Below are 57,671 nucleotides of genomic sequence, written 5' to 3'. Positions count from 1 at the left end.
TCCTGTCGTCAGGGTGGTTTCGGCTGTGTCGGCCAATTTATCAAGCCGCGTTGTAAAGTTGCCCAGTTGCTTGGCTGCGCCGCCGAGGTCGGTGGACAAGCTTTCGAAATCTGTCAGCGTTTTGTCCAGTCTACCGGATGCAGAAGCCAGATTGTCCAAAATTTCGCTGACGGATTGGCGGTTCTTGTCGTCAACGACCGAGTTCAAGCTTTCAAGCAGAGTAACCGCCTCATCCAGAACTTTCGGGGCGCCTTCGAACAAGGATTGAATTGCGCTGCGTTTGCTTTTGATAACGCCGTTTTCGGGTAAGGGTTTGTCACCGCTCTTGCCACCCGTCAGCTCAACATAACTTACGCCTGTGACACCCAGAGATTGTAGCTGCGCGATTGTATCTTCGGTGACGGGTATGTCGGCATCTACTTCAAGCTTCACACGCACCTTTGACGGATCGTCCTCATCCAGGTTCAACGAGATCACCTGACCAACGGGCAAGCCATTGAAACTTACGCCACCTGCGGAGGAGAGGCCCGATACGTTTTCGAACAATACGTCGTAATATGCGTATTGGCGCGACACCTCGAATTTCGCGAGCCATAGGAAAAACCCGAAGGCACCAAGGATGCCCGCGATTGTGAACGCGCCGATCAGGATATAGTTTGCCCGGGTTTCCATAGCCTTTACCTGTCCTGCCCCTTCTCTTGCGCCGCGCGGGCCCGGGGGCCGGTGAAATACTCTTGAACCCAAGGATGGTCGACTTTGGTCATTTCTTCAATCGGACCTTCAACCAGGACCCGTTTTTCTGCGAGCACTGCGACCCTATCGCAAATGGCATAAAGACTATCGAGGTCATGTGTGACCATAAAGACGGTCAAGCCTAAAGCATGCTGCAATTCACCGATCAACTCGTCATATGCAGCCGCGCCGATTGGGTCGAGGCCGGCGGTTGGCTCGTCCAGAAACACAATCTCGGGGTCCAACGCCAGGGCGCGGGCAAGGGCGGCGCGTTTACGCATCCCACCGGACAATTCAGAGGGTAACTTGCCGCAACTGAGCTGTGGCAATCCGACAAGGCTGATCTTCAGGTTACCAAGCGCGCACATCAAACTTTCGCTCAGCCCTGTATGTTCGCGCAGTGGCGCCATCACGTTCTGCAAAACCGTCAGCGAGGAAAACAATGCCCCATCCTGAAAGGCAACGCCCCAGCGGCGCTCAATCCGGCGGCGTTCCTGTTCTGGGCCATTCAATACGTCGACACCCAGCACCTCAATGCTGCCCGCCGCGGGTCTGTTCAGGCCCACAATCGTGCGCAGCAGAACCGATTTGCCAGTTCCCGATCCGCCGACTATGCCCAGAACTTCACCACGCCACACATCCAGATTTAGGTTCTGATGTACAACTTGCGGACCGAACTGGTTTGTAAGATTGCGAACGCGGATCACAGCCTCGCGCTGAGCGTCGGATTTAGATGTCTGTTCCAGCGTGGTGCCGTCCATCTCAGACCTCCATCACCGAAAAGAAGATCGAGAACAAGGCATCCAGAGCGATCACAAGGAAAATGGATTGCACGACCGAAGCCGTGGTTCGTTGGCCAACGGATTGGGCAGACCCCTTGACTTGCATGGCCTGCCAACAAGCAATAACGCCGATGACCAAAGCAAAGAAGGGGGCCTTGATCATGCCAATGGCGAATTGCCAAATACCTGTGTTTTCCTTCAGGCGCGTGACGAACATGCCGGGGCTGACGCCCAGGTCAATCCAACTCATCAATCCGCCGCCGATCAGGGCGGCAAGGTCGGCGATGAAGCCAAGGATCGGCAGCATGATCAACAGGGCAACAACACGCGGGATCACCAACACCTCGATTGGGTCCAAACCCAACGTGCGCATGGCGTCGATCTCTTCCTGCACCTTCATCGAACCGATTGAGGCGGTAAATGCCGAGCCCGAACGCCCCGCAACGATGATCGCGGTCAGCAAAATGCCGAGCTCACGCAGGACGGAAATCGAGATCAGCTCGACCACGAAAATTTCGGCTCCGAACTGCTTTAGCTGGGTCGCGCCCTGAAACGCCAGTACGACGCCGATCAGGAACCCCATAAGGGCAACGATCGGGATGGCCTTGAGTCCGGTCTCTTCCATTTGCGAGACCAAGGCCGCTTTGCGCAGACGGCGCGGCATCAGAATTGTACGAGCGAGGCGATGCAGCGTCAGACCCAAGAATCCCAAAAGGGAAAGCATGTCTTTTCCAGCTTGCGCTGTGCGTTCCCCGACGCTTGCGACCCAATCAGTGAAGCTGCGGCGTTCTGCCGCCACGCCGGGGTCATCCGGTATGTTTTCCGCCACGGTTTCCAAAAGCGCGGAATGGGCGGGCTTTAACCCTTCATAATGTACGGTCGCGCCACTTGCCTTTGCGCGCCGTGCAACATCGGCAATCAGCCATGCGCCACCGGTATCCAGTGCTCCGACCTTCGAAAGATCGACAGTTAGTTCGTTACTGTCAGCGCGAAACCCTTCAAACGCCTTTTCGATCGTGTCCAGGGATTGAGTCACCAGATTACCCGAAACCCGAAGGTAAACGCCATTGGCGTCACGGTCCGACTGTATCACTGGCTGCGTCATGAGCGTATGTGATGGCAAAGGACATTGACCTGCAACGGGTTTTTGCGAACTGCCTTGTATTTCTTGCCATTCAATTGCGTCGAGGTGACATTGGCAGGCACTAAAACAGCAGTTGTCTGGGGGTTGGCTCTCAACTGGACCTGCTGCGGAAAAGACGTTTCAATTTATTCTTTTGTTTCCAGTGGTAGGGCGTGCAGAGGGAAAGTCCGAAGGCTCGTGACTCAGGTGTTGCCGGGCTCTGCGAACCACGGCAGAGTTCGCTCTGGCGCCACTGACGTGGAATCAGGGAGAGCGAAATGCGGCACGCTAAGAATGTTTTGTTCATTATCATAGATCAGTTGCGCGCCGACTGTCTGAACGGCGCTTTAGCGGCCCATGTCGATCTGCCAAACCTGCGTGCATTCATGGACGAGGCGGTGACGCTTGATCGGCATTTTTCGGTGACCAACCCCTGTGGTCCATCGCGTGTGTCAATCCTGACCGGGCAATATGCGATGAACCACCGGTCCGTTCGCAATGGAACCCCGTTGCGGCATGACACCCCGAACATTGCGACCGAAATGCGCAAGGCCGGCTATCTGCCCATGCTGTTTGGATACACGGATACATCCGCCGACCCTAGGGTTCATGACCACAACGATCCGATCCTCAAATCCTATGAACACCCGATGGCTGGGTTTCATGAGGTCCTCGAAATGCGGTTGGAGGAATCCTATCCTTGGCGCGCACATCTCATGCAAAAGGGTTATGCGTTCGAAGACTACTGGGACGTTCACAAGCCGGTCGCGCCGGATGGGGGTGATCCCCGGTTGAATGACCCGGCGATGTACCGGGCTGAAGACAGTGATACAGCCTTTTTGACGGATGTGTTTCTGAACAGCATGGCGCCTTATGTTGGCAAAAACTGGTTTGCCCATCTGACCTATATTCGACCTCATCCGCCTTTGGTCGCCCCGGCACCCTACAACGATATGTATGACCCAGCGACCTTGCCCCGACCCGAAGGGTTCTCTGATCCGATGGATGAACGGGCGATGCACCCGTTTATTGGCCCGACAATTGACAATACGTCCGCCGGTGACTTTGTTCTGGGCTTTGACGGGGTTGAGCCGACGCTTGAAAACATCCAAGCGCTGCGCGCCGTTTATCTGGGCCTTGCAACCGAGGTTGACCATCACATCGGGCGTGTCGTCCAGTTCCTGAAGGATAGTGGCCAATACGACAACACGATGGTTGTCATCACTGCGGACCACGGAGAGATGTTGGGCGACCGACACAGCTGGGGCAAGATGGCGGTCTTTGACGCCGCCTATAAAACGCCATTGATGATCAGGGTGCCGGACAATCAACCGCAAGCCGGATCGGTGATCTCGGTACCGACGGAATCCATCGACATAACGCCGACGATTTTGGATTGGGTCGGCCAGCCGATCCCGAATTCCATGGACGGCCGGTCGTTGCTGCCGCTGTTGCAAGGGCATAGCACCGACGATTGGCGCACATATTCCTTCAGCGAATTGGATTTTGCCGAACCCGAGCAGCCAACAATCTGGCAGCAGGTTTTGGGGACGGGTAACAGCGACTCGTGCCTTGGCATCCTGAGGGATGAGCGTTTCACGCTGGTCGAGTTCGCCGCAGACCTTCCGCCCATGCTGTTTGATCAGCAGGATGGTGGAGAATTGCGGAACAAAGCAAATGACCCCGAATATATACCGGTCTTGATGCGTCTATCCCGGCAAATGTTGCGCCATCGCATGCAAAATATGGATCATACACTGTCCCTGGATTCCATTACGGCGGATGGTCCCAAGACCAAATCCAGGTATTGAACGCAAAATATGTGCGACCAGTTTTTCCAACTTGTCGCGCTGTTGCCCTCTACACCTGTATCAGTTCCGGTGTTACGCATGTGTCGCGGGGAGGATGGGTTTGGAAATATCCGAGCAACAGATAAAATCTATGACGACAGCTGGTCTGAACCTGATCGGCCAGGCCCTGTCGATCTATGACAGTCAGCTTCGGCTGGTGGTCAGCAATCGCCCGTTTCAGACGATGTTCGATTTGCCGGACCATCTTGTCCAGCCCGGCGCGTTGTTCAGTGACACAATCCGACACCTCGCATCCAGTGGCGAATACGGCGATGTCGATGATGTCGAAGCGTCTGTCGATCTGCGTGTCAATCAAGCTCTGACCTTCGAATCTCACTATATCGAACGTGTTCGGGCCAATGGCCAGGTCATATCGGTCGAAGGGGCCCCCCTGCCCAAAGGCGGATGGGTGGCGGTCTACACAGACATAACCAATACCAAACAGGCTGAGGCGCTGTTGCGCGCCCGTTCCGAGGAGCTGTCTGGTCAATTGCTTGACCGGGCAGAGGAGCTGTCAGCAGCGAACAGAAAATTGGCGGCCACAAACTCGGCTTTAGAGGAAGCCAAACGCCAATTGACCGAGATCGAAGCGCGCACCCGCATGACGACCGAGATGATGCCGGCCCATATTGCACATCTGGATGCCGAAGGCCGTTACGATTACTCCAACCGGCGGCTAAACTCGGTCATGCCAGGTCGCCCGTCCGAGATTTTGGGTATGCATATTTCTCAGGCGTTGGGATCTGCCGCTTTTACACGCGTCCAGACGCATCTGAAAAAGGCCTATGCCGGGGAAACCTCTGTTTTTGAATTTACCGAAGATCAGGATTCCAGGCGCATTCGCGTATCCTTCACACCTGATGGCGAAGGTGGTGTTTACATCATGTCCGTCGACATCACTGAGGAAACGCAGGCGCGCGTCGCGCTGCAACAAACCCGTCGCCGCGCGATGGCCGCACAGATGACAAGTGGGTTGGCACATGATTTCTCGAATTTGTTGACCATTATCTTGGGCATGCAGTCTCGGCTGGAAAAGATGGATTTGCCGGAAGACGCCCGTGAGCTGATCGACGCGACCAAGCAGACAGCGCGCAGAGGCGGACAATTGCTGAACCGGATCGCCGACATGACGGGCAACAGGACACCTCAACCCAAAGCGACGGACATGCGCGGGTTGCTCGAGGATTTGCGCATTCTGGCTTCTCCTTCCTTGCCGCGCGGAGTTGGCCTGTCGGTGGTCAATACGTTGCCGGACAAAGCCCTTATGCTGGATCCCGGGATGGTTCAGGACGCCTTGCTGAACCTGGTTTTAAATGCGCGCGATGCTTGTGGTGAAACTGGTCAGATTACAATCAGCGCCCACACAATCGGTGAGATATGGACGGAAATCGCAGTGTCAGACACGGGCCCCGGGTTTTCGAAAGATGCGTTGGAAAAGGCGTTGAACCCCTTCTTCACAACCAAAGGCGACAAAGGGTCGGGTCTTGGTCTGCCGATGGTCTACGACACGGTCAAGCTGGCCGGCGGAGACCTGAGTTTGCGCAATACTCCGTCAGGTGCATCGGTCATTTTGCGCCTGCCGTATCGAACAGCCCCGCCAGTACAGGAAGGGTTGGTCCTGTTGGTCGAAGACAGCGACGATCTGCGCAGTCAATTCCGCGATATGTTGGTCGACATCGGGTTTGCAGTGATTGAGGCGACGTCTTGTGACGAGGCCATCGCCCTGACAAAAGATGTCAAAGACATTGCTTTGGTGCTGTCTGATATTCGCCTTGAAGGGCAGGAGACGGGTTTGGATCTTTTGGCAAAACTGGAGCCCACCTTGCCCCGTATCCTGATGACATCCTTGCCTTATGCCGATCCGTTGCATCGCGAGGCGCTGAAACGTGCGCCGGTGCTGCGGAAACCCTTCACCCGGGCGCAACTGTCCGCCCTGATCCGTGACGAGGCTGCCTGATGCCCCAACCGCTGGTGACCATTGTCGATGATGAGCCCGAGATACGGCGCATTCTGACCGACGCGCTTGAAGAAGCAGGCTTTCGCACCCAGAGCTTTGCGCGCGCGCGGGAATTCGAAGCGTCGCTCAAACGGGTCACGCCGGACGTATGTCTGGTTGATTTGTCACTGCCGGATACGGACGGGTTGGCACTGGTCCATCGGCTGGCGCTGGAGCAGGGGGCTTCGGTCATCATCATATCCGGTCGTGCTCAGGTTCAGGATCGTGTCACCGGTTTGGAACTGGGGGCGGATGACTATATTACCAAACCGTTCGACCCGGCCGAAGTTGTGGCGCGTATTCGGGCACGGTTGCGGTCCCCCAAGGCGCAGACCACACAGTCTGACGTGGCACGTTTCAACGGTTGGACGGCCTACTTTGATCGCTACATCCTAGAAGACGGATCCGGCGCCGAGACCCCGTTCAGCCATGCAGAGGGAGAAGTTTTAAGGCTGTTTCTGGAAAGTCCCAAACGATTGATCAGCCGCACTCAGATGCAAGATGCCCTGGGTGGTGCTGCCGGCGACAGTTTCGATCGTGCGATGGATGTCAGAATTTCCAGGTTGCGGACCAAACTGGGCGAAGACCCCAAAAACCCTCGCCTGATCAAAACAATTTATGGTGCCGGATATATATTTTTGGGCGATGTTGAATGGTAAGCACGGGTCAAAACGACGCCCTGCCGCGTTAATACTTGAGGCACCAGTCTGTCGTTTGACGCTGCGCTTTATTATTCGCGCAGAGCGCGATCCTTGATCTTGATCACGGGTTGCAAAAGGTAGTCCATAACCGTTTTCTTGCCTGATAAGATATCCACTTCGGCAATCATCCCCGGGATGATCTCAACGGCTACGCCGCTTGCGTCTAGAATAGCGTGACGTGTCTGGATTTCGATGACGAATACCTCTTCATCATTACGTTCCGGCCTTGTCACCGTGTTCGCGCCTATGCGGGTGATTTCACCATCCAGCGCGCCGTAACGTGCAAAGTCATAGGCCGTAATTTTCACCTTAACGGGCTGGCCTGCGTGCAAAAACGCGATATTTTCTGGGCGAACATAGGCCTCGACCAGAAGCCTGTCGTCTAGTGGAACAATCTCGATCAGCTCTTCGCCGCTGCGCGCCAAACCGCCAATTGTTGTCCGGTGAACGCGATTTACGATTCCCCGCACCGGTGATCTGATCTGTGCGCGATCTGCGCGGTCTTGCAAGGCCGGCAAGGACGGCCGAAGTGCTGCGAGTTCGGCTGTCGAGACCGCAAGGTCGGTTAGCGCTGCGCTCCGGAACCTGCTGTGTGCGGCTTGAATACGATCATCGATTTCTTCCAGTCCGGTTTTCAACCTGTTGGTCACTGCAACTGCACGAACCTTGCGACCCTCCCATTCAGCGGAACTGCGGCGCAGCGACAAAAGCGTTGTCGCAGGCTCCATCCGTTTTTCTACCAAGGGGGTCATGATGGCGCGTTCTTCGGCCAGAATCCCAAGCGTCTCTTCGGCTGTTACCTGGTCTACCAGTCTTTCCTCATACTCGCGATGTCGCTGCTCACGCTGCCGCTCCAGAATGGCGATTTCAGCGGCCAGTTCCGCCTGACGGCCCTGATACAAAGCAGTTTCCGAACTTACGACTTCTGGCGCACCTTCAATAAGCTTTTCTGAGAAGGTAAGTTGGGTGCCGTCAATTTCTGCCTGCAATCTTTGGGCACGAGCCATCAATCCAAATGCACGCTGTTGTTCCTGGCTCAACTGGCTGTCTATCTGAGTTGTGTCGAACTCCATCAACAGTGTTCCCTTGTCGACAACCAGCCCTTCCGCAACGTGCAAGGATTGCAATACTCCGGGTTCTGTTGCCTCGATTAGTTGAACGTCTGCCGACGGCACAATCCGTCCGTCCACGCGGGTCACGTCGTCCAGTTCCGTCATATAGGCCCAAAGCCCGGCGGAGACGAGACAGGCAAGGATAACAAGCAACAGGAGAGACCCCCCTAACGGAGATTTCCCCTGCATTTCTCTTGCCAACAAGGCAAGGTCAGGATGCCGCGACATTCAGATGCCTCCCTGTTGCGCGCGCGCGCTGGGTCAGCATGCTTTTTGGACCGTCTGCGCCGACCCGGCCGCGTTCGACCACAATGACCCTGTCGACCAGATCAAGCAGGCTGGTCCGATGTGTGACGATAACCATTGTGGCGTCATTGGTTTCTTGCTTCAGACGCTTGATAACTTCGGCTTCGGTCTTCACGTCCATTGCACTGGTCGGTTCATCCAACAGCAACACTGGTGGGCGTCCAATCAACGCGCGGGCAAGCGCGATGGCTTGACGCTGGCCGCCCGATATTCCTTCGCCTCGTTCTGCCAGTTGTTGGTCATAGCCGTTGGGGCAATGCGCGATAAAATCTCCAACCCCGGCCACCTGGCCCGCTCTGATCAAATCTTGATCCCTTGGCCGGATCGCGCCGCTGGCAATGTTTTCGCGAATTGAGCCGGAAAAAAGCCAAACGTCCTGCAAAACTGAACCGACATTGCGACGTAGGTCGCCAGGGTCAATCTGACGGATATCGACCCCATCCAGCATTACCGAACCGGTCCTCGGCTCGAATAAACCGAGCATCAAACGCGCGATGGTGCTTTTCCCAGATCCGATCGCGCCCAGAATGGCAACTTTTTCACCCGGGTTTATGTCGAAAGAGACACCTGAAAGGGCATCATCGGCTTGTTCGGGATAGGCAAAATGCACATCTTTGAATGAAATGCGGCCTCTAACATGCGGTCGACTGATCCAGTTGCGCCCTTCGGGCCGCTCATTTTCTGCCTGCATTAATGCGTTCAGATTTCGATACGCGCTGCGCGCCTGGTTCACACGTGTGAGAGTCTGGGCAAGCTGCCCCAGTGGCGCCAGCGCGCGTCCAGTCAGCATTACGGACGCGATTAGCGCACCCATACTTGCCTGCCCTTCGGTGATCAGGAATACGCCGAAGAAAACAATCAGGACTTGCGCCGCCTGTTGCGTGAAGCCCGTCAGATTCAATGCGAATTGGGTAACTGTCCGGCTGCGGATTCCGTGCGAGGATTGGCGCTCGATTGCATCTTCCCAGCGCGCCCGCATTTGTCTGCCTGCTGCGGTTGTTTTGATGGTTTCAAGACCGGAAACCGTCTCGACCAGAACGGATTGTTTTGACTGGCCGTCCGCAAAACTTTTTTCGGCCAAACGCGATAACATTGGTTGCACTGCCAGGCCCGCAATCAAAACAATCGGAACGGCGAGGGCAGGTATCAGCGCCAGGGGTCCACCAACGAGGTGAATGACCAAAATAAAAAGGGCAATGAAGGGCAGGTCCACGAGGGCGACCAGAGTTGCCGACGTAAAAAACTCGCGCAGAGTTTCAAATTCGCGGATCGTGCTGGCCATAGCACCGATCGATCCGGTCCGCGATTTCATTTTGATGTTCAAAACCTGTTCAAAAACTCGGCGCCCCATAAACATGTCGGCCTTTTGCCCGGCCCGATCAATAAAGCCGGCGCGCAAGAGTTTGAGGGCGAAATCGAAAGCAAGGGCAAGACCAACCCCTGCGGTTAGTGCGATAAGGGATTCCATCGCCTCATTCGGAAGAACCCTGTCATAGACGACCATGATGAAAACGGATGTGGAAAGGCCCAGAAAATTTGCTACCGCCGCGGCAAGCACCACTTGCGCATAGGACCAGCGGTTTGCCAACATTGCCGACCAAAACCAATGCCCGGATGCGGACTTGTTTCGACCCTGCGTTTCCTCATTGTGGCTGCGCCGAAACAAAAGTGCGTAGCCGGTGTAGCTTTCCCCTAATACTGATTCTTCAACCTCTCCGATGCCTTCACCCATCTCAGGGTCGAAAATCAGAAGAAGACCGCTCTTGGCACGCCCGTGAAACACAACTGCTTTGTCGTCCTCCAACAGAAAAATTGCTGGGACCAGTGTGTCATCGAAATCCGCAAGTTTTCGCGACCCAAATCCCGCCTGCAACCCGGCATGGCGGGCCACTTCAATTGCATCGCGCTGGGTCAAATGGCCTGTTGTGCCGGATTGCGCAGCATGAAATGCCCCGACCGTGAGTGAGCGATCAAGATGCGCGGCGACGTGCAGCAGGCAGGTTTCCAACGGAGAAAGCTCTTGCTTAGGTGTCAGAGGTTTCAACGCGGCCATGAATCGTCACCTGTGTTTGCAATTGAAATACCGAGATAATCCAGGATGTCCCCGGTCAAACTGAGGGCGGCGTAGTTTGTGAGGAAGAAGCTTTGTTCCGCCAAAATCAACCTTTGCTGCGCGTTCACATAATCTCGCTGGGCATCCAGTATCTCGACCAGGCTGCGTCGACCGATGGTGAATTGGGCCCGTGCAGCTTCCACGCTTTCGGCGTTGGCCTGGGCAGCCAAACGGGCAGCTTGCAGGCGAACCGCACCTGCGTCCTGATCTGATCGGATGAACTCTAACTCGCGGCGGATTTCTCGAATTAACGTCTCGCGGGCGAATTCGGCCTCTTTTACCTGAGCTTGGGCAGCAGCTATAGCGGCTTTACGTTGACCGGTGCTGTCCAGTTCATAGTTAACGGACAGGTCGACACCGAAATTGGCGTCATTGCTGTCATCGCGGTCTGCAAAAGCCGCGATCTCTACACCTGGCTGCCGTCGCGCAATGGCTGCGGTTTGCTCGGCCTTTGCGACGACCAAGGCGGCATTCGCGCGTCGTACTTGTGGGCTGTCCAAAACGATTTCCGAATCCGTTCTGGTCAGCTTGGGCGCCGCGATCGGAGCCGTAAGTGCCCCTGGAAGTCGCCCGAATACTTCCTGGTACTGTGCCTCTGCCCTGTCTGTCCGAGCTTCTGCATCGGCAAGCTGCGTACGCGCGTCTGCCATACGCGAGCGCGCAGTCAAAACGTCGGCACTTGACCCCACGCCCTGCGCGCTGCGTTCAGTGATCTGGCGCACGATCTCGGCGTGCACCTCAACGTTCTGGGCCGAGATTTCCAGGATTTTGCGCCGATCAAGGACCACAACATACGCTTCGATCGCGGCAAGGGCCAGCGCCGCTGCGGTTTGCAACTGACCGCCCCGGCTTTCGAGGACGCGAGCCTGAGCCGCAGCCAGTTCGCCCGACGCAGCACCTCCGTCATAGACGAGTTGCGAAACGCGCAGATACGGGGTGAAGTCTGCAATATCCGAATTCACACGCTGTGATCGCGCATTGATGCCCATTGATACGCGAGGAAGGAAAGCACCCTTGGCCGCATTTTCGTTAGCGTCTGCGATTTCCAGTCGTGTCGCGCTTTGCGCGAGGTTTGGGTTGGTTTCGACAGCCGCCCGCACCCGTTGACCAAATTCGCTTTGCGTCAGGCGTGGAATGGGGGGCTGCGCGCCAGTTCCAACAGAACCTACTGACAGTGAAACCTCTACGCCCGTAAGGTCGGGCGGGGGTGCGCAGGCCGCCATTAAAGGAATACACAGGTAGACAAGATACTTTAAGCCAGAGTTGCAGCAGATCAGAGGCATATTCACACCTCACCAGTCACTAAAAGTTCGTCATTATGCGCGTGTGCCATGGCGGTAAGGAAACGCGAAATGTCTGAATTTTCGGTATATTGCTTTTGAAGTTTTGGCTTCGCCAGCTGCTCCTGTGCCTGCGACAGCCAATAAATGTGTGAAAGTGATACTTGGTGGGCGTGTAGCAACTGAATTGCGCCGACATCGAACAATGCAAGCTTTTCTGTCTGCGAAAGAGCCTTAAGGCGTCGGACATCCAGGGCCAGATACCCTGCCGGCAGCGCGACGTTATCGTAGCTTACCGTTTGTTCGAAAAGACCCATCCCTTGAATGACGTTACACACGGACCGAATGTCCTTGGCCGAGCTCTCTCGTGCTTGGATAAATCTGAGGACGTTTGAAAGTTCAGCGGTCAACTCACCAGCGTCGGTAAAGAACGGTTCGTCCTCCGGAGTATCGGTGACCAGACCGGAAGATTCATCGACCAGAAGTTGCGGATCACAACCCGTTTTACTCGGCAAACCCGCTTGAAATGGCGGACACCGCAATGCGGACGGAATGTAGGTGGCCAACCATCGGCCTTCGTCGGACACAAAAGGGGTTGGCGCGTCCGGGTTCAATGACATTAGCGCTACAAGTTCAATTTCCCCCCCGGTTTCGCGAAACATTACCGGGTACGTGGCCGCGACGAGCAGAATTTCTTTCTCGACAATCGGGCAAGTCTGCTGGGTTTCCGCAAAGTGGTAAGATGAAAAACGCTTCCAGTATTTGTCACCGTGCCGCTCATATGTGACTGGAAACAGGCCGTTCTCTGCCATGTTTGATCCTTTGGTGTATGGAGTGGCTGCCAGTTGAAAAGCCGGCAGTCCGTGTTTTGATCAAGCCGTTGCTCCGGTAGGGTCGGCGATCAGGATGTTGTCCGCGTTCAATCCGCTAAGGTCGTCCAACCCCGAAAAATGCGCCATGGTTCCAACGGTGGCTGCAGTCGGGGATGAATAGTCTACCCGGACCAGAACGCTGTCGTCTCCATCTGTCGCGAGTACGTAGATCTCGTCCCCGGCTTGAAGTCCCGTCAAACTTTCGACGGCAGTTTCAATTGTATTGGTCGACAGGTCGGCCAGAACTGTGGTCAAGCCGATGACGCCCGTGTTTGCACCAACCGCGCTGCCTACATTTAATGTCTCAACGTCCGTGCCATCGCCGCGCAAGGTAGAGTGATCGAGGCCACTGAACATCAACGCATCTGCCACATCCGCTGCCGCGCCGAGTGAGAAGCCGGTGATCGTGTCCACACCGTTGGCCTCTGGGGCGGCTTCGAACACAACTACGTCTCGACCCGCGTCCGAGACATTGATGGCGTCGTCGCCGTCCTGACCACGAACAAAGCTGTCCACATCGCTGGCAACCAGAGTGTCATTTCCATCAGTGCCAATTATGACGGTCGTCGGACCCCCATCCGGGGTGGTAAGCGAAAATTCAACCTGTTTGCTGGGGTCCTGAACGGTCATGGTGAATGTCACCAGAGGTTGGTTCAGATCCGTAAAGCTGGTCGCGACACCCGCAAAGTTGACCACAGAGCCCCCAACTGGGTTGGACAGATACAGACCGAAAGCCCCATTCCCAACATCGGATCCTGCGTCGAATGTCACAACTGACGGATCAAATCCCAACTCAATCGTCATCGCTAGCCCGCTGGAAACGTCGCGGTCAGCGTCTGCGAAGATTTGGTACGTGACCGTCGAACCGCTCCGACCCGCTTCTGCAATGACATATGCGCCAGGTACATGCGCCGTTGCCTCACCAGTTGCCGGTAACGGATCAGGACCGCCTGAAACCGTGGCCTGAGCCTGAAAGTTCAGATCATCACCTGCTGAAATCCCTGTAAAATCCGACGCTGGAACCGTAAGCGACCAGGTGCCATCGGCTGCGACAGTGGCGGTGCCGACCGAGTTACTGTTGAGTGTTACGTTCACCGCTTGGCCAGCGGTGAGGCCAACGGATGTTCCAGACACAACAACACCGGAATTCTGCGCGTCGCCGAGTGAAACTGAGCTGTTCGTCCCTACAGAATTCAGATCTAACAGCGGTCGGAAATCCGTAGCGAGCGTTGTGGTCGCCGGGCTGGCGCTGTTGCCGGCCTGGTCACTGACCGTTGCCGAAACGGGGAAATTTGTACTGTCCGCCAACCCGGAAAGATCCGCTGCAGGTACAGTGACCGACCAAGTGCCACCAGTGGCGACACCGGTATATGGTTGACCATCCAGCATGACGGTGACTATTTGCCCTTCTTCCGCCGATGTCGCCCCGGAAATGGACAGATCGCTACCCCTTTCGGAGACGTCCAGAACCGATCCGACAGCCAGAGGGTTGATCGTCACGGTTGGTGCTGTGAAGTCTGTTCTAAATCCATCACTCGCGCTCGCGTTGTTACCAGCCGTGTCTGAAACCGTCGCATTCACACTGTAAATTTCGTCGTCTTGCAGGGCATTTAAGCCGGCCGCCGGCGAAACCAACGTCCAGGTGCCGCCACTGACCGTAGTGGTATTGCTCAGGTCTACAGTGCCATCTGCCCTGACGATTTCTACGGTGATGGTGGTGCCGTCCGGGGCATCCGATGTGCCTGAGACCGTCAGATCCGTGCCGCGTTCCGCCAAGTTCATGACCGGGCCGTCGGACAAATTGGTGATGGTGATGGCATGAGGTGAGAAGTCAGTGTCAAAGCTGCCGGTTGCCTGCAGTGCCGGGTTTCCGGCTGCATCTATCACGTCTGCAGTTACCGGGATTGTTGCGCCATCGGACAGTGCCGCCAAATCTGCTGCGGGCACAGTCGCGCTCCAGACTCCGCCAGAGACGGTGCCCGTATAGTCCTGACTGTTTAACGATACGGTTACGGTCTGCCCGTCCTCTGCATTAGTTGACCCGGTGATTGTCAGGTCCGTATCACGCTCAGCGGCATTCAGGACGGCACCATCAGAGAATCCGTCGATGGTCAGGGTCGGGGCAGTGACGTCCTTGGATACGGGTGCACTCGCCTGACTGGCTGTGAAGCCGTCCGCATTGGATACATCTGCGGTGATGGTGAACGCGCCCCCATCTGCCAATGCTCCTAGATCGGCCGCTGGGATAGTCACTGACCAGCTGTTGCCGGATACTGCGCCGGTGTAACTCTGGCCGTCCAGCATGACTGTTACTTGCTGCCCGTCTTCCACGTTCCCGGCAATTCCCGAAACCATCAAATCCGAACCGACATCTGCCGCGTTCACAGCGGACCCAACCGATAGCGGCGATATGGAAATTGCGGGGCCAGTCAGATCCACCGGAACCGAGGCTGTTGCCGGAACCGAAGTGTTTCCTGCTTCATCGCTGACAACGACCGTTACCGACACCGGAGTACCTGAGGGCAGATTTGCAAGATCAGCGGATGGAACAGTGACGCTCCAACTACCGTCGGAGACGGTTGTCAAATAGGTCTGCCCGCCGAATTCGACCATAACTGTCCGGCCATCAGCTGCGGTTGTCGATCCGCTCAGCGCCATATCGTTCTGAACGTCAACCAATTCGATTTTGTCGACGGGGAGAGGATCCAAGGTAACAGTCGGCGCCGTAAAGTCTGTCTCAATGCTGTCACTGATCTGTGCTGCCGGGTTCCCCGCCATATCTGAAACATCTGCGTTCAACACGATGGTTTCGCCATCCGGCAACGCGGCAAGATCGCTGGCAGGAACAGTGACGGCCCATTGACCGTCGGTCACAGTACTAGAGTATGTTCCGCCGTTCAGAGTAACCGTCACGGTCTGACCGTTTTCCGCGTTTGTCGTCCCGGAGATGGTCAGATCCGTTGCACTCTCTGCCGCATTTATGACCGCACCGTCCGACAAACCGGAAATTGTCAAAGTAGGGGGGATTGTGTCGATGTTGTAGGATATGGTTTCGGCCGAAAGTTCTTGCCCGCCGCTGCCCAGGTGGCGAACCGTGACGTTCTGAACACCTTGTGGCAGACTGGCCGCTTCGACGGCTGTCAGTGAAATGCTCCAACTTCCATCGGGATTGAGTGGCACGGACTTGACCAAAGACCCGATCGTAAGTTCCACCGTTTCGGTTCCATCCGGGACCTTGATATTGGCCTCTGTGCTGCTGAGCGCAGTGGATTGCGCTTGCGCGAGGTTCAAAACCTGAGGCGGTGCAGGCGGCGCGGGTTGAAAGTCACCATCGTCTCCACCGCCGCCGCCGGCCCCCGCCGCGGCGGCGCCAGCCAGGCCCAATCCGCCCAATGCAGCCCCGACGCCACTAATGCCACCGCCCGCCGCAGCGGCACCACCTGCTTCGGCAGCCAGACTGAATTGCGCAATTTCACTCACGGCATTTTCGGCGATCATGATTGCGCCACTGTCCAGAACCTGAACGTTCTCAGCGGCGACAATCATCGAACTGCCATCAATCATCTTCAGCAGAACATCCCCGTTTTTCAGCAGCTTCACTGACTGAACGCCGGGAATCGTTTCTGCAAACTGATAGGCGTAAAGCTCTTCTATCGTTGCCTGCGCCAAGGCGGGTAGCGCCATGAGCGTCGAACCAAGCCCCCCGGCAATACCGCGCCCAACCCAGCGTCGCATTTTGCCATCAATCCACCGGCGAATGTGGTCCTTGCGACCATTGTCTGATCCGGGGTCTGCAGTTTTGGCTTTGGGATCATGTTCTTTGGTCATCTTACCCTCACATGTGATGTCTGTGTCCGCCTGGGTGGGCCAGGATTTGTTCATCAGTCTTTCGCGTTTGTGACTCATGCGGTCGGACCAGGAAAAATTGTGTTAAACTGAAACCGAACTCCTCGTTTTCACCACAATTCCGCTTTGGTATCGGGCTGGGCATCGGATCATCCTGCAGTCATTGCCAAGTTTGGCGTGGGGTGATTTGGTATGATGCTTCAGTTCGAAAGCGTGGTTGCAACAGGGAGCGCAGCGCTCGATTCAGGTATCCGTGATACGGCTTTAAAAACGCTTAACGGGGCCACGTATCTATACAGTTTGACCGGCCCCGGCGGCGGTGTTGCGGTTTGGAATCTTGTTGATGGCGCTGTGCCGCAACTGGTTGATACCGAATATTTCAGTGGTTCGATCACCTTTCAGGTGGGTCGAACCGGAACACCAATTTCGTTTGGTGGGGGTGATCAGCTCGTTTTGGATATCGACACCGCAAATGGGCTGGTGGGGTATGATTTGAACCCGGATGGGACCGTTGGATCCTTGCGGGAAACCGGGATATTGACAGGCGGCGGTGACATTTCAGCCTTGGTGAAACTATCGACCGGGTCCGGCGATCTGCTGATGATGGCGCATGAAGATACCGGGCGGATTGTCACCTATACTGTGAACGGGGACGGCACTTTGACGTCCTCGGGCGTGATCGTGGCACGATCTGATTCGATGCAGGCGTTGAGCATCGGCGCAGACAACTTTGTTATTGCGGCCGACGGGGCCAGCAACACTGTCTCGACCTATCAGGTTGATGGGGGAACCGGAGCCATAACAGGGGTAGATAACAGCGAGGCCCTGACGACTTTGGGAATCGCGACGCCTACGGCGGTCGAAGTGATACAGGCATATGGCAAGTCCTGGGTGGTGGTCGCGGGGGCTGAAAGCAACTCTCTCAGCGTGATGGAACTGGCTGCCGATGGCCGTCTGATCCCAACCGATCACGTTCTGGATTCGCTGCACACACGGTTCGAGTCGGTTCAGGACCTTTCGGTGGTCGAGGTCAACGGGCACGTGTTCGTTGTCGCGGGCGGTGGCGATGATGGAATAACCTTGTTCGCCATGACGCCCGGTGGGCAATTGGTGCATTTGGACAGTTTTGCCGATACGCTCCAAAGCGGTTTGCAGAATGTGGAGTCGTTCAGCGTCGCGCAGGTCGGTGATGAGCTGCAGATTCTGGTCGCGTCGCAACAGGATGCGGGGCTGACCCAACTTACGGTGGATGTTGCGGATCTGGGTGTCGTGCGCAGTGGCTTGGGAACAGTTAGCGGCACCGCCAGTAACGATATGCTCAGCGGCAATATTCTTCCGACGACCCTTATTGGTGGGGCCGGGGATGACATATTGATTGCGGGTTCGGCCGCGACCACAATGACGGGCGGGTCCGGTGCCGACATCTTTGTCATGCAATACGGAGCGGAAACCACCACGATCACGGACTTTCAGGCTGGTATCGACAGGTTGGACATGTTCGACTATCCGCTTCTCAGAACGCCCGGACAGTTGACCTTTACCGTGACGGCGCAGGGTGCCCGGATTGAATACCTCAATGAGACGATAAACGTGAATTCCGCCTCTGGTGGCCCGCTGACCAGTGCTCAGGTATTTGGCGCGGGTTTTGGCGGCCCCGATCACATTCCTGTCGATTTCGGCGATTTCGGGGGGCTTGAGCCGGGCAGTTCCGACGGGGTTTTGGGGGATGTCTCAATCAGTTCAGAGACCGCCAACCCCAGCCTCAGTGACGCTGAAATCAGCTTCACCCCAAATGGCGGAGCCACAATCAGTGCTCGTGCAGACAGCAATGGGCGGTTCGATTTGAATTTACCGTCTGGCACTTTTGAAGGCGAGTTCGACGTCATCAAGACCTATTCTACCGCGAGCAAGGACATCAACGCATTGGACGCGCTGCAGGTTTTGCGAATTTCGGTCGGACTGGACCCGACATGGGGGCCAGCCTCGCCTGAGAATTTGATCGCAGCAGATTTCAACCGGGATGGTTCGGTGAATGCGCTGGATGCTTTGTCGCTTCTGCAAGTGGCGGTCGGACAGCCGACTGCGGTTCCCCCGGAATGGGTTTTCATCGACAGTGACGCGGACCTTTCAGGGATCACGCGCGCCAACGTTTCTTATGATACCGGGGCCAATGTAGTGGCTGTGGATGGCGTGATTGCCACCGACATGACCTCGATCCTGCTGGGCAACCTCGAAGCGCCTTAGTGCGCCCGGGCGGTCACTCTCGGAACGCCCGGTTGAAGTAATCTGCCAGTGGTTTGACCAAATAAGACATTGGCGTACGTTCGTCCGTCTTGATCAACGTTTCCACTGGCATACCGGGCAGCAGTTCCTGCCCTTTCAGACGATCAACTTGCCCGTCTTGTGGAACGACTTCGGCGCGATAGAACGTCTGGCCGGTGTTTTCGTCGGTAAACGTATCAGCCGAGACATTCATAACCTGTCCGTCAATTTCAGGCGTTTCACGCTGATTGAATGCGGGAAACCGCAACAAAACGGGCTGGCCAACATGCAATTGGTCCACGTGAATTGCATCGACGCGCGCGGCGACGACCAAGGGCGTATCCTGCGGTACCAGATACATCATAGGTTCCGCGGGTTGGATCACGGACTGCAGGGCAAAGACCTGACTGCCGTAAACCGTTCCCGAAACTGGGGCGCGGATATCCAGTCGCGAAAGGCGGGTGTCCAGCGACAGACGGCGCTCGGCCAATTCGGCAATCTGGGACTGAATATCACGCAGGGTCGTGATGGCTTCTTCTCGCCGTGTTGCTTCAAGCTCAAGGATCGAGATTTCGGTCGCTGATATCTGGCCTCCTAGGCGCGCGGCGGCAGCCTCCAACCGACCGATATCCCCTGTGAGGCTGGCCTCTTCACGCTGTAGGGCCGAAACACGGCTGGCCTGGGTAAGGCCGCGCTGAAGCAAGCTTTGCTGATCGTCCAGTTCGGTTTGGATCAATTCGACCTGACGCCGCAGCGAGACAAGCTGCGCTTCGGTACCGTCGATTTCACTTTCGATTTGAACGGTCTGTTTGCCCAGTTGCTCAGTTTGCTGGTCCAATGTATTCAATCGCGCCTCAAACAGGCGTTGCTGACCGGCGATCAGATCAGGTTCGATGTTTTCATGTTGCTGAATCTCAGCCAACCGGGTGGCCAGAGCTTCGGCATTTGTGCCATCGCGCTCAACTTCCAAACGGGCCCTGCGCGCCAGCAGCTCAAACAGTTGGGCTTCGACAATGGTTTTCTCGGACGACAGAAAGGTATCATCCAACCGCAGCAGCAATTCGCCGCTGGTTACGGCATCGCCATCGCGCACATAGATCTCACCAACAACGCCGCCGTCGGGGTGTTCAATCACCTGACGGTTGCTTTCGACCTCGATAATGCCCTGAGAGATAATGGCACCGGCCAAACGGGTGTTGACGGCCCAAACACCCAAGCCACCAACAAGGATGCCGAGCGCTGCAAAACCAACCAGGGCAGGGATCGTAATGCGCCACACCGGGCGCGGATTATTTGTTTTGTCCTGCATCAGTTGCTTGCCTTACTGAGGTTGCGCTGGATCGATCCGGCGTTTTGTACGACTGCGCCCAGAACCTCATCCCGAGGACCGGATTTGACCACCTGTCCTCGTTCGACAACCGCAAGATCATCACATTCCGAAATCGCTTGAGGACGGTGCGTCATAATGATCGTAGATTTTCCCGCGGCCTTAAGATCGCGAACAGCGGCGTTCAGCGCCTCGGTTCCATCGGCATCCAGCGCCGAGTTCGGTTCGTCCAAGATCAACAAAACGGGGTCTCCGTACAGCGCGCGCGACAATGCGATCCGCTGTTTTTGACCGCCCGACAGCTGACTGTCATTGCCTTCCAGAATGGTGTCGTAACCTTTTTCCAGCGTCAGAATCAGCTCATGCGCGTTGGCTTTCTTGGCTGCTGCTACAACAGCTTCAGGATTTGGGTCTTCGGACATGCGCGCGATGTTTTCCGCTACAGTTCCGTTGAACAACGTAACCTCTTGCGGAAGGTATCCGATATGCTGACCCAGATCAGTTGGATCATATTGATCCAGCGTTGCACCTCCCAACCGGATTTCGCCCGCTGCAGGCTTCCAAATACCCAACAGCGCCTTGGCCAGCGTTGATTTTCCTGACCCACTTTTTCCGATGACACCAAGCGCCCGTCCGGGTTCGAGGTTCAATGAGACGTTGCGCAGAGTTGGAGTATCCGAGCCCGGTGGGATAACCGTCAGACTTTTGGCCGTTAGCCGGGCCTGGGGCACAGGCAGCTTGGTGCGCTGTGCTTCGGGCGGCGTAGCATCCAGAAACCGGTTCAATGCGGTCCATGCGGTTCGGGCACGTTCAACGACAGCCCATTGCCCAACAACCTGTTCGACGGGAGCCAAAGCACGGCCCAACAGGATCGAGCCCGCGATCATCGCACCGGGGGTCAGTTCATTGCGCAGCACTAGCAATGCCCCAAGTGCCAGCATTGCAGATTGTAAAAACAGCCGCAGCGACTTGGTCACGGATGAAAAGCTGCCGGTCCAGTCACTGGCGGCGATTGTCTGCTGCAGGGCGTTTGAGCGTTGTCGCTGCCATCTACGCGTGATGTCCTGTTGCATGCCTTGCGAGCGGACGACTTCGGCGGCTTGCCGGGCATGTTCCGAAAAGCTGTTGGCTTTTGCGGACGCGGATTGAGCCAGAGCAACTTTGCGACGGGTCAGTATCTGGTTCAGCAATGCGATCACAACTAAAAGCGAGCCGCCACCAACAGCCAGCCAGCCCAGAAGGGGATGGAACAGAAATATTGCTGCAATAAAGATTGGCGTCCAGGGGATGTCCATCACGGCCAGCAGAACCGGAGAGGAACACAGGTTTTGGATTGACTCTAAATCGCGTAATGCCGTCGCCGGGGCAGCGCGGGCGCGCGGATGCAGCGATCGACGCAGGGTCGCGTCAAACACGCGTTCGTCCAATTGCGACTGAAACCGTGCGCCAAAACGCGCCACGATCCGACCCCGCGCAAAATCGAGCATGGCCATAAGGCCGTACAATAGAGCGACCAACAGGAACAGGGCTGCCAAAGTCTCGACCGCTCGGGAGCCAAGTACACGATCATAGACCTGCAACATGAACAAGGGTCCGGTCAGCATCAGCAAGTTGACGAAGATACTGAACAGAAACGCCAGCGCCAGGAATGTGATCCCCTGGTTGCGCGCTGATTGCATTTCATGTCTTGGCTGGGCGGCCATGCGGTTCTCGATATTCAAGAGGCTTCTCGTTTTTGTTGCTCGGGCTTCGAATGGGCTAGCATTCGCGCGCATCCTAGACTGATGTCTCAACAGTGGAAATGCATGCCGTTGCGGATTGTCCATATGCCGCCGACCGCCTTCGTATTCGGCGTATTGGGTATGGCTTAGTGGGTTCTGACTCGCGCGTTGATTGAATTTAAACTCTCTTGGGCTTTAAGTAGCGCAATCAAGGCAGAGTCCACTCGGCAAACATCTCAGGCGCTCTGAATTGTGCGTTAGTCATAGTCGCGCTTGGCTTAAACCTGGCCGCAACAAAAGGATTTTTGATCCGTTTCGTACGACCAATTACTTGGGGGCATGTCCCATTAAAAAAGGCACTTCGCGTCCGAAACAAATCGCTATTGTTATCACAAGCAATAGTGTGGGAATAAGCGCAGTCGCGCTTAGTGATGTCGATGTTACAGACGTTGTAATTCAACCTTGGGCCAGGCTGACACGGAATTGCGATACAAGGATCGTTGCCTGGCAAAAGCTGAATGTAAGTTTGCGCTGACATTTGGTGGGTTCACCACGGCCATCATCGAGCTAACGCTAGTCGTGCCTTTACTGCGATTCTGACGACGCTCGGACGCGCGGCAGAAGGCCGCGCACTCGCATGTGTTCACTAGTCTGCTTGGCCGTTTTCGCCTAAAACCTTGATGGCCCCAAGCAGGCGGGCGATTTCCTGTTCCGTATTGTAGTGACAGAAGGAAATGCGGATGCAATCCGACAGACCCAGCGGGGTAAGAACGTTGCCGGAATAGTGATCAGCCTTTCGCGTATGGGTGCGAATGCCCTGTTGATTCAATATCTCGACCACGTCTTCGGATGCATGCCTCTCGACCACGATTGACACCAGCCCTTCGCGTGCCGGGTTATCGGCACCCGCCAGAATGGTCACGTGACCCATATCACGCAGCCCCGGCAGATTGCCTGTGCCGTTGATGGCGGTATTGGTCAGGTGGGTTTCATAGGCGTGAATGGCGCGACCCGCAGCCTCGATCCGTTTGCGCGGTTCGGTCTCATCCGAGACTTCGCTACCGAGCCAGTCAAAATACGCCACTACATCCGATACGGTTGCATACGATCCCGCGTCACGGGTCCCGAACTCCCACCCGGTTGCGGGTGCGTCGATCAACATGTCATGCGGCAAAGCGCTGAGTTTGTCAGAAATCCAGGCGATGCCATATCCGTGACGCGAAAACACTTTATAGGGCGAGATCGCGTAGCCATCGACATTATAGCCATCCAGGTCCAGTTGCCCGTGGGCCGCATGCTGAATGCCGTCGACGATGATCAAACAATCCGGTGCCACAGAACGGATCGCCGCGGAAATCGCAGCTACGTCCATGCCTATGCCGGTCACGGGCGACGCATGCAGGATCGTTGCCACTGCGACATCTGGCGTCATCAGCGCGGTATAGTCATCGGCCGTAACCAACCCGGTGTCGTTGCCGTGGGGCACATTCACATACTCCAGCCCTGCGATTTCAGCCCAGCGGTGTGCTGCGCTTCGGGTGGCCGGGTGCTCGATGGATGAACCTATCACTTTTGACCCTTTGGGGGCGACCAGACACGCAGTGCGGATCATGCGAAACAGCAGCTCGGTTCCGCTTTCACCTGCGAAGAACTGCCCGGAAGATGCGTTCATGAACACGGCCAGGTCGTCTTTGGCCTTGTTAATAACGCCTTGGGTTCCCTGACCTGCCGGATTTATGCGCCCGGGATTGTCCGGGATTGCTGCATAAAAAGCCGAGGTTTCAGCGACGGATTTCAATGTCAGTGCACCGCCCGCATTCTCGAAAAAGATGCGTTCGCCTTGAAACGGGCAAGTACCGACATGGGCGAACCGGTCGCGGATGGCGTCGATGAGGGCAGGGTTGTCTTGGATCATAGATTTGTCCTGTGCATAGTCAGAGCGCGGTTCACGATCGTACGGCGGAGCTTGGTCGCCGCGATAAGACTTTGTTCCGAAAACCGTCGACAGAGTCATCGAAAATTCCGCGAATTGAATTGATCAGGCCGCATGCTGCCATCCTGTCAAGCGACAACGCGACATGATTGCGCTGCACCGTCGTTTTGTGTCGCTATCGAGCTATTCTTTCCTAAAAGTTTTCGCGCGTATTACCGGGAGATCCAGATGAGAATGGCGTCTTCTATTGGCTCGAGGGTTTGGTGAAGCACGGGATATATATAGTGAACGGTTTCATATCCTCGACAATGGTTTTTGTCAGCTTAAGCAATCTTCCCTCAGGGTGTTTTTTACGATGGTCGGACCCTTTCCTGCCGTTGGTAGATACGTTAGCTTGTTTGAAATACTGATTATTATTAAATAGTTATGCTGGATTGATCTATTTACTAAAAATTTAGTTTGACAGGTGCGCAGAAAATCGCTGATGCTGTCTGCTATCCGGTTTGCGCCGGAAAACCATAATTTTTTGGGAGGAAAGAGATGCGGAGACATCTACTTTCCGCAGTGGCGGCTGCTGCCGTCATTGCGGGGCACGGTCCCGTTTGGGCCGACGAAGCCGCAGCACAACGTTGGATCGACGACGAATTCCAGCCATCGACCCTGTCGAAAGACGAACAGATGGCGGAAATGCAATGGTTCATCGAAGCTGCACAGCCTTACAATGGCATGGAAATCAACGTTCTGTCCGAAGGCATTCCGACCCACTCCTACGAATCCGAGGTGCTGACCAAGGCATTCGAAGAGATCACGGGCATCAAGGTCAACCACCAGATTCTTGGTGAGGGCGAAGTTGTCCAGGCCGTACAGACTCAACTGCAAACCGGCCGGAACCTGTATGACGGCTATGTCAATGACAGTGACCTGATCGGCACGCATTCGCGTCTGCAACTGGCTTATCCGCTGACTGACATGATGGGTGGCGACTGGGCAGGCACGACCTCGCCGACGCTGGATCTGGATGACTTCATGGGCATTCAGTTCACCACCGGTCCGGACGGCAAGCTGTATCAGCTGCCCGATCAGCAGTTTGCGAACCTCTACTGGTTCCGCAAGGACTGGTTTGATGATGAGGCCAACAAAGCCGCGTTCAAAGAGAAGTACGGCTATGATCTGGGTGTTCCGGTCAACTGGTCAGCTTACGAAGACATCGCAGATTTCTTCACCAACGACGTGAAAGAAGTCGACGGCACCACGATCTATGGCCACATGGATTACGGCAAGCGTGCGCCCGACCTGGGTTGGCGTATGACTGATGCATGGTTGTCGATGGCTGGTGCAGGTGATAAAGGCGAGCCAAACGGTATCCCCGTCGACGAATGGGGCATCCGCATGGAAGCGGGCACCTGTAACCCCGTTGGTGCCTCCGTATCACGCGGTGGTGCGGCCAACGGTCCGGCTGCGGTCTATGCGATCCGCAAGTGGGATGAATGGCTGCGGAACTATGCACCTCCGGGTGCTGCGTCTTATGACTTCTATCAGTCGCTGCCTGCACTCAGCCAAGGCAACGTGGCCCAGCAGATCTTCTGGTACACAGCCTTTACCGCCGACATGGTGAAGCCGAAGTCCGAAGGCAACAACACCGTAGATGACGAAGGCACGCCGCTTTGGCGGATGGCGCCCAGCCCGCACGGCCCATATTGGGAAGATGGCCAGAAGGTCGGGTATCAGGACGTGGGTTCCTGGACCTTCCTGAAGTCGACCCCTGCGGATCGTGCTCAGGCGGCTTGGCTCTATGCCCAGTTCGTGACCTCCAAGACCGTCGACGTGAAGAAGTCCCACGTGGGTCTGACATTCATCCGCGACAGTTCGGTCAATCACGAGTCGTTCACCGAGCGCGCACCCAAGCTGGGTGGTCTGGTCGAGTTCTACCGCTCACCTGACCGTGTGGCATGGTCGCCCACCGGCATCAACGTGCCGGACTATCCGAAGCTGGCCCAGATCTGGTGGCAGCAGATCGGTGACGTGAACTCGGGCGCCTTCACCCCGCAAGAGGCGATGGACCGTCTGGCCGAAGAGATGGACATCACCATGGCCCGTATGCAGGCCGCGGATGAAAGCGCTGGTGTCTACGGTGGCTGTGGTCCCCGCCTGAACGAACCGCAGGATGCGTCGTTCTGGTTGGAAAAAGCAGGCTCGCCCAAAGCCAAGCTTGAGAACGAAAAGCCGCAGGGCCAGACCGTCAACTACGACGAACTGGTTCAGCGCTGGCAGTCTCAGTAAGCCATTGAAACCCGGGGATGCCGTTTCAGGCATCCCCACCTCAAGACCAGTGCGACGCACTGAAGAACCGGAACCCACGGACATGATCGAACTACAAGATGCCACCAAACGCGTCGGCAACGTTATCCATATCAAGCCTACGACCCTGACGCTGCAAACCGGCCATTTCAATGTGCTGCTGGGCGCGACGGGATCCGGCAAAACCTCTCTGATCAAGATGATGGCCGGGCTGGACCCGATCGCCTCGGGCAAGGTGCTGATGGACGGGCAGGACGTCACAAGGCTGAACACGCAAAAGCGACAGATCAGCCTCGTGCACCAGTTCTTCGTGAACTATCCGCATATGACTGTCTTTGACAACATCGCCTCGCCGTTGCGTGTGGCTGGGATGGCGAAATCCGAGATTGAAGGGCGCGTGGAAGAGGCCGCCGACTTGCTGCAGCTGCGCCCTATGTTGCATCGCCGACCGCATGAGTTGTCAGGCGGCCAACAGCAACGTACCGCGCTGGCCCGTGCCATCGCAAAAGAAAGCCGAGCCGTGTTCCTCGATGAACCGTTGGCCAACCTGGATTACAAGCTGCGCGAAGAACTGCGTGAGCAGCTACCTGACCTGTTTGCCGGTCGTGGGGCGGTGGTGGTTTACGCCACCTCGGAACCCGAAGAGGCGCTGCTTTTGGGTGGATATACCGCCCTTATGGAAGACGGTCGCGTTACGCAATTCGGCCCGACTGCTGATATCTATCGCAACCCTGAGAATATTGCCGCTGCGCGCGTGTTCTCAGACCCGCCGATCAATGTGGCCCGCGTCACCGTGTCAGCTACGCAGGCACAGCTTGCGGGCGGCGGCGGCTGGGCGGTTTCGGATTTGGCGGACGGCGAGTACATAGTTGCAGTACGACCGCACCGAGTGACTCCCACCCGCACCTCGGATGCCGATGTGGAACTGACAGGTCGTGTGATTGTCACAGAGCTATCGGGTTCGGATTCCAGCGCGCACTTCCAGCACGGGGATGATGCTTGGGTCTCTTTGGCGGCAGGCGTGCACCCTTATCGGGTGGACGAAGATCACCGATTTTATATGAACCCGGCCCATTGCCGGTATTTCGGCCAAGACGGCAAAAGGGTGGCCTGACATGGCACAGATCAAGCTTTCAAACCTAAAACACAGCTATATGCCGACGCCAAAAGGCCCGGATGACTACGCGCTGAAGGAAATTGACGTGACCTGGCGCGATGGCGGGGCGTATGCCTTGTTGGGGCCATCAGGTTGCGGGAAGTCCACGCTGCTGAACATTATTTCCGGTCTTCTGACACCGTCTGAGGGGCAGATCCTGTTCGATGACCGCGACGTGACGGCCTTGCCGCCCGATCAACGCAATATCGCGCAGGTGTTCCAGTTTCCAGTAATCTACGACACGATGACCGTGGGTGAAAACCTGGCTTTTCCGCTGAAAAACCGGGGTGTCGACGCCGCGACAATCAAACGCCGCGTCGATGAGATTGCCGAGATGCTGGACGTCACCGAGTTGCTGAAAACCCGCGCGTCGGGCCTTAGCCCGGACAACAAACAGAAGATCTCGATGGGTCGCGGTCTGGTCCGCGACGACGTAAATGCGGTGATGTTCGACGAACCGCTGACTGTGATCGACCCACACCTGAAATGGAAGCTGCGGTCGAAACTGAAAGAACTACATCAGCGCGTCAAAGCCACCATGATCTATGTGACCCACGATCAGACCGAGGCGCTGACCTTCGCAGACGAAGTGGTCGTGATGCAAGACGGCGAAGTGGTTCAGATCGGCACGCCTGTCGAGCTGTTCGAACGTCCTCAGCACACGTTTGTTGGTCACTTCATCGGCTCTCCCGGCATGAACGTTCTACCTTGTGAAGCCAGGGGCGACCGCGCCGTTTTCGAAGGCCACGAAGTGATGCTGGAAGGTCCGACCCATGGTGATGGCGGTCGCACCGATCTGGGCATCCGCCCCGAATATGTTGGGTTCGGTGACACAGGTATCCCTGCACATGTAACAAAGGTCTCGGATATTGGCCGTCACTACGTGGTCAGCGCCATGGTCGGTAACACGGCCCTAAAAGCAGTAACTGAACACAGTGTCCCGGAACCGGGATCACAAGTCTTCCTGCAATTCAAACCTGAACAATCGCGCGTCTACCGCGACGGCTGGATCGCAAGCGAGGAGCGGGCACAATGAGAACGGAAAACCAAAAGGCATGGTTCTTTGTCTTACCGGTTCTGGCACTGGTCGCCTTCAATGCGCTGGTGCCGATGATGACGGTGGTCAACTACTCAGTGCAGGAAACCTTCGGCAACAACCAGTTCTTCTGGGAGGGACTGGGCTGGTTCGAACAGATCCTGCGTTCCGACCGGTTTCAGGCTGCGCTTGGACGGCAGTTCCTGTTCACTTTCCTGATCCTGCTGATTGAGGTGCCGCTTGGCATCATTGTGGCCCTGTCGATGCCGCGCAAAGGGTTCTGGGTTCCTGTTTGTCTGGTTCTCATGGCTCTGCCGATGCTGATCCCGTGGAACGTTGTAGGTTCGATGTGGAATATCTTTACCCTGCCCAAGATCGGCTTGCTGGGCTATTTCCTAAATGACGTTTTGGGCATCAACTATGACATGACGCAGCAGCCGCTGTCGGCGTGGATCACGGTCGTCATCATGGATGTCTGGCACTGGACTTCATTGGTCGTACTACTCTGCTATGCTGGCCTCGTGTCGATCCCTGACGCCTATTATCAGGCCGCCAAGATCGACGGGGCTAGCCCGTGGTCGGTATTCCGCTATATCCAGTTGCCCAAGATGAAAACAGTCCTGACCATCGCGGTACTGCTGCGGTTCATGGACAGTTTCAACATCTATACCGAGCCCTTCGTTCTGACCGGCGGCGGCCCCGGCAATTCAACCACCTTGCTGTCGATCGACCTTGTGAAGATCGCGCTGGGACAATTTGACCTTGGCCCTGCAGCCGCGATGAGCCTGATCTACTTCGCCATCACGCTGCTGGTGTCTTGGGTCTTCTACACTCTGATGACAAAGGATGACGCGCAATGAAGAAGCGGTCCCTTATCCCGATCCTCTATATCGCGTTCCTCATGCTGCCGATCTATTGGCTGGTGGCGATGTCCTTCAAGACGACAAACGAGATCCTGTCGGGCTTTTCCCTATTCCCCCAGACTTTTACACTGGAAAACTACGTCACGATCTTCACGGACCCGACGTGGTATTGGGGCTACATCAATTCGATAGCTTACGTGACGATCAACACAGTGCTGTCGGTGTGTGTTGCCTTGCCAGCCGCTTATGCGTTCTCTCGGTATCGGTTCCTTGGCGACAAGCAGTTGTTCTTCTGGTTGCTGACCAACCGTATGGCGCCGGCCGCGGTGTTCGCGCTGCCCTTCTTCCAGCTATATTCGTCCATCGGTCTGTTCGACACATATCTAGCCGTGGCACTTGCCCATACACTGTTCAACGTGCCGTTGGCTGTTTGGATCCTGGAAGGTTTCATGCGCGGCATTCCCAAAGAACTGGATGAGACCGCCTATGTGGATGGGTATTCGTTCCCACGTTTCTTCGTGACGATTTTCCTGCCGAACATCAAAGCGGGTGTTGGTGTCGCGGCCTTCTTCTGCTTCATGTTTTCGTGGGTCGAGATGCTGTTGGCCAAAACCCTGACTGCGGTCGAGGCTAAACCCATCGCGGCCGTGATGACGCGTACTGCCTCCAGCGCCGGGTACGAGCTGGGCCTGCTGGCCGCTGCCGGAACCCTGACCATCATCCCCGGAGCCATCGTCATTTGGTTTGTCCGCAACTACATCGCGCGCGGTTTCGCGATGGGTCGTGTGTGAGGTTCGATATGCGTAAACTTCTTCTCATCCTCCCCTTCGTACCTACGACGGCCTTGGCTCAGGCTCAGACCGGATGGGGCAACGTTGGCCAACAAGAGGAAAAGGGATTTTCCTGGACCGACCCTTTGTGGCCCGATTTCTGGATGGCCTGGACGCCTGCGACACTTGCAGTTTTCGTTGGGATATTCTCAGCCATCGCGCTGATTGGCGTTCTCGAAGGCTTCAAGTATCGCGACGGGATTGAGCGGCGCGGCGTGTTGGGTCTGACCACCACGCTCGGCGATCGTCTCTTCATCACGCTTCTGGGCTCGGCCTACATCTTTCTGGCCTGGCTCGGATTGGTTGGGCAACCGGTTTGGACGCCGCTGTTTTTGTCCATCGGTTGGGGCATCTTCGTCTTCTGGAAAGTTTAGGCTTTGCGAAACAGTGAAAGGATGCTTGTCTGTCAGGCATACTACTAAATGGCGACACCGAGACTGATGCGAAAGAAAAAAACTACGAACTTACTGACTGAAGTGGAACTTGAGTTCATGAACGAACTCTGGGCGCTGGGTCAGGGCTCGGTCCGAGATGTTCTTGATCGTTTGGCGCCGGATCGAAATCTGGCCTACACATCCGGCGCAACAATTTTGCGCATTCTCGATGAAAAGGGATTTGTAGAAAGCGAAAAGAACGGCAAATCGTTGATTTATAGGCCACTTCTAGAAAAAGACAGGTATCAGTCGCGTTCGCTGCAAAATCTCTCCCGGACGTTATTCGACGACACCCCCGCAACTTTGGTTGCAAGGTTGGTCGACGATGCGGGGCTGACAGAAGATGATCTGGAGGAAATTCGAGCACTGGTAGAGAGGAGACTGCAAAATGACGGCGGTTAAACCGGTTCTCGACGCGTTTCTCGAGTTCAATGTTGTACTTGGATTGTCGGCACTTATCTGGCTGGCGGTGCGCGTCGTATTCGCGCGATCGTCGATGCGATATGGGTTTGTTGCACAACTTCGATCGCTAAAAGCACTTTGTATCTGTGTTGTGCTGAGCCCGGTGCTGGCAATGGGTGTCTCGGCCTTTATCGGTTTTCTGTGGCCGGGACGCGCAGTCGCGCTGGGGGATCTGGCCGTGGCAGCCTACTTGCGTGGTGATATTGCCATGCCGGCTGCGCAGTTCGAAACCCTGCTGAACACACGCGAACGTTGGCTTGATCACGTTCTTTCTGGTTCGTCTGTCCTTGTAACATGCGTTTTGATTGCATTCGCTCTGGTGTCGACTTTCCTGACAATTCGTGTGGTTCGTGATGCATGGGCAATTCGCAAAACCGTGAGATCCAGCTTTCTTTGGCGGCGGTCGTCCAAGGTAGACATTCGTTTGTCGGACCGGATAACCGTACCCTTCGCTGTACGCGGCCTACGTCGCCGACACGTCGTCTTACCCAGCCATTTGCTGAATACACCGCGTGAATTGCGGTTCGCTCTGGCACACGAATTTCAACATATCCGTGCTTTGGATGTGGAGTGGGAGTTGGGCTTTGAGCTGATGCGCCCGCTTCTGTTCTGGAACCCGGCATATCTGGTGATTAAGCACCAGTTTGACCGACTGCGCGAGTTGGCCTGTGACCAGTCCGTTGTCTCGCGCAAAGGTATAGACGCCAAAGACTATACGGCCTGTTTGCTGGATTACTGTTCGCGATCTCTTACAATGAACTGCCCACGTATTCTTCATGTGGCCTTGGTGAACGGGACAAAAGCAAAGCATGTGTTGCGTTTGCGTGTGATTGCCTTGACCGAAGCGTCGACGGCAAGTCCACCTCTGCCTGCCGTATTTCTTGGGATGACTCTAGCATTGGCAACCATTCTTGCTATCAGCTCGGCGTCAGTGCGCCAAACGCAGGATTGGAGCCACGATCGCTTGATGCTGTCGACAGTTGTTAATCTGGAACGGCTTGAGGCTCGCACTCAGGGGAATTGATATGCGGTGATGCTCTCCAGCCAGGGTTGGAGAGACGGATTGCCGTTTCATGCGCACGATGTTCAGCGCCGGGCATTTTTGGCCCGAGGCTGGGGCATGTTGAGTTCCTGATTTTGCGTTAAAACGGGGCAGGGGTGCCCGTTTTAACGCAACCAGGCTGAGCTATGTCGTTTCACCAACGTACAACAGCTTGCGCAACCGGAATGGTGTTGCCTTGCGGGCCCGAACCCAGTGCGAGTTGCACGCTTCCCAAAGAATGGATCGGAAATCAAACGAGAGTCTGACGCAAATAATCAGACTCTTTAATAATCCCCTATAGGTTGTGTATTTTTTGCCACAGCGTGGTAGTCAAACGCAGAAAACCCTGCAGTCAGATTGACTGCAGAGATCAATAAAATAGAAGTGGATCAATAATTTATGGTTTGAGGCTTTGAGTTTTTTATGAGCGCTGTTTTGCCCTCTTTAGGTGTACATATTTTAGCGGATTTCTTCGATTCAACTGCACTTTATGATCCTGCCCCAGCTGAAGAAGCTCTGACACGCGCGGCGATTGCAGCCAAAGCGCATGTCCTTAACGTGGAAACTCATGATTTCGGGCAACGTGCGGGGTTTACTGGGGTGGCTTTGTTGGCTGAATCCCATATCTCGATCCACACATGGCCCGAGCATGGTTATGCCGCCATTGATATCTTCATGTGCGGCGACGCCGAGCCGCAACGCAGCCTGGACGTACTGAAATCCTATTTCCGCCCGCAGCGCACTGAGGTGCAATCCATCAAACGGGGCCTGATCGGACAAAACGTGCCGCGGCTGGCTGTGGCTGGCTTTTAAAGGGCAAATGAGAGAGCTGCGCAGATGCCCGGTCACGATATCTCTTATCCTGTGCGCGATCTGCGTCTACGTGCTGTTCGGTCCGGTGCGTTATTCGGGACCTGTGCAAAGCTTGCCCGACCATCTGTTGTTTGTAATCCGGCATGGCGATCTGAGCCATCTGACACTCAACTGCCTAATGATCTTTATCGGCGGCTGTCTGACCGAACCTCGTTTGGGCAGTATCTGGACCGCAGGCCTTGTGATCCTGAGCGTCGTTGCCGGCACAGTGGTAGAGTTCGTTCTGGTCGGGCCGGGCTTCGTGGGGTTATCAAGCGTTTCTTACGCTCTGGTGGCGTTTGGTGTCGTTGCATCAAGCCCGCCAAGTCAACGTGTTTGGGCGTTGGCGCTGATATGCATGCTGCTCGTAGCCGAGTTTTTGTACCTGCGGTCTCAGATCGCGGTTTTCACCCACATTACATCCGCGTTGGTCGGGGGAGGTCTTGCCGTGTTTAATGCGTTGTTCGGCTCGAAGGGGGCGACCCTCAAGCCTATGGAATGGCGACATGTATCGCCTGCCATTCAGATCATCGCCCAGACCGATGAAGATGACGCGGTCGAGGCTGAAGACAAATTTGTTAATGAAGGCACCGATAACATGTTTGTCCTGCAAGATCGGGGCAACGTGCTGGGTCTGATCGGCTACAGCCTTGACGAAGATGTACCTGATGTTGCGTGGCTGTCCTGGACCTACCTGGATCAGGCCCAAACCGGCAAAGGGTTGGGCGGGCAGATGTTGAACGATATGCTGGGTAAGCTTGCGCAGCTACAGATCCGCAAGATTTTCATCGAAACCAGCGACTACGAAGAGTTCGGCAAGAAAACCTATGCCGCCGCGCATAAGCTGTATGAAGAATTTGGTGCTGAGGCCGAGTTGACCGTCCCCGGGTATCACAGCCCGCGAGAGGCGAAGATCATCTATGGATTGGATAATCCGGATGCGCCCGAACTACCGCCCGCCCATCCGGCCTCAACCACAGGTCTGTCTGTAGTGGACCTGCAAACGGCTGCGGAAACCGACGATGTAGCGGGACTACGCTGGAGCGAATCCGGTACCGGGTTGAACGGGCTGGATCAGCAGCTTTCGCTCGCTCGTACGCAGAAATATCGCATGGCCGTTCTGACTATCCCCTCTGATCTGTCCGACGCACACGCAGCCGAATTACAGGGGCAGGGGATGAAGAAATGTGGCGCGCTCAAAGAGTTGTACGGCAAGGACCTGCACCAGGATTGGTGGTCCTGTGACCTTGATGAAACCTGAAAATACAGTCTTAACTCGATAGGAGAAAATCATGTTTGGAAATCTGAAAACAATCGTCATTTTGGGCGTTGTGGGCTTCATAGGGTATTCGGTGTTCCTAGCCCCGAAGTCTGAACAGACCGCCGATCTTGGGCAGGTTCTGGACCGGACTGAATTTGCGATCAACGAGTATCAGGAATACCTGACAGCTAACAGCATCGCCGAAGCCTCGGACGATCAAGTGGAAGAGTTCACCGAGTATCTCACCCAGATCATGAACTCGGAACCGCGCTTTTATGACGAGCCGCTGGGTCTGGAAATTCTGTCCGACGCCAAGTTCTCGGGTTATGCAGACGCTAATGCAAACGGCACCCGCGACTCGGATGAAGGTGAGATTTTCACCATCGAGATTGACGAGGCCAACAGACGCCTGATCGCCACTGACACCGCTGGTGAGTCCGCTGGCCTGCGATTTTCAGGCGCCGGCTTCCTGGCCGGTGCGCTGATTGGCAACCTGCTCAGCCGACAGCGTTCGGCCGGTATCAGCGCCTCAAGCTTCAACAACCGTAACGTGACGCCGCGCGCCAGCTATTCAGCTCCGCGCAGCGCTCGCGCTGGTGGTCTGCGCGCCGGTAAATAAGGCACCGCGTCCGCAACATACTCCACTCAGGCCCGGCGCTGATCGCGTCGGGCTTTCCAGTTATTCGGAATTCAAAATGACCGACACTCTGACACCGCGTTACACAGAGCTGCCACGCCGGCAGGCGATGGTTCTGCTTGGCGCGATCCTTGTTGTTGCCCTGTGCGGCATTGTCTACGAACTGATCATTGGAACGGTGTCCAGCTACCTGCTGGGCAACTCGGTCTATCAGTTTTCACTGACCATCGGGTTTTTCATGTTTGCTATGGGGGTCGGGTCATATGTCTCACGCTTTTTCCACGGCAACCTGATCCAAACGTTTATCTGGGTTGAACTGATTCTGGCCTTGGTCGGCGGCCTGTGCAGCGTGTCATTGTTCATGCTCTTTCCCTATGCGCCGTGGTTCTACACGGTGGGAATGTTTACCTTTATCTCGACCATCGGATTTCTCGTCGGTTTGGAAATTCCGCTTTTGATGCGGGTCTTGTCCGAAAGCAGTACCGCGCGGGAATCCATCGCCGACGTGCTATCACTTGACTATATCGGAGCACTTTTCGGATCTGTTTTGTTTCCAATCCTGTTGCTTCCATCGCTTGGACTGATTTCATCCTCATTCGCCATTGGCCTGACCAATGCCATGGTCGCTTTGCTGAGCGTCCTTTGCCTACGCGACCAGTTGGATTCACCCAAACGGATGCTGGTCAGCGCAATCGCGACCATCGTTTTGCTGTTCGCGCTGACTCTGCTGGCCGGGCGCATCACTGCGTTTGCGCAGGACCATCTGTATTTTGACCGTATCGTCTGGCGTAAGCAGTCGCAGTATCAGTCCCTGGTCGTCACCAACACCTGGCAGAAAAATGACGTGCGCCTTTACATCGACGGCCACCTGCAGTTCGCCGAAGCGGATGAGTATCGCTATCACGAGGCGCTGGTCCATACGGTTCTGTCATGGGGGGAAAACGCGCCCAAGTCCGTATTGGTTCTGGGCGGAGGCGACGGGTTGGCCGTGCGAGAGATCCTGAAACATCCCAGCGTCTCGCGCATCGACCTTGTTGATCTCGATCCGGCGATGACCGATCTGGGGCGCAATCTGGCCCCCATCGCGCGCCTGAATGAAGACAGCATGGAGGCCTCGATTCTGAATGTCTACAACACCGATGCATTCAACTATGTCAAATCCACCGATCAAACCTACGATAGGATCATCATAGACTTTCCCGATCCGCATAACGAAGCGCTGTCAAAACTCTATTCGATCGAGTTCTATGCCATGGTGAATAGCATTTTGACCGACGATGGTGCTTTGGTTACCCAAAGCAGCTCACCCTTCTTTTCACCACATACCTATTGGACAATTTCCGAGACGCTGTCCGAGATTTTCCCGCAGGTCGTGAACTATCAGGTGTCGATCCCCTCGTTTGGAGTTTGGGGGTACAACCTTGTGGCCAATGATCCGACATCGACGCTTGGCGAGCTTCCGGAAGGTTTGCGCTTTCTGACACCGGGTGTCTTTGAGGCCGCTCAAGTGTTTTCTGAGGACCTGCTTCCCAAGCGTGAACTAGCGATCAATTCCATCTTTGATCCCGGCATTTATCACGAATACTCCCGTGACGTTTCTGGCTACTGAGCTGAGCTGGCCGCTTGAGAGCCTATTCCACAATCAAGCCGATTTATCATGTCATCTAACAAAAGGTGTGAATTCTTGGGGACACGAGTTTCACAATTTACGTGTTCCGACAGTAAATGTCGGAGCACCAAATTACTGAGATTACACTTGCAATAAAATCAGCTACTTAGGTCTTTGAACTTCTGGGACTCATAAACTCACCAATTTTCAACCCATCAGTTGAGAACCTGCCGTTCGTCCAACGTGCGGCGAAGGTGTCAAAAGAGCCCAAACTGTACCTTGGATTTTTTCGCTGCGTGCGCTCGCAACGGAAGAAATGCTGCATGCGCTCGAAATTCGGCGCTGTGACGCTGCGATGAAACCGGTCATTAGTGCAGCGTGCAGCGAGGCAGGAACGATCAATTCACAAGACGCAGGACAGGGCGAACCTTCGCTGCGAAAACTCCAAAGTCGGCGATCGGGATGTTAGGCTATTAACACGTGCCACAATGTTGAACAGGTAGGTGTCCACGTATTTGCCAACCAGACCGCGCGTGACATTGGTCTCTTCAAGCATGATCCGCTTGCGATCATAGGAAAATGTAAGCTGATGACCCACATAGCGGTTCTCGCGCCAGAATAGGACATCAGTCAGCCCTTCCGATTCGACATTGAGCGCACGATGGAGGTTGGCTGGCTTGGCAGGCACCTTTGCACACCTCGCGTCATAGCGGTCTTTGAAACCTTCCAGAAAAGCATTTCCGGTCTTCATGTCCGATATGCCCGCCAATCTCAGTTCTTTAACCAGTCGGCCCTGAAGCGTGCGGTTCGCACGCTCTACACGACCCTTGGCCTGAGAACTGTTCGCGAACAGGATCTCGATGTTCAGCTCATTCAACGCGTGGCCGAACTGGGTCATGCCAGCGCCGACTTTGGCATCTTCCTTGGGGACACGGAACACCGTGTGTTTGTCGCTGTGAAACGCCACCGGGCGGCCGTGCGTGTGCAGATAGCTCTCAAGCGTTTCGAAGTAGCTGAAGGTGCTTTCCGACTTCACAAAGCGAAGTTTCATCAAGGTGCTAGTCGCGTCATCGTTGAAGACGAGCAGGGTGCATGGATCGCCTCGGTCTTCGAACCAACGGTGGTCGGAACCGTCAATCTGGATCAACTCGCCGTAGCATTCCCGGCGCAGGTGCGGTTGAAGGAATGTCCGGCGCTGTTTGCGGAACAACCAGTTTCCATCTTCGACCATCCATTTGCGTAATGTCTCACGCGAGACCTTGAAACCGTGATGTTCAGCCAACTTCTCAGCGGCCAAAGTCGGCCGGAAGTCCGCATAACTTTCTTTGATCAGCGCCAAGGCAAAATCGCGTTTCGCTCTGTGAATCTGATTGTTCGGGGCTTGCCGCGCGCCTTGTGCCGAATCGCCGATGCACCATCCTGGCGGTATCGCTTCAACAACCGGAAGACTTGCCGCCGTGTCAGATCCAGCAGGTTCGCAGCATTATCAATGGTCAGCCGGCCACCATCGACCTGTGCCAATACTTCCACACGATTTAACTCGCGCTCGCTCATCATCACCCAACCCATGTCCGATCTTCCTCGTTTTGTTATACGAGGAGAGTGACATTCCTGAATTGCTTACAGGTGACAATTTAACTTTGCCGCTACATGATAAAAACGCATAATCAGTCTTATGTTAAAACATATTACTGAAATTTACCGCCAAGTTAGAAAATCAACGCCAGATACCTACAAGGTTGACCCACGCGAAATCATCTACCATCCTATTTGCGTATAGCTTGTTGTATTGTGCTAACCTGCACGTTTTCCTCGCAAGGTCGATGAAATGACCGATAATTCACAAAAGACCTACGTGCATGACACTCATCGTCTGCGCGACCCCGCGCACACCCTAAGCATTGTGCAACCATTTCTTCGGGAAATGGGTATTACTCGGATCGCAAACCTGACCGGCCTGGATCGGATTGGTTTGCCTACCGTCATGGTCGCTCGTCCCAATTCCCGATCTGTTGCGGTGTCACTTGGCAAGGGACTGTCGTTACAGGCAGCGCAAGCTTCGGGTGTTATGGAAGCGATCGAGTCCTGGCATGCCGAACGTGTGCGACTTCCGCAACGGCTTGCCAGATATACCGATTTGGCTGATGAAGCGACCGTAGTGGATGTGGAGCGATTGCCTAGGGTCACCGGCGCGCAATTTGATCCCAATAGCAACATGTTATGGGTCGAAGGCCTGGATTTGAAAAGCCAATACGCCTGCTGGGTCCCGCTTGAGATGGTGGACACTGACTACACTTCCGCTCCACTCGCCGGACAACGCGCCTTTCCCAGAACAACAAACGGTTTGGCTTCGGGCAATAATGTCGCCGAGGCAAGTTGTCATGCGATTTGCGAAATGATTGAGCGGGATGCAACGACGCTGTGGTCTCATCAATCCACGACCGTGCGTATTGATCCCGGTACTGTCGATGATCAGCGATGTCGGGCGGCCATTGAAAAAATCACCGCCGCAAATCTGGAGATCGGGCTGTGGAGCACCACGTCGGATATCGGAATTGCCAGTTTTCGCTGCGTGATCTGCGAGGCTGGCGGGCAACCTGGTCACATTGGCATCGGCGACGGATGCCATCCGGATCGCGCAATCGCGTTGCTGCGCGCGGTGACAGAGGCTGCTCAGACCCGGCTGACCTATATCTCGGGCGCGCGCGATGATCTGGACCCGGCAGAATTCACTGACCAGGCGCAATCTGACCGGTGTAGATATGTACGGGATCTGATCGATCGTGCCTCTCCGACAGAGAATTTCCAGGACTGCCCGACGCATTCAACCAAGACATTCGAGGATGACCTGGCTTTGCTGTTAATCAGGTTAGAGGCCGTCGGAATTTCTCAGGTGGTGATCGTGGACTTGTCTCGGCTTGAATATGATCTATCGGTTGTTCGAGCGGTCATACCGGGCTTGGAGGCGCCACATGACGACGCGGATTACGTACCGGGCCTAAGAGCACTGCATATCAGGCAGGAAACCGCATGACCGTCGTTGTATTTGTGGGCCCTACCCTGCCAGCACACGAAGTCACCGCACAGTTGAATGCTGCGATCCTGCCCCCTGTTCAGCAGGGTGATGTCTATCGCGCAGCCAAGGATCAACCGCACGCCATTGGGATCATAGATGGGTTCTTCGAAGGTGTGCCCTCGGTCTGGCACAAGGAAATCTTGTGGGCGATGGAACAAGGGATACCGGTCTTTGGCAGCGCCAGCATGGGCGCCCTGCGTGCAGCGGAACTTGCCGAATTTGGAATGATCGGTGTTGGCGGGATCTATGAGGATTACCTCAGCGGCGTTTTGCAGGATGACGATGAGGTCGCGGTTCTTCACAGCCCGGCAGAGCTGGGATTTCAACCGCTCAGTACACCGATGGTATCTATCCGAGCGACAGTCAAACAGGCGCAGGCTCAGGGGATTTTACCTTCTGAAAGCGTCGCCACTATCCTAGAGCATGCGAAATCCAGACACTATAGGCACCGCATCTGGCAGTACATCGGCAAAGAGTTAAGCGATCTGCCCGGAATAGCGGCCTTTTTGGATTGGCTGCCCGACGGCCAAATTGATGCCAAAGCAGATGACGCCCGGGCAATGCTGGCCCTGATGGCGGATTGCCTGTCGCAGGGCACCCTACCCCCAAGTCCCGTAACGCGGACCGAACCAACATTGGTGTGGAAACAGTTGCGCAACCGCATCGACACCAACGAAGCAAAGAACCACGCGGTGATCGACGAGTTGAGGTTAGACCCGGAACTCTACGCAGAATTGCGCAACCGCGCAGTTCTGAGCGTGATGGCACAGGAAGAAGCCTCCGAGCAGGATCGGCAACCTGATCGTGAAGCCTTGATCCGGCAGATGACGGACCATAGGGCCAAGGCGGGATTATCTCATAAAACGCATTTGATGGAATGGCTGACCGCCAATGATCTGAACCTTGTGGAATACGAGGACATACTGGCGGATGCCGCCCGGATCGATGCGACGGTCGCCGCGCGTTTGGCCCAGTTGGATGCGCCATTGCTGGCTGAACTGAAACGAACCGGAAAGTATGCCGATCTACGGGAACGGGCGGCCGCCAAGGAAAAAGCTGCGATTGTGAATGGGCACCTCTCGGGCGCAGATCGTCTGCGTATGGTCGTGTGGTATTTTGAAACGCGCCTTGACCGGGACGTGCCGGATAACCTGGACAGCTACGCAACCTCGCTTGGCCTATCCGGGCGTGCGGAACTTGGTGAGTTGATCGAAGCAGAGTATTTGTTTTGCCACAGGAGTGCCTGTGCGGACGTCCCAAAAAGCAAGGTGACTTCCGCCCGGCACGAGGGGTCGATAGATGAACACACATGAGACTGTAAGCGACGAAGAACCCGGCACACGGTTCCTGCTGTATCCGCAATCACCTTTTCTGGAACCGGGCGCGCAACCGGAGCTTGTCGAAATTTCGGCTCCGCAAGGCAGCATCGGGCCAGGGCCGTCCGGTCCGCGCATGTACACCGTCAATCCTGTTGGCAAAACCACACCTTACGGTGCCATCGTTCCAGGTCCGAATGGACCGGGTATGTATCTGCCGCCATGGGACGGGTACATCCAGCCGCCTGCGATGCCCGATGAGTTTGGTAATTTCTTTCATATTGCCCCATCCGACCCCGCTTTTGAGGCGGCGCATTTGTTCGGGTCGGCCCATTTCACAATGGATGTGTGGCAAGGGTATTTTGATCGACCAATCCCGTGGCATTTCGCGCGCGAATTCGACCGGCTTGAACTGTCCCTGCTACCGAGTCTGGACAACGCACATATTGGCTGGGGGTTTCTGGAAACGGGCGGCACACACGAACATGGCGATGAGTACCGCCCATACAGCCTGAACTTTGACGTTGTCTCCCATGAAATTGGACATGCCATTATCTATAGCGTCATTGGTATGCCGTCAGATGGGGATGCGTCGGGCGAATATTATGGATTTCACGAGTCCGCTGCCGATATGGTCGCCCTTCTTGCGTCGCTGCATTTTGGCTCTGTTGTTGACGCACTGTTAAAAAACACGCGGGGCAATCTGTACACATTCAATCGTCTGAACCGGTTTGCCGAACTGGGGGAAAATGCACAGATCCGAATTGCCGCCAACACACGGTCCATGTCAGAGTTTGCGGCCGGTTGGACCAGCGAACACGATCTGTCCGAACCGTTGACCGGAGCGATGTTCGACATTTTCGTAGACATTTATCACGAGCGCCTGCTGCTGCATGGACTGATCTCACCCGAAGAAGAACATCTGTCCGATCAGCTGGAAGACTCTCCGGATTACAGCGAGGTCATGCAGGGTGTGTTCGATGCCCGTTATGCCGAAAACCCCGAAGGTTTCCGGATCGCTTTGCTTGAGGCGCGCGATTTTCTGGGAACCTATCTGGCCGACACGTGGGAGCGCCTGGATGCTGATATGCTCAGCTATTTCGGTGTTGAAAAGGCCCTGCTGGCGGTTGATCAGGAAATCACTGGCGGTGCGTTTCGCAACATCATCGAAGGCAACTTCCGCATGCGTGATATTGGTCTGACATCTGCCGGTCCACGTCTTCCCGATCCCGAAGAAGACAGCCACTCGGCCTCAGTTCGCACGCAGGTGCCAGGGTAACTTGTAAAATCCTTTATTTTTAAACGGTTTTATGGCATGCAATCGGAAGAAGTTTATTGGAACGCATTTGCTCGAATATATTTCGAGTTTATTTTGAGGGGGAGATGAGGGTTCTGGCTTCGTCGATCCCATAATTGGGAGAGAGAGATATGCCTGAATCCTTGCTCAGTTTTTCAGAAGTGTTGATATATGGCCGTGAGCTCGAAGATTTAGAGTACAAACGCATTCCGTCCAAAGGGAAGGGCGCCAACAAGCATCTCGACGATCAATTTGGGGTGGCAAAAGGGGAGAAAGGTCCTCGGTTCGCCAAGATTTATGGCTTTGCTTTTGAGGGCACTTATTACGATATGCCGGAGCCGGTGATCTTTCTGGTTCATGGCAAAGGTGAGCTGGTCGCTGATCCCAATAAGCCTGCAGACGACGCATCCCGAGCGCCGCAAGACCCGAGTATTGGCGGCGTCGCAGCGGCCGACTATCAGGTCGCCGATGGTATCCGCGTCTGGCGATACGACAAATCTGACCAGACCATGCGTATGGACGTGATGACCGGCCAGTTCGAACAAGTCCTGTTGGACATCTATTTCGGCTTTGACAGCCCGGCTATCAGCGGTGCCAAAGTCAGCGGCGCGAAAGTAAGTGGGGCCAAAGTCAGCGGTGCCAAAGTCAGTGGCGCGAAGGTGAGCGGTGCCAAGGTCAGCGGCGCAAAGGTACGCGGCGGCGACTAAATCCAGTTTTCGAAAGTAATCTCAGGGGCACCGGAACGCGGTGCCCCTTTGCATTTTAGAACCCGGCCTTTTTCAGACCTTCCACAAAGTGCTGCGTGTCTTCCTCTAGCCGATCCGGTTGAACGGTTGTCCATCGGGCCAGCGAAAAGTTCGGATGCGCCTCGCGGTGCTTTTCCCTTATCAGGCGGGCCATGTCCGTTTGACCCAGCTGAGCATAGCTGGCGGCCAGCATACGCTGCCCTTCAGTCGGATTGTTCATCTTGTTGACCGTCTCAATTACATCCTCATAGCGTCTGAGGTTGTAATATGCTCCTCCCAGGTGCCAAAGGTACTGATCCGGGAAATAGGGGTTTAGACGCATTGCCTGCTGAAGATGCGTTATGGCCGTTTCGTTATCGCCCGAATGGGCCAGAGCATCGGCAAAGTCAGAATGCATATCCGCGTCATTTGGGTTTAACGCCAGCGCCCTCTGATAGGATTGGATGGCTGCGTCATGCTCTTTGCGGTACAGGTGAACGTAGCCCAATTCGCCAAAACCGCGCGCGTCGGTCGGGTCCAGCTCAATCGCGCGCTGCGCCAACATCAGCGCCTTTTCCAGCGATTGTGACGGCTCTTCAGCCCAGGAATAACGCCAGTCGATATTTAGGGTTCGCGACAGCGCTGCTGCAGCACGGGCATACCCTTCGTCCCGTTCAAGGGCTGATTGATAGAAATTCTGTGCCTTGCGGTTGTCGTTTCGGGTGTATTTGAAGATATGGTGCTGGCCTTGCAGGACCGAACCATAGGCCTCAAGATCGTTTGGAATCGCCTGAATCATGCGCTGCTTTTCATGCGACTCGATCATCACCGCAGTGGCCGCCACAATGCACTCTGTGACCTCATCAAGAATGTCGAAAATATCGTCAATCTTGCGATCGAACCGTTCGCCCCAGATCGTGCGCTCGGTGTTGGCATCAATCAACTCGGCGGAAATCCTGATCCGACTGGCTGACCGACGTACACTGCCGCGCGCGACATAGCGGACATTCAGCTTTTGCGCCGCCTCTTTCGGAGGCATCGACTGTGTCCTGAAGAAAAATGACGAGTTCCGGGCGATGATAAAAAGGTTCCGGAATTTGGACAGATTCATGATGATGTCGTCCGTCAGACCTTCGGCGATCCAGCTGTCGGACTCATCGCCGCCAGAGCTGCTGAAGGGCAGAACGGCCACCGACGGCGTATCCGGCCGTTCGAATATGTCGCCCTTCAGATCGGGGCGCATCGTGCCGGCCATGGTCGCGCCGGCCACTTCGCTGCGGACGCAGTAGGTCGAAACAGGCGTCAGGATGTTTTTGAGCTGTTTTGGTCCCAGAAACTCGTATCCAAAGCGCAGGCGATTGCAGACCTGATCATACACGGCAGAGCTGACATAGACCCGCTCAGGCTCGGCTATTTCTTGCAACCGGGCCGCGATATTGACGTTGTCGCCATGAATGCCCCGCTCGTCTATCAGTATCTCACCAAGGTGAATCCCGGCCCGGAACTTGATTCGCTGATCCTGCGCGCGAGTTTTATTCTGATCACTTGCGATTTGATGCAATTCGACCCCGAATTCCACCGCGCTGGTGGCAGTTTCGAACAGGGCCAAAATCCCGTCCCCACGTACCTCAACCACTCGGCCGTTGTACTTTGCGCAAGAGGCTTCAAGCAAAGAAATCAATGCTTTCAATTCATTATATGTATCCAGCTCATTCTCGCTCATAAGCCGGGAGTATCCTACGACGTCGGCGAACAATACTGCGCCAAGCCGTTGAGTAATTGGAATGTCAGAAATTGTCGTACTCACAAGTGTTACTCTTTTTTCGGATTCATAGCGGACCCGTAACCAACATATATCAAAAAACGTTTTTGACGACTGAAGCAGTTTTGATCGGAACTGATCACACCTCTGCGATCTGAGGCGGCCATGACCAGGCGCCGCAATCATTCGGCCCCAATGTCACGATCGTATTCACATCCAGTTCCTGTGCCAGAACGTTTCGGCGAACCATCCACTCAGATTTCAGAATGCCCACAACAACCATATCCTGAAATTCGCCTTCAGCGAACCACGCTTGACGCATCGTTCCTTCAATCTGGAATCCTATCTTGGCAACAAGATCACGGCTGTGATGATTGTCCTCACGATAATAAGACGTTATGCGGTTCAGCCCCAGCTGTCGAAACGCCAGGTCCAGCACCAAAGCGGATGCCCGAAGCCCGACGCCGGATCTACGCATTGCCTTGTTGACGAAAACTGCAACCACTGCATCGCGATTGATGTTCGAGATAGACTCGAGCCCGGCCAGCCCAACGACCTCACCTGCGGACGACTCGACGATAAACCAACATTTGCGGCTGGCATCAGAAGACGTAAATGAATCTTTCCAAAATTCTTCGGCATGCGATGTATTGAGGGGCACGCGCGTCGTACGATCGAAACGCGCAAGGTCTTCAACGTCCTGAAACCAACTCAGAACGGAATCCAGATCTGCCCTTTCCATCGGGCGCAACCTGAACGTGTTTTGTGAATTGTTGCTCACGATAAATAGTACCTTTGAAAGAAATCAGTAAAATCTGCTCGGACACTAACACAAATTTTTAAAAATTACGAAATGAGATTACAGTATCTCTGCCCTCTGTTTTATTCACCGCAAGATTTGAGTTTTTGGTGCAGTGGGGTGATAAGTGCGCTGCCCGGTCAAATGCAACGGAATTTCCCATCCACACCTCTGTTTGCTAATGATGGCCCCGGACGCTCTGAGCAAAGGGAACACCATCAATGAAATTACTGCGGTTCGGTCCCAAGGGCGCGGAAAAGCCCGGTCTTCTGGATGCCACGGGCGCAATTCGTGACTTGTCGGGGGTGATTGGTGATCTCACAGGCGAGTCGCTTGGCGATGAGGCCCTGGACCGATTGCGCGGGTTGGAGACAACAAGCCTGCCGCTGGTGGATGGCCAACCGCGGATTGGCGCTTGCGTCGGTCAGGTCGGCAAGTTCGTCTGCATAGGTCTGAACTATGCCGATCACGCGGTCGAAAGTGGGATGGAGCTGCCGCAGGAACCGGTGATCTTTTTTAAGGCGACATCAGCTATTGTTGGCCCCAACGATACGGTTGAAATTCCACGTGGATCGGTCAAAACCGATTGGGAGGTGGAACTGGGTGTGGTGATCGGGACAGAGGCCAAATACGTCTCGGAAGCCGAAGCCTTGAACCATGTCGCCGGTTATTGCGTCATCAACGACATATCAGAGCGCGATTTCCAACTGCACCGTTCGGGCCAGTGGGTAAAAGGCAAATCCGCCGACACGTTCGGTCCTATAGGTCCATGGCTTGTGACACGGGATGAGGTGCCCAATCCGCAGGACCTGCCGATGTATCTTGAGGTGAACGGGCAGCGGTTTCAGGATGGATCGACCAGAACAATGCATTTCAGCGTGGCGACGGTAATCTCTCATCTGTCGCAGTTCATGTCGCTACAGCCGGGAGATGTGATTTCAAGTGGCACCCCTCCGGGCGTGGGCATGGGCCAAAACCCGCCGACCTATCTAAAACCCGGCGACAGGATGGAGCTGGGCATCAAAGGCTTGGGTGTGCAACGGCAGAACGTTTTGCAGGGCTGAGCCCCCTGTTTGTGCAATTGCCACAATTCTCCGCAATAGACAGTGGGCCAAAAAGTCACTCGGGCCAAGGCAGTGAATAAGTTTTGACGTTGGTGAAAAATTTCATCGCCTCGATCACGCCTTCCTTGACGCCGTTGCCGCTGTCCTTGATGCCGCCAAAAGGAGACATTTCGATCCGGTAGCCGGGCTGTTCCCAGATGTTGCAGGTGCCGACGTTCAAACCGTTGATGTAGGTAATCGCCCGGTTCAGATCATTAGTACAGACACCCGCCGACAAACCAAATGCTGTGCCGTTTGAGATCTGCATGACTTGCGCATCATCATCTGGAACACGAACGATCGGCACGATTGGACCAAATGTCTCTTCCATCACCAACTCGCTGCCGTGGGGCACCTTGTCGACGACGATCGGCGGCAACAGTGCACCGACGCGGCCGGGGTGATAGAGGATTTCCGCGCCCTCTTGTGCAGCCTTCAGCACGCGGTTTTCGAACAACTCGGCGGCTTGTGCGTGGATAACGCAACCCAATTGCGTTTCTAGGTCCTGAGGGTCGCCAAACCGGATCGCCTTGGCCTTTTCCAGGACAAGTGGCACAAATCTATCTGCCACACTTTCCTGAACCAGAATGCGTTTGATCGCGGTGCAGCGTTGCCCCGAATTCCCTGTGGCCCCGGCCACAGCTATGCTGGCGGCCTTGTCCAGATCGGCGTCATTCAGATCATTCAGCACGATCAGAGGGTCGTTGCCGCCCAATTCCAGTGCCTGCCGTTTGTAACCTGCCTTGGACGCGATCATCTTGCCCACCGGCACACCGCCCGTGAAGGTGACTATGTCGATGTGTTCATTGGTGATCATCTCATCGCCGATATCTCTCGGCCAACCTGTCACGACCTGAAACATTTCGAGCGGCAGCCCTGCCTCGTACAGTATGTCCGCCAGCGTCAGGGCCGTCAGTGGGGTCAGCTCGGTCGGTTTGCAGACCATGCAATTATTGGTGGCAATGGACGGCGCAATCTTGTGGCTGACCATGTTCAGAGGGTGATTGAACGGTGTAATCGCGCTGATGGTTCTGACCGGCTCGCGTTTGGTGAAAATCTTGCGTGCCTTGCCATTGTGGGTCAGATCGCACGAGAAAACCTCACCATCGTCCTTCAGAGTCTCGGAGCCAGCGAGCTGAAAAACGTCCTGCGCGCGCTTGGTTTCATAGATCGAGTGTTGATGGCAGATGCCAAGCTCAAGCGTCAGCCATTTTGCGAGGTATTCGCGTCTCTCACCAATTAACACGCCGGCGCGCCGCAAAATCTCGCTGCGTTCGTAACGCGTCAATTTGGGTGTGTAATTTGCGGCGATCTCAAAAGCTTTGCGTACATGTTCAGAAGTGCCGGCAGGGACGGTACCAACGACCTCACTCGTGTAAGGGTAGTGGACCGGGATTTTAGTATCGGTAAAGACAATCTCGCCACCAATACGCATACCTTCGTTGCGGATACCGGATGTGTTCATGATACCGTCCATAATTAAAGAGCCAACGCTGCGGTGGCAAAAAGCAGCGCTTCAAAATTGCGCAATAGCGGGCGCAGCGAAGTGTCGATCACGCGATTGACGATGAAGAGAACTTCCCGCTCGGTCAATCCACCGTGGCAGCGTAAGTCGGCCGCCAGCGCGGCCAGATCATGACAGTTTCGGGAAGTACTTGTGTAGGTATTCTCAACCGGAACATTCGGGATTGAATAGACCCGCTGATGGGCTGTGAATTGGATTTGCATCATCATCTTCGTAGCCTTGGATTCAGTGCGCCCGTTCTAATGCCTGCCATAGATCACAGAATTGCAAAATTTCCGCGTTGGATCGAAAGCCAGAGCAAACCACTGTGTCAGTCCAGTGCTGGAATGCACCTGGATATCCAAGTCACACCAATAGTCTTAGCTGCCACTTTCGTGTGACCACGATCTGCGGAAGTTATGCGGCGAAACCTTGTATCGGCCTCGGAAATGAACCGAAAGCCTGTCCGTGCTGGAAAACCCGGATGCAAAGGCAATCTCGGATACGCTGAGGTCGGTTTCATTCAATAGGGCGAAGGCGCGATCCAGCCTGAGGTTGTTGTAATACTGGCCGGGCGACATCTTTGTATGCTGCTGGAACAGCCGTTCCATATGGCGTCTGGACAGTGACGCCTGATCCGCCACCGCCTCAAGACTGAGCGGCGATTCAATGTTGTCCCGCATGATTTGGACAGCTTCGACCAGCTTGCCGTTGCGGGTCCCCAAAAGGGCCGAGACGGGCGAAACCTGATTGCTGCCACTTTCACCGACGCGTCGGTGCAGACACATCTCGGACACGTTGATGGCCAGGGCGTTGCCGAACAATTCCTCGATCACTTCCAGCATCATATCGGTGCTGGCGTGCCCTCCCCCGCAAGTGCGCAGCTTGCCGTCAATCTCGTACAGGCTCTGGGTTGGCGTCATTGTCGGAAAATACTCGCAAAACCCGGGGCGGTTTTCCCAATGAACGGTGAACTTCTTGTCGCCGATCAGGCCTGCCTTGGCCAAGGCAAATGCCCCCGTGCAGATACCGCCAAAATCACATCCATGTGCCTTTTGCCGACGGATCCAATTCAGAACCCGGGTGTCATACGAGGCCATCGGCTCAGTGCCGGAACACACGAAAGTATAGGCCCCCTGCTCCAGATCGTGCATGGGTTGGTCGGCTTGAATGCGGATTCCGTTCGAGCACGTGACTGGTGCACCATCTGCTGACAGGACGTACCATTCGAACAATTGCTTTCGGGCCAGTTGGTTTGAAATACGCAAGGGTTCAATCGCAGCGCTAAACGCCAACATCGTGGTATTAGGCAGCAACAGGAAATGAAAGGCCTTGGGCGGCCCATCAAAGGGAACATCGACGGAAATCGCCCCCTTGGGCAGGAAACGTTGGCTGTCCACTATACCCCTCCTTCGCGTTCGAATACCGCATCGTCGCTGGCCTGCTGAAACGCTCGAGCAACTTAAAGTTATCAATAGATGTAAGACCCTTGGAAATCGAACGCTCATTTTGTATTTTGGATACAACTTACACCGACCGAGACCACTCTTATGCCCAGAACCCGCGCGATCGCACGTCAAAGTCTTCCAGAAGTCATCACAAATGATCTGCGGGAACGTATCCTAAGCGGAGAGATGGCCGAAGGTGAAACCATCCGGCAAGAGGCCCTTGCCGAGGATTATGATGTTTCGCGCATGCCGATCCGCGAAGCTCTGAAACGGCTGGATGCCGAAGGCCTTGTGCAGCTGACTAACAACCGTGGTGCATCGGTGACCTCGCATTCGCTTTCGGAAATTGGCGAGATTTTCGACCTTCGGGTCCTTTTGGAGGTCGACTTGTTTAAACGGGCCATTCCGCAGATGACCGAAGCTGATTTCGCCAGATGCGAGAAGCTGCTCGACGACATGGAAAGGTCTTACGAAGCTTATAATGTCGGGCGGTGGGGCAGCCTGAATTATGAATACCACAAGGCCCTTTATGCGGCTGCTGATCGTGGGCTGACCAATGAGATACTGCAAAGGGTCAATCTGCAATCGGACCGCTATGTCCGTATGCATCTAAGCGTCATGGAACAGCGCGAGCCCGCCAAGCAAGATCACCGACAGCTTTTGTCGCTGGCACGCAAACGGCAGGTCGATGCAGCAGGTGATCTGCTGACCAAGCATATTCAACGGACCAAGGATCAGTTGTTGGCGATGGTTTTAAAGACACGGAAAGGCGACGCTAGCTGAACGTCGGCATTCCTACCCCAGTGGATGCAGGCACGCCACTTTGTGGTGTGTCCCGCTCAGTTCTGGTGGCGCGGCGCGGCATTCTTCGGTTGCAAGCCAGCACCGTTGTGCAAAGGCACAGCCTTTGGGGATGTTCATCGGGGACGGAAGCTCGCCTTCCAGTTTGATCCGATCCTTTCGCGCGTCGGGATCTGCGCGGGGCGTCGTCGACAAAAGAGCCTTGGAATAGGGATGCCTAGGGGCAGCAAACAGATTTTCTTTCGGTGCCTTCTCAACCGCGCGGCCCAGATACATGACGATCACATCGTCGGCAAAATGCTTCACCACCGACAAATCATGCGAAATGAACAGATAGGCGAGGTTCAGACGTTCCTGCAGTTCGACCAGCAGGTTCAGAATTTGCGACTGGATTGAGACGTCCAGTGCTGAAACCGGCTCATCCAACACCAGCACCTTGGGGTTCAGCATCAGGGCGCGGGCGATTGCAATCCGCTGCCGCTGCCCGCCCGAAAACATGTGTGGGTAGCGGTCGTAGTGTTCGGGGCGCAAACCCACGAGGTCGATCATTTCACGCGCGCGCGCCTCGCGGTCGGCTGCGGACATCTCGCGGCGATTTATGATCAATGGCTCTTGCAGGATTTGACCGATCCGTTGGCGTGGGTTGAGCGAGCCGTAGGGATCCTGAAACACAATCTGCACAGTTTCACGCATCTGGGCCCATTTCGATGGAGATATTTCAACACCATCGATGGTCAGACTACCCGAGGTCGGTTCTTCGATCATCGTCACCACCCTTGCGAGGGTCGACTTCCCACAACCGGACTCTCCTACGATCGCCAGCGTTTTGCCCGGCCGCAGTTCGAAATCTACACCAGACAATGCCTTGACCGTTGCGGTCTTCGACAACAACCCGCCTTTTACGGTGTAGAACCTGGCCAAATCAATGGCCTGAACGATGGGGGCGGTCATGCCAGCTCTCCAGTTGTTATCTTTTCAACGTAATGACAACGAGCCTTGCCAAATTCCGCACTGTGCGGGGTTGGGGGCAATGATCGGCAAAGATCATCTGCATATTGGCATCTGGGGCTGAACAGACACCCTTTTGGCCGGTCAAACTGCCCTGGAACGACGCCGGGAATGGTAGGCAGCATCTTCGACGTCGCCCGTTCCGGAAGCGCGTTAAGCAACGCAGTTGTGTAGGGGTGACGCGGGGTGCGGAACAGGTCTTTGACTGCCTGCTCCTCGACCTTTTGGCCGGCGTATTGAACTTGAACCCGCTCGGCGGTCTCGGCGACAACGCCCATGTCGTGCGTAATAAGGACCAAACCCATCTCCTGCTCATCCCGCAGCCGGACCAGCAGATCAAGGATTTGCGCCTGAATTGTCACGTCCAATGCCGTCGTCGGCTCGTCCGCAATTAACAGCTTGGGTTTGCAGGCGATGGCCATCGCGATCATCACCCGTTGGTTCATGCCGCCGGACATCTGGTGCGGAAACGTGTTCAGGCGGCTTTCCGGCGCAGGGATGCCGACCTGATCGAACAGCTCTATGGCGCGCTGGTGGCGGTCCTTTCGGTTCAGGCCCAGGTGGATGCGCAAGGCCTCCTTGATCTGGAAGCCAACCGTAAAACAAGGATTCAGCGATGACATCGGTTCCTGAAAAATCATGGCAATGTCTTTGCCGATGATCTTGCGACGGTCACGGGCCGAGATTTTGGTCAGGTCAATGCCTTCGAAGCTCAGTTGGTCGGCCGTAATTGTGGCCGTCCAGGGTAGCAGGCCCATCAATGCCAGCATCGACACCGATTTGCCCGAGCCGCTTTCGCCGACGATGGCCATCAACTCGCCCTTGTCGACCGACAGGTCAACACCATCCACAGCCCGGAACTGACCCGAGGCGGTTGCGAATTCGACAGTGAGGTTTCGGATATCCAACAGGCTCATGTCGTCAGCTCCGCTTTAGCTTAGGGTCCAGCGCGTCGCGCAGACCGTCGCCCATCAGGTTGATGGCCAGCACCGTGACCAGGATGGCCAGACCGGGGAACGTCACTACCCACCACGCGCGCAGAATGAACTCACGCGCTTCGGCCAGCATGGTGCCCCATTCCGGCGTGGGCGGCTGCGCCCCCATGCCCAGAAAGCCAAGGGCTGCGGCATCCAAAATGGCGGTCGAAAACGATAGCGCCGCCTGAACGATGATCGGAGCCAGACAATTCGGCAGCACGGTCTTGAACATCAGCCGGGCCTTGCTGGCACCGGCAACGCGGGCCGAAGTCACATAGTCCTTTTGCCGCTCTGCCAACACAGATGCCCGGGTCAAACGCACGTAATGCGGTTGGAACACAATGGCGATGGCGATCATCGCGTTCGTCAACGAGGGACCAAGGATGGCAACCAGAACCAGCGCAAGCAGCAGTGAAGGGAAGGACAGGATGATATCCATCACCCGCATGATCATTGTATCGACCCATTTGGGCGCGAAACCCGACAGCAGACCGACAATCACCCCGCCCGTCACGGCCACACAAACCACCACGATGCCGACAAAGAAGGAATAACGCGATCCCATGATCAGCCGCGACAGCATATCCCGACCCAGCGGATCGGTGCCCAACGGGAAGGCCCAACTGCCGCCTTCTTGCCACGCAGGGGGCTGCAGAATGTGATTGCGGAACTGTTCAGTCGGGTCGTAGGGGGCCAACAAAGGCGCAAAGGCCGCGCAGAAGACAAAAGCGGCAAAGACCCAAAGGCCCATCACTGCACCGCGGTTTTCGCTGAAGTAGAACCAGAATTCTCGCAGGGCGCTGGGGCGGTCTTCGGTTTTTGGTGGGGTCGCGGACAATTCAGCCATCATCGCCTCCGGATTTTGGGGTTGATGACGCCGTAAAGGACATCGACCAGCAGGTTCACCAGCATGACGATCACGGCGATCATCAGCAGGCCGCCCTGCACCACCGGGTAGTCGCGGCGGAAAATGCTGTCGACCATCCACTTGCCGATGCCAGGCCAGCTAAAGATTGTCTCGGTCAGGATCGCCCCGGCCAGCAATGTGCCGACCGACAGGCCGATCACTGTAATCACCGGGATCAGCGCATTGCGCAGCGCATGCAGCCCATTGATCCGTGCGGGGGCAAGGCCCTTGGCGCGGGCGGTGCGGATGTAATCCTCACCCAACACTTCCAGCATGGCCGAACGGGTCTGGCGCGCAATTACGGCCAAAGGGATCGTGCCTAAGACGATGGTCGGCAGAATTAGATGGCGTACAGCCGATCCAAACGCCCCCTCCTGCCCGGACAGCAGACTGTCGATCAACATGAAGCCCGTGACGCTTGGAAAGTAGTACAGCAGGTCGATCCGACCTGAGACAGGCGTCCAACCAAGGTTGCCGGAAAACACGATGATCAACAACAGCGCCCACCAGAAGATCGGCATGGAATACCCGATCAGCGCGGACGACATCAGCGCCCGGTCGAAGAATTTGCCCCGGTTCACAGCGGCAATAACGCCCGCAGGCAGCCCCAAAGCCACTGCAAAGATCATGGCACAGATCGACAGTTCCAGCGTGGCGGGAAACAGGGCAAAGAATTCGTCCCAAACTGGCTTTTTGGTGACAAAGCTCTCGCCCAGATCACCATGCAACACGCCAACCAGATAGTCCCAGTATTGCTCTAGCACCGGTTTGTCGAAGCCCAGCTTCTCGACCATCTCCTGATAGCGTTCTTCGGACATTCCGCGTTCACCGGCCATGACAATGATCGGATCGCCCGGAAGGACCCGAATGAACATGAACGAGATCAGTGTTACGCCCAGAAATGTCGGAATGAACATGCCGAGGCGGGTAAGGAAATAGCCAAACATCAGCGGCCTATGATTGTTAGTTCTTTGGGAAAGCTGGTCAGCGACCGGCAACCGTCTTCGGTCACCAGTACGTCATCTTCGATCCGAACGCCGAAATTGTCCAGATCATAGAGGCCCGGCTCGTTGGTCCAAACCATGCCCGCGCGCATGATCTGGTCGTTTCCACGCATAATATAGGGCGCTTCGTGCACGTCCCGTCCCAGCCCGTGACCCGTCTTGGTGCGGATGCGATCCGCATAGGGCGAGGCCTCGAGCACGCGGGTCACCGCGTCGTCGATATCGTGGGCCGTTACGCCGGGTTTGCAAGCTTCGAACCCGACCAGGTTGGCCCGCAGAACGGTGTCGTAGACCGCCCTGCCCTCATCCGAGGCTTCAGCGACGAAAAAGGTACGCGTGATGTCAGCGGCAAACCCATGTTTGCGTGCGCCGAAATCGAACAGCAGCGCGTCGCCTGCTTTGATCTGGTAATCCGCACGCGCTTTACCATGCGGTTGAGCCGAATTTCCTCCGGCCGTCACGATGGGCGAAAATGCCAGCGACGCGGCTCCTTCGGCGAACAGCGTTTGGATCAAGGCCTGTTCAATCTGTACTTCTGTCTGACCCACGCGAACATCCGCAATGACCCGCTCCAGCGCTCGTTCCGAGATATCAATCGCCGCTTGCAGCGCTGCAATGTCATCGTCCGTCTTGATTATGCGCAGGCCGGAAATCTCGCGCTCAGAATCCACGATCCGCAAATTGGGCAGGGCTCGGGTAAAGGCCTTGGAGACAAAGACGCGCATCACCTGCCCTTCGACCGCCAGAGATCGTAAAGGCATGTGTTCAGCCAGCGCTGTGAACGCATCGTCGTAGCCTGTCTGATCGCGCCAGTCGAAGACAGCGCCGTCAAATCCGACCAGCGCCCATGAGCCTAACTCCAGGTTAGGCACAATCGCGGCTGGTTCACCTATGACCGGGATCACGACCACAAAAGGTCGCTCGTGGCTCATGAAGGGTTTCCCCAAAGCTCGGGTAAAATTTGGGCCGGGCACCAGTGCCACGGCATCTACTGACATGTCCTTTGCCAGTTGTTGGTACTCGGACAAATCCGGCATTCGCGCCGACCTCCCAATAAAGAAAACCGGAGCCGCCAATTGGGCGGCTCCGGTCGTTGAGTGGTGGTTTATTCGACGTTCACACCGTAGAAGATGTGGCCGCCCAGCGGGTGCACTTTATAGCCCTGAACCTTATTGCTCATTGGCATGTACACGACCGAGTGCGCAATGGTTGCCCACGGGGCCTGCTCTTTGAAGATGACCTGGGCATCTTCATACAGCTTGGTGCGTTCAGCCTGATCCGTGGACTGCTTGGCCTTCAGGATCAGATCTTCGAACGGCTCATGGCACCATTGTGCGCGGTTCGACGCTTCACGACCGTCACAGCCGAGCAGAACCGCCAGGAAGTTGTCTGGGTCGCCATTGTCACCGGTCCAACCCAGAAGAACGGCGCCGTCACGGTCCAGATCTTTCGAGCGAGACAGGTATTCACCCCATTCATAGGACACGATTTCAACATCCACTCCAACCTTCGCGAAATCCGCCTGGATCAGTTCAGCCATGCGGCGTGCATTCGGGTTATAAGGACGCTGCACCGGCATTGCCCACACCTTCATCGACAGGTCGGAAACACCTTCGGCTTCCAGCATTGCCTTGGCCGCTTCTGGATCATAGGCATCGTCGGTGATCGCGTCGTTATAGCCCCACATGGTCGGCGGGATCGGGTTCTTTGCAACCTGGCCCGAGCCCTGGAACACCACGTCGATGATCGCGTTCTTGTCGATTGCCATGTTCAACGCCTTGCGGACGTTCGGGTTATCGAAGGGCGCCATTGTGGTGTTATAGGCCAGATAGCCAACGTTGAGGCCTTCCTGCTCCAACATGTTGATGTCGGCATCATCCTGCATCGCCTGAATGTCAGCCGGGTTCGGATACGGCATGATGTGACATTCGCCGGCCTTCAGCTTCTGATAGCGCACGGATGCGTCCGGAGTGATCGCAAAGATCAGGTTTTCAACATCCGCCGGGTCTTTCCAGTAGTCGGCATTCTGGGCGTACCGGATCACGGCGTCTTTTTGATAAGCCAAGAACGAGAACGGGCCGGTGCCGATGGGTGCGGTGTTCAGCTTTTCGGGTGTTCCGGCTTCCATCATCGCATCTGCATATTCTGCAGACAGGATCGAAGCGAAATCCATCGCCATGTTGGCAACAAACGGCGCCTCAGGCTTGGTCAGCGTGAATTTGACGGTATAGTCGTCGACCTTTTCGATCGACTCGACCAGATCGGGCATACCCATACCCTTGAAGTATTCCCACGTACCGCCTGACACCTGATTATAGGGGTGGCTGTCATCCTTCTGGCGCATGAATGAGAAGATCACGTCATCCGCATTGAAATCGCGGGTCGGTGTGAATTCGTCATTCGAATGGAACTTCACGCCCTGACGCAGCTTGAATGTGTACTCCAAGCCATCATCACTGGCCTCGACGCTTTCGGCCAGACCGGGGATAACGTTGGTTGTGCCGGTTTCGAATTCCAGCAGGCGGTTGTAGATCGGGTGCGATGAGGCATCAAATGTGGTTCCGGCTGTAAACAGTGCGGGATCGAACCCCTCGGGTGAGCCTTCTGAACAATAAACCAGCGTGTTGGCCTGCGCGGCTGCGCTGGACAGGGCAATTGCCGCTGTTGCAGCCAATAATTTAAGTTTCATGATTGTCTCCCAGAAAAATTATCAATCGGCTTTCGCGTTGCTTTTGTTGACCAAGCAATTTCTGACGACTCTCATCGCCGCGAAATCTGTGCCCAATGTATCCAAAATACAAAATCCATTGTCAACTCACTTTGAGTGCTCTTGCACAGCTTGACCAAACGCAAAGGAAGCAGCCGAAAGACTGCCCAGCATCATTGCGTTGTCTGGCCAAAGGAATCGACGGGTATTTATTGCGAGAAAGTTGGGGTCACACCAACCGGTGGCCGGTCCTGAATATATGCTCCGACACGGTTCAGCACGGGGCTTCTGGGGCATCCCGGGCGGGTCGCGGCCCCAAGGTTGCGCAGGTTTCCCGGGCCCTCAAACGGAACAAAGCACAAGGGCCATTTGTCCCGCTTGAATTGCTCGGCAGCCAGGGCCGACACAATTGTACAATCATCAGAATGACAGATGTGCCGGCAGATCGTTTCAAACCTCAGCGCGCTCAGATCAAACCGTTTGGCGAGCCGGATCGCGGGATCAGCCTTGGGCAGCCGGTCTTCAAGCTCATAGCCAAAACTGTGAGGAAGCCGGATGAAGTCATGCGGGGGAACGCCCTCAGGTGATATTGAGGGAAGCATACACAGCGGATGCCCCTCGCGCACGGCCAGAAAAAGGGGTTCGGACCAAATCGACGTGAAAGCCAAAGCGTTGCTGTTGTTGACCTGAGCCACCAGCGCCATGTCCAGCTGATGGTCTTCAACCATCTGCAACATGTTTTGAGGAAGATCCTCAATCATGGTCACGCGCATACGTGGAAAAATATCGCTGAACAACTCT

At 55.6% G+C, this 57,671-nt stretch carries 45 protein-coding genes and 1 pseudogene (2 of these 46 cut by a window edge); 22 read left to right on the top strand and 24 right to left on the bottom strand.

The window, feature by feature from the left end:
* The 3 genes in view from AC2FIS_RS08560 to AC2FIS_RS08550 are tightly spaced (at most 5 nt apart) and all read right to left on the bottom strand, a layout consistent with a single transcriptional unit that may run on beyond the window.
* Positions 1-672 carry the 5' portion of an MlaD family protein gene (locus AC2FIS_RS08560; RefSeq protein WP_496772851.1) on the bottom strand. The gene continues 645 nt to the left of window position 1, outside the view, so only the first 672 of its 1,317 coding nucleotides appear in the window; the start codon lies at positions 670-672; its stop codon lies off the left edge, out of view.
* A 5-nt stretch (positions 673-677) separates the two neighbouring features.
* On the bottom strand, positions 678-1,493 hold the full coding sequence (locus AC2FIS_RS08555) for an ABC transporter ATP-binding protein (RefSeq protein ID WP_496756085.1): 816 nt from the start codon (positions 1,491-1,493) through the stop codon (positions 678-680).
* 1 nt (position 1,494) lies between these two features.
* A complete protein-coding gene (locus AC2FIS_RS08550) occupies positions 1,495-2,619 on the bottom strand; it encodes an MlaE family lipid ABC transporter permease subunit (RefSeq protein ID WP_496772850.1) in 1,125 nt (374 codons plus the stop codon).
* 296 nt (positions 2,620-2,915) lie between these two features.
* On the opposite strand from AC2FIS_RS08550, the gene AC2FIS_RS08545 reads away from it, so the two are divergent.
* From AC2FIS_RS08545 to AC2FIS_RS08535, 3 genes are all read left to right on the top strand, one after another.
* The gene (locus tag AC2FIS_RS08545; RefSeq protein ID WP_496772849.1) at positions 2,916-4,448 is read left to right on the top strand and encodes a sulfatase-like hydrolase/transferase; all 1,533 of its coding nucleotides are present in this window, start codon (positions 2,916-2,918) and stop codon (positions 4,446-4,448) included.
* A gap of 130 nt (positions 4,449-4,578) precedes the next feature.
* Positions 4,579-6,444 carry a PAS-domain containing protein gene (locus tag AC2FIS_RS08540; protein ID WP_496772848.1) on the top strand — a complete coding sequence of 622 codons (1,866 nt, stop codon included), beginning with the start codon at positions 4,579-4,581 and terminating at the stop codon, positions 6,442-6,444.
* Complete coding sequence (locus AC2FIS_RS08535; RefSeq protein ID WP_496772847.1) at positions 6,444-7,142, top strand: response regulator transcription factor; 699 nt, start codon at positions 6,444-6,446, stop codon at positions 7,140-7,142. The genes AC2FIS_RS08540 and AC2FIS_RS08535 overlap by 1 nt, the downstream gene beginning before the upstream one ends.
* Before the next feature lie 71 nt (positions 7,143-7,213).
* Here the strand turns inward: AC2FIS_RS08535 and AC2FIS_RS08530 are convergent, their stop codons facing one another.
* From AC2FIS_RS08530 to AC2FIS_RS08510, 5 genes are read right to left on the bottom strand one after another with little or no spacing between them, the layout of a single operon-like run.
* Positions 7,214-8,485, bottom strand: coding sequence for an HlyD family type I secretion periplasmic adaptor subunit (locus AC2FIS_RS08530; protein WP_496772917.1), 1,272 nt, complete (start codon positions 8,483-8,485; stop codon positions 7,214-7,216).
* Positions 8,486-8,507: 22 nt separating this feature from the next.
* Positions 8,508-10,655 (bottom strand): type I secretion system permease/ATPase, encoded by a 2,148-nt coding sequence (locus tag AC2FIS_RS08525; RefSeq protein ID WP_496772846.1) that lies wholly within the window; start codon positions 10,653-10,655, stop codon positions 8,508-8,510.
* On the bottom strand, positions 10,643-11,998 hold the full coding sequence (locus tag AC2FIS_RS08520) for a TolC family protein (RefSeq protein WP_496772845.1): 1,356 nt from the start codon (positions 11,996-11,998) through the stop codon (positions 10,643-10,645). The genes AC2FIS_RS08525 and AC2FIS_RS08520 overlap by 13 nt, the downstream gene beginning before the upstream one ends.
* A 2-nt stretch (positions 11,999-12,000) precedes the next feature.
* Positions 12,001-12,807, bottom strand: coding sequence for a SapC family protein (locus AC2FIS_RS08515; protein ID WP_496772843.1), 807 nt, complete (start codon positions 12,805-12,807; stop codon positions 12,001-12,003).
* Positions 12,808-12,867: 60 nt separating this feature from the next.
* The gene (locus tag AC2FIS_RS08510) at positions 12,868-16,773 is read right to left on the bottom strand and encodes an Ig-like domain-containing protein (protein WP_496772842.1); all 3,906 of its coding nucleotides are present in this window, start codon (positions 16,771-16,773) and stop codon (positions 12,868-12,870) included.
* 132 nt (positions 16,774-16,905) lie between these two features.
* Here AC2FIS_RS08510 and AC2FIS_RS08505 point away from each other — a divergent pair, with 132 nt between their 5' ends.
* Positions 16,906-18,957 (top strand): dockerin type I domain-containing protein, encoded by a 2,052-nt coding sequence (locus AC2FIS_RS08505; RefSeq protein ID WP_496772841.1) that lies wholly within the window; start codon positions 16,906-16,908, stop codon positions 18,955-18,957.
* Positions 18,958-18,970: 13 nt separating this feature from the next.
* Here AC2FIS_RS08505 and AC2FIS_RS08500 read toward each other — a convergent pair whose 3' ends face one another.
* The 3 genes from AC2FIS_RS08500 to AC2FIS_RS08490 form a co-directional block, all read right to left on the bottom strand.
* The gene (locus AC2FIS_RS08500) at positions 18,971-20,284 is read right to left on the bottom strand and encodes an HlyD family type I secretion periplasmic adaptor subunit (RefSeq protein WP_496772840.1); all 1,314 of its coding nucleotides are present in this window, start codon (positions 20,282-20,284) and stop codon (positions 18,971-18,973) included.
* On the bottom strand, positions 20,284-21,981 hold the full coding sequence (locus tag AC2FIS_RS08495; RefSeq protein WP_496772916.1) for a type I secretion system permease/ATPase: 1,698 nt from the start codon (positions 21,979-21,981) through the stop codon (positions 20,284-20,286). Before AC2FIS_RS08495 ends, AC2FIS_RS08500 begins: the two co-directional genes overlap by 1 nt.
* A 688-nt stretch (positions 21,982-22,669) precedes the next feature.
* Entirely contained in the window at positions 22,670-23,938 is a 1,269-nt protein-coding gene (locus AC2FIS_RS08490) for an aminotransferase class V-fold PLP-dependent enzyme (RefSeq protein WP_496772838.1), read from the bottom strand.
* A gap of 558 nt (positions 23,939-24,496) precedes the next feature.
* Here AC2FIS_RS08490 and AC2FIS_RS08485 point away from each other — a divergent pair.
* The 12 genes from AC2FIS_RS08485 to AC2FIS_RS08430 all read left to right on the top strand — a co-directional run bounded on the left by AC2FIS_RS08485 (position 24,497) and on the right by AC2FIS_RS08430 (position 36,436).
* Positions 24,497-26,236, top strand: coding sequence for an ABC transporter substrate-binding protein (locus tag AC2FIS_RS08485; protein WP_282152092.1), 1,740 nt, complete (start codon positions 24,497-24,499; stop codon positions 26,234-26,236).
* Positions 26,237-26,318: 82 nt separating this feature from the next.
* Positions 26,319-27,368, top strand: coding sequence for an ABC transporter ATP-binding protein (locus tag AC2FIS_RS08480; protein ID WP_496772837.1), 1,050 nt, complete (start codon positions 26,319-26,321; stop codon positions 27,366-27,368).
* 1 nt (position 27,369) lies between these two features.
* Positions 27,370-28,446: an ABC transporter ATP-binding protein gene (locus AC2FIS_RS08475; RefSeq protein WP_108859743.1), complete on the top strand. Its 1,077-nt coding sequence runs from the start codon at positions 27,370-27,372 to the stop codon at positions 28,444-28,446.
* Positions 28,443-29,306 carry a carbohydrate ABC transporter permease gene (locus tag AC2FIS_RS08470; RefSeq protein WP_058274620.1) on the top strand — a complete coding sequence of 288 codons (864 nt, stop codon included), beginning with the start codon at positions 28,443-28,445 and terminating at the stop codon, positions 29,304-29,306. Before AC2FIS_RS08475 ends, AC2FIS_RS08470 begins: the two co-directional genes overlap by 4 nt.
* Positions 29,303-30,100, top strand: a complete 798-nt coding sequence (locus AC2FIS_RS08465) for a carbohydrate ABC transporter permease (protein WP_170415418.1) — start codon at positions 29,303-29,305, stop codon at positions 30,098-30,100. The genes AC2FIS_RS08470 and AC2FIS_RS08465 overlap by 4 nt, the downstream gene beginning before the upstream one ends.
* Before the next feature lie 8 nt (positions 30,101-30,108).
* Positions 30,109-30,513: a DUF2160 domain-containing protein gene (locus AC2FIS_RS08460; protein WP_496723204.1), complete on the top strand. Its 405-nt coding sequence runs from the start codon at positions 30,109-30,111 to the stop codon at positions 30,511-30,513.
* Between the two features lie 66 nt (positions 30,514-30,579).
* Positions 30,580-30,975, top strand: coding sequence for a BlaI/MecI/CopY family transcriptional regulator (locus tag AC2FIS_RS08455; protein ID WP_113790821.1), 396 nt, complete (start codon positions 30,580-30,582; stop codon positions 30,973-30,975).
* Entirely contained in the window at positions 30,962-32,059 is a 1,098-nt protein-coding gene (locus tag AC2FIS_RS08450) for a M56 family metallopeptidase (RefSeq protein WP_496772836.1), read from the top strand. Before AC2FIS_RS08455 ends, AC2FIS_RS08450 begins: the two co-directional genes overlap by 14 nt.
* Positions 32,060-32,500: 441 nt before the next feature.
* A complete protein-coding gene (speD, locus tag AC2FIS_RS08445; RefSeq protein ID WP_496772834.1) occupies positions 32,501-32,890 on the top strand; it encodes an adenosylmethionine decarboxylase in 390 nt (129 codons plus the stop codon).
* Positions 32,891-32,897: 7 nt separating this feature from the next.
* Positions 32,898-34,190, top strand: a complete 1,293-nt coding sequence (locus tag AC2FIS_RS08440) for a GNAT family N-acetyltransferase (RefSeq protein WP_496772833.1) — start codon at positions 32,898-32,900, stop codon at positions 34,188-34,190.
* 31 nt (positions 34,191-34,221) lie between these two features.
* Positions 34,222-34,809 carry a hypothetical protein gene (locus AC2FIS_RS08435; protein WP_496772832.1) on the top strand — a complete coding sequence of 196 codons (588 nt, stop codon included), beginning with the start codon at positions 34,222-34,224 and terminating at the stop codon, positions 34,807-34,809.
* A gap of 76 nt (positions 34,810-34,885) precedes the next feature.
* Positions 34,886-36,436 carry a polyamine aminopropyltransferase gene (locus AC2FIS_RS08430; RefSeq protein WP_496772831.1) on the top strand — a complete coding sequence of 517 codons (1,551 nt, stop codon included), beginning with the start codon at positions 34,886-34,888 and terminating at the stop codon, positions 36,434-36,436.
* A 493-nt stretch (positions 36,437-36,929) separates the two neighbouring features.
* Here AC2FIS_RS08430 and AC2FIS_RS08425 read toward each other — a convergent pair.
* A pseudogene (locus AC2FIS_RS08425) lies at positions 36,930-38,005 on the bottom strand (ISNCY family transposase); the annotation flags it as partial.
* 259 nt (positions 38,006-38,264) lie between these two features.
* Here AC2FIS_RS08425 and AC2FIS_RS08420 point away from each other — a divergent pair.
* The 4 genes from AC2FIS_RS08420 to AC2FIS_RS08405 all read left to right on the top strand — a co-directional run bounded on the left by AC2FIS_RS08420 (position 38,265) and on the right by AC2FIS_RS08405 (position 42,832).
* A complete protein-coding gene (locus tag AC2FIS_RS08420) occupies positions 38,265-39,470 on the top strand; it encodes a YcaO-like family protein (RefSeq protein WP_496772830.1) in 1,206 nt (401 codons plus the stop codon).
* Complete coding sequence (locus tag AC2FIS_RS08415; protein WP_496772829.1) at positions 39,467-40,825, top strand: TfuA-like protein; 1,359 nt, start codon at positions 39,467-39,469, stop codon at positions 40,823-40,825. Before AC2FIS_RS08420 ends, AC2FIS_RS08415 begins: the two co-directional genes overlap by 4 nt.
* Positions 40,812-42,107: a gluzincin family metallopeptidase gene (locus tag AC2FIS_RS08410; protein WP_496772828.1), complete on the top strand. Its 1,296-nt coding sequence runs from the start codon at positions 40,812-40,814 to the stop codon at positions 42,105-42,107. The genes AC2FIS_RS08415 and AC2FIS_RS08410 overlap by 14 nt, the downstream gene beginning before the upstream one ends.
* Positions 42,108-42,256: 149 nt before the next feature.
* Positions 42,257-42,832 carry a hypothetical protein gene (locus tag AC2FIS_RS08405; RefSeq protein ID WP_496772827.1) on the top strand — a complete coding sequence of 192 codons (576 nt, stop codon included), beginning with the start codon at positions 42,257-42,259 and terminating at the stop codon, positions 42,830-42,832.
* 55 nt (positions 42,833-42,887) lie between these two features.
* On the opposite strand, the gene AC2FIS_RS08400 is transcribed toward AC2FIS_RS08405, so the two are convergent.
* Both AC2FIS_RS08400 and AC2FIS_RS08395 read right to left on the bottom strand, forming a co-directional pair.
* The gene (locus AC2FIS_RS08400; RefSeq protein WP_496772826.1) at positions 42,888-44,657 is read right to left on the bottom strand and encodes an adenylate/guanylate cyclase domain-containing protein; all 1,770 of its coding nucleotides are present in this window, start codon (positions 44,655-44,657) and stop codon (positions 42,888-42,890) included.
* Between the two features lie 94 nt (positions 44,658-44,751).
* A complete protein-coding gene (locus AC2FIS_RS08395; protein WP_496772825.1) occupies positions 44,752-45,354 on the bottom strand; it encodes a GNAT family N-acetyltransferase in 603 nt (200 codons plus the stop codon).
* Positions 45,355-45,632: 278 nt separating this feature from the next.
* Between AC2FIS_RS08395 and AC2FIS_RS08390 the strand changes: the two genes are divergently transcribed.
* Entirely contained in the window at positions 45,633-46,475 is an 843-nt protein-coding gene (locus tag AC2FIS_RS08390; RefSeq protein ID WP_496772824.1) for a fumarylacetoacetate hydrolase family protein, read from the top strand.
* Between the two features lie 55 nt (positions 46,476-46,530).
* Here AC2FIS_RS08390 and phnY read toward each other — a convergent pair whose 3' ends face one another.
* From phnY to AC2FIS_RS08375, 3 genes are all read right to left on the bottom strand, one after another.
* Positions 46,531-47,979, bottom strand: coding sequence for a phosphonoacetaldehyde dehydrogenase (gene phnY, locus AC2FIS_RS08385; protein ID WP_496772823.1), 1,449 nt, complete (start codon positions 47,977-47,979; stop codon positions 46,531-46,533).
* A gap of 14 nt (positions 47,980-47,993) precedes the next feature.
* Positions 47,994-48,248: a hypothetical protein gene (locus tag AC2FIS_RS08380; RefSeq protein WP_496772822.1), complete on the bottom strand. Its 255-nt coding sequence runs from the start codon at positions 48,246-48,248 to the stop codon at positions 47,994-47,996.
* A 150-nt stretch (positions 48,249-48,398) separates the two neighbouring features.
* Positions 48,399-49,418, bottom strand: a complete 1,020-nt coding sequence (locus AC2FIS_RS08375; protein ID WP_496772821.1) for a GlxA family transcriptional regulator — start codon at positions 49,416-49,418, stop codon at positions 48,399-48,401.
* A 150-nt stretch (positions 49,419-49,568) separates the two neighbouring features.
* On the opposite strand from AC2FIS_RS08375, the gene AC2FIS_RS08370 reads away from it, so the two are divergent.
* Positions 49,569-50,249 carry a GntR family transcriptional regulator gene (locus AC2FIS_RS08370; protein WP_496772819.1) on the top strand — a complete coding sequence of 227 codons (681 nt, stop codon included), beginning with the start codon at positions 49,569-49,571 and terminating at the stop codon, positions 50,247-50,249.
* A gap of 12 nt (positions 50,250-50,261) precedes the next feature.
* Here the strand turns inward: AC2FIS_RS08370 and AC2FIS_RS08365 are convergent, their stop codons facing one another.
* From AC2FIS_RS08365 to AC2FIS_RS08335, 7 genes are all read right to left on the bottom strand, one after another.
* Complete coding sequence (locus tag AC2FIS_RS08365) at positions 50,262-51,218, bottom strand: dipeptide ABC transporter ATP-binding protein (protein WP_496772818.1); 957 nt, start codon at positions 51,216-51,218, stop codon at positions 50,262-50,264.
* Positions 51,215-52,192: an ABC transporter ATP-binding protein gene (locus tag AC2FIS_RS08360; RefSeq protein WP_496772816.1), complete on the bottom strand. Its 978-nt coding sequence runs from the start codon at positions 52,190-52,192 to the stop codon at positions 51,215-51,217. The genes AC2FIS_RS08365 and AC2FIS_RS08360 overlap by 4 nt, the downstream gene beginning before the upstream one ends.
* Positions 52,193-52,196: 4 nt before the next feature.
* Complete coding sequence (locus AC2FIS_RS08355) at positions 52,197-53,102, bottom strand: ABC transporter permease subunit (protein WP_082649183.1); 906 nt, start codon at positions 53,100-53,102, stop codon at positions 52,197-52,199.
* Complete coding sequence (locus AC2FIS_RS08350; RefSeq protein WP_058277167.1) at positions 53,099-54,106, bottom strand: ABC transporter permease subunit; 1,008 nt, start codon at positions 54,104-54,106, stop codon at positions 53,099-53,101. Before AC2FIS_RS08350 ends, AC2FIS_RS08355 begins: the two co-directional genes overlap by 4 nt.
* Complete coding sequence (locus AC2FIS_RS08345) at positions 54,106-55,200, bottom strand: M24 family metallopeptidase (protein ID WP_496772815.1); 1,095 nt, start codon at positions 55,198-55,200, stop codon at positions 54,106-54,108. The genes AC2FIS_RS08350 and AC2FIS_RS08345 overlap by 1 nt, the downstream gene beginning before the upstream one ends.
* Before the next feature lie 68 nt (positions 55,201-55,268).
* Entirely contained in the window at positions 55,269-56,852 is a 1,584-nt protein-coding gene (locus tag AC2FIS_RS08340; protein WP_496772814.1) for an ABC transporter substrate-binding protein, read from the bottom strand.
* Positions 56,853-57,079: 227 nt separating this feature from the next.
* A protein-coding gene (locus tag AC2FIS_RS08335) for a LysR family transcriptional regulator (protein ID WP_496772813.1) crosses the window boundary here: on the bottom strand, positions 57,080-57,671 show its 3' portion. The gene runs 329 nt beyond the window's last position; 592 of the gene's 921 nt are visible here — the last part of the coding sequence; its start codon lies beyond the right edge, outside the window; it ends in the stop codon at positions 57,080-57,082.

Source organism: Ruegeria sp. CDSB113 (assembly GCF_059611045.1).
This window is presented reverse-complemented; position numbering and strand designations above follow the sequence as displayed.

Bases quoted from the DNA above. Each gene is read 5' to 3' on its own strand.
- AC2FIS_RS08555 (WP_496756085.1), bottom strand. From the start codon at position 1,493: ATGGACGGCACCACGCTGGAACAGACATCTAAATCCGACGCTCAGCGC.
- AC2FIS_RS08550 (WP_496772850.1), bottom strand. From the start codon at position 2,619: ATGACGCAGCCAGTGATACAGTCGGACCGTGACGCCAATGGCGTTTAC.
- AC2FIS_RS08545 (WP_496772849.1), top strand. From the start codon at position 2,916: ATGCGGCACGCTAAGAATGTTTTGTTCATTATCATAGATCAGTTGCGC.
- AC2FIS_RS08540 (WP_496772848.1), top strand. From the start codon at position 4,579: ATGACGACAGCTGGTCTGAACCTGATCGGCCAGGCCCTGTCGATCTAT.
- AC2FIS_RS08535 (WP_496772847.1), top strand. From the start codon at position 6,444: ATGCCCCAACCGCTGGTGACCATTGTCGATGATGAGCCCGAGATACGG.
- AC2FIS_RS08530 (WP_496772917.1), bottom strand. From the start codon at position 8,485: ATGCAGGGGAAATCTCCGTTAGGGGGGTCTCTCCTGTTGCTTGTTATC.
- AC2FIS_RS08525 (WP_496772846.1), bottom strand. From the start codon at position 10,655: ATGGCCGCGTTGAAACCTCTGACACCTAAGCAAGAGCTTTCTCCGTTG.
- AC2FIS_RS08520 (WP_496772845.1), bottom strand. From the start codon at position 11,998: ATGCCTCTGATCTGCTGCAACTCTGGCTTAAAGTATCTTGTCTACCTG.
- AC2FIS_RS08515 (WP_496772843.1), bottom strand. From the start codon at position 12,807: ATGGCAGAGAACGGCCTGTTTCCAGTCACATATGAGCGGCACGGTGAC.
- AC2FIS_RS08510 (WP_496772842.1), bottom strand. From the start codon at position 16,773: ATGAGTCACAAACGCGAAAGACTGATGAACAAATCCTGGCCCACCCAG.
- AC2FIS_RS08505 (WP_496772841.1), top strand. From the start codon at position 16,906: ATGATGCTTCAGTTCGAAAGCGTGGTTGCAACAGGGAGCGCAGCGCTC.
- AC2FIS_RS08500 (WP_496772840.1), bottom strand. From the start codon at position 20,284: ATGCAGGACAAAACAAATAATCCGCGCCCGGTGTGGCGCATTACGATC.
- AC2FIS_RS08495 (WP_496772916.1), bottom strand. From the start codon at position 21,981: ATGCAATCAGCGCGCAACCAGGGGATCACATTCCTGGCGCTGGCGTTT.
- AC2FIS_RS08490 (WP_496772838.1), bottom strand. From the start codon at position 23,938: ATGATCCAAGACAACCCTGCCCTCATCGACGCCATCCGCGACCGGTTC.
- AC2FIS_RS08485 (WP_282152092.1), top strand. From the start codon at position 24,497: ATGCGGAGACATCTACTTTCCGCAGTGGCGGCTGCTGCCGTCATTGCG.
- AC2FIS_RS08480 (WP_496772837.1), top strand. From the start codon at position 26,319: ATGATCGAACTACAAGATGCCACCAAACGCGTCGGCAACGTTATCCAT.
- AC2FIS_RS08475 (WP_108859743.1), top strand. From the start codon at position 27,370: ATGGCACAGATCAAGCTTTCAAACCTAAAACACAGCTATATGCCGACG.
- AC2FIS_RS08470 (WP_058274620.1), top strand. From the start codon at position 28,443: ATGAGAACGGAAAACCAAAAGGCATGGTTCTTTGTCTTACCGGTTCTG.
- AC2FIS_RS08465 (WP_170415418.1), top strand. From the start codon at position 29,303: ATGAAGAAGCGGTCCCTTATCCCGATCCTCTATATCGCGTTCCTCATG.
- AC2FIS_RS08460 (WP_496723204.1), top strand. From the start codon at position 30,109: ATGCGTAAACTTCTTCTCATCCTCCCCTTCGTACCTACGACGGCCTTG.
- AC2FIS_RS08455 (WP_113790821.1), top strand. From the start codon at position 30,580: ATGCGAAAGAAAAAAACTACGAACTTACTGACTGAAGTGGAACTTGAG.
- AC2FIS_RS08450 (WP_496772836.1), top strand. From the start codon at position 30,962: ATGACGGCGGTTAAACCGGTTCTCGACGCGTTTCTCGAGTTCAATGTT.
- speD (WP_496772834.1), top strand. From the start codon at position 32,501: ATGAGCGCTGTTTTGCCCTCTTTAGGTGTACATATTTTAGCGGATTTC.
- AC2FIS_RS08440 (WP_496772833.1), top strand. From the start codon at position 32,898: ATGAGAGAGCTGCGCAGATGCCCGGTCACGATATCTCTTATCCTGTGC.
- AC2FIS_RS08435 (WP_496772832.1), top strand. From the start codon at position 34,222: ATGTTTGGAAATCTGAAAACAATCGTCATTTTGGGCGTTGTGGGCTTC.
- AC2FIS_RS08430 (WP_496772831.1), top strand. From the start codon at position 34,886: ATGACCGACACTCTGACACCGCGTTACACAGAGCTGCCACGCCGGCAG.
- AC2FIS_RS08420 (WP_496772830.1), top strand. From the start codon at position 38,265: ATGACCGATAATTCACAAAAGACCTACGTGCATGACACTCATCGTCTG.
- AC2FIS_RS08415 (WP_496772829.1), top strand. From the start codon at position 39,467: ATGACCGTCGTTGTATTTGTGGGCCCTACCCTGCCAGCACACGAAGTC.
- AC2FIS_RS08410 (WP_496772828.1), top strand. From the start codon at position 40,812: ATGAACACACATGAGACTGTAAGCGACGAAGAACCCGGCACACGGTTC.
- AC2FIS_RS08405 (WP_496772827.1), top strand. From the start codon at position 42,257: ATGCCTGAATCCTTGCTCAGTTTTTCAGAAGTGTTGATATATGGCCGT.
- AC2FIS_RS08395 (WP_496772825.1), bottom strand. From the start codon at position 45,354: ATGGAAAGGGCAGATCTGGATTCCGTTCTGAGTTGGTTTCAGGACGTT.
- AC2FIS_RS08390 (WP_496772824.1), top strand. From the start codon at position 45,633: ATGAAATTACTGCGGTTCGGTCCCAAGGGCGCGGAAAAGCCCGGTCTT.
- phnY (WP_496772823.1), bottom strand. From the start codon at position 47,979: ATGAACACATCCGGTATCCGCAACGAAGGTATGCGTATTGGTGGCGAG.
- AC2FIS_RS08380 (WP_496772822.1), bottom strand. From the start codon at position 48,248: ATGATGATGCAAATCCAATTCACAGCCCATCAGCGGGTCTATTCAATC.
- AC2FIS_RS08370 (WP_496772819.1), top strand. From the start codon at position 49,569: ATGCCCAGAACCCGCGCGATCGCACGTCAAAGTCTTCCAGAAGTCATC.
- AC2FIS_RS08365 (WP_496772818.1), bottom strand. From the start codon at position 51,218: ATGACCGCCCCCATCGTTCAGGCCATTGATTTGGCCAGGTTCTACACC.
- AC2FIS_RS08360 (WP_496772816.1), bottom strand. From the start codon at position 52,192: ATGAGCCTGTTGGATATCCGAAACCTCACTGTCGAATTCGCAACCGCC.
- AC2FIS_RS08355 (WP_082649183.1), bottom strand. From the start codon at position 53,102: ATGATGGCTGAATTGTCCGCGACCCCACCAAAAACCGAAGACCGCCCC.
- AC2FIS_RS08350 (WP_058277167.1), bottom strand. From the start codon at position 54,106: ATGTTTGGCTATTTCCTTACCCGCCTCGGCATGTTCATTCCGACATTT.
- AC2FIS_RS08345 (WP_496772815.1), bottom strand. From the start codon at position 55,200: ATGCCGGATTTGTCCGAGTACCAACAACTGGCAAAGGACATGTCAGTA.
- AC2FIS_RS08340 (WP_496772814.1), bottom strand. From the start codon at position 56,852: ATGAAACTTAAATTATTGGCTGCAACAGCGGCAATTGCCCTGTCCAGC.